Origin of the sequence: Candidatus Schmidhempelia bombi str. Bimp (assembly GCF_000471645.3) — a bacterium.
Lineage (GTDB): Bacteria > Pseudomonadota > Gammaproteobacteria > Enterobacterales > Orbaceae > Utexia > Utexia bombi.
Window position 1 is genome coordinate 1 of the sequence record NZ_AWGA01000071.1, and the last position, 45947, is coordinate 45947.

33 protein-coding genes and 1 pseudogene are annotated in these 45947 nt (G+C 35.4%); 24 read left to right on the forward strand and 10 right to left on the reverse strand.

Annotation, left to right across the window (positions count from 1 at the left end):
- A partial coding sequence (locus O970_RS07865) for a contractile injection system protein, VgrG/Pvc8 family (RefSeq protein WP_024496564.1) occupies positions 1–489 on the reverse strand: 489 nt, incomplete at its 3' end.
- A gap of 480 nt (positions 490–969) precedes the next feature.
- Between O970_RS07865 and yigB the strand changes: the two genes are divergently transcribed.
- From yigB to truC, 14 genes are all read left to right on the forward strand, one after another.
- Positions 970–1683 (forward strand): 5-amino-6-(5-phospho-D-ribitylamino)uracil phosphatase YigB, encoded by a 714-nt coding sequence (gene yigB, locus O970_RS07870; protein ID WP_024496565.1) that lies wholly within the window; start codon positions 970–972, stop codon positions 1681–1683.
- A gap of 117 nt (positions 1684–1800) precedes the next feature.
- Entirely contained in the window at positions 1801–4044 is a 2244-nt protein-coding gene (gene uvrD / locus O970_RS07875) for a DNA helicase II (RefSeq protein WP_024496566.1), read from the forward strand.
- Between the two features lie 130 nt (positions 4045–4174).
- On the forward strand, positions 4175–4699 hold the full coding sequence (locus tag O970_RS07880; RefSeq protein WP_036563064.1) for an ATP-dependent zinc protease family protein: 525 nt from the start codon (positions 4175–4177) through the stop codon (positions 4697–4699).
- Positions 4700–4722: 23 nt separating this feature from the next.
- On the forward strand, positions 4723–6288 hold the full coding sequence (locus O970_RS07885) for a UUP1 family membrane protein (RefSeq protein WP_024496567.1): 1566 nt from the start codon (positions 4723–4725) through the stop codon (positions 6286–6288).
- Positions 6289–6299: 11 nt separating this feature from the next.
- The gene (locus O970_RS07890) at positions 6300–7277 is read left to right on the forward strand and encodes an alpha-L-glutamate ligase-like protein (RefSeq protein ID WP_024496568.1); all 978 of its coding nucleotides are present in this window, start codon (positions 6300–6302) and stop codon (positions 7275–7277) included.
- A gap of 85 nt (positions 7278–7362) precedes the next feature.
- On the forward strand, positions 7363–8265 hold the full coding sequence (gene pldA, locus O970_RS07895; protein WP_036563066.1) for a phospholipase A: 903 nt from the start codon (positions 7363–7365) through the stop codon (positions 8263–8265).
- 26 nt (positions 8266–8291) lie between these two features.
- A complete protein-coding gene (recQ, locus tag O970_RS07900) occupies positions 8292–10109 on the forward strand; it encodes a DNA helicase RecQ (RefSeq protein ID WP_036563068.1) in 1818 nt (605 codons plus the stop codon).
- A 125-nt stretch (positions 10110–10234) separates the two neighbouring features.
- Positions 10235–11455, forward strand: a complete 1221-nt coding sequence (locus tag O970_RS07905; protein ID WP_024496571.1) for a hypothetical protein — start codon at positions 10235–10237, stop codon at positions 11453–11455.
- 84 nt (positions 11456–11539) lie between these two features.
- A complete protein-coding gene (locus O970_RS07910; RefSeq protein ID WP_024496572.1) occupies positions 11540–12724 on the forward strand; it encodes a M20 family metallopeptidase in 1185 nt (394 codons plus the stop codon).
- Between the two features lie 73 nt (positions 12725–12797).
- Positions 12798–14801 carry a DNA polymerase III subunit gamma/tau gene (gene dnaX, locus O970_RS07915; protein ID WP_024496573.1) on the forward strand — a complete coding sequence of 668 codons (2004 nt, stop codon included), beginning with the start codon at positions 12798–12800 and terminating at the stop codon, positions 14799–14801.
- A 46-nt stretch (positions 14802–14847) separates the two neighbouring features.
- Positions 14848–15183 carry a YbaB/EbfC family nucleoid-associated protein gene (locus O970_RS07920; RefSeq protein ID WP_024496574.1) on the forward strand — a complete coding sequence of 112 codons (336 nt, stop codon included), beginning with the start codon at positions 14848–14850 and terminating at the stop codon, positions 15181–15183.
- Positions 15184–15190: 7 nt separating this feature from the next.
- Positions 15191–15796, forward strand: a complete 606-nt coding sequence (gene recR, locus O970_RS07925; RefSeq protein ID WP_024496575.1) for a recombination mediator RecR — start codon at positions 15191–15193, stop codon at positions 15794–15796.
- Positions 15797–15833: 37 nt separating this feature from the next.
- A complete protein-coding gene (locus O970_RS07930; protein ID WP_024496576.1) occupies positions 15834–16652 on the forward strand; it encodes a pyridoxal phosphatase in 819 nt (272 codons plus the stop codon).
- Positions 16652–17383, forward strand: coding sequence for a tRNA pseudouridine(65) synthase TruC (gene truC / locus O970_RS07935; RefSeq protein ID WP_024496577.1), 732 nt, complete (start codon positions 16652–16654; stop codon positions 17381–17383). The genes O970_RS07930 and truC overlap by 1 nt, the downstream gene beginning before the upstream one ends.
- Before the next feature lie 213 nt (positions 17384–17596).
- Here truC and O970_RS07940 read toward each other — a convergent pair whose 3' ends face one another.
- On the reverse strand, positions 17597–18262 hold the full coding sequence (locus tag O970_RS07940; protein WP_024496578.1) for a DUF421 domain-containing protein: 666 nt from the start codon (positions 18260–18262) through the stop codon (positions 17597–17599).
- Positions 18263–19209: 947 nt separating this feature from the next.
- Positions 19210–19662 carry a GNAT family N-acetyltransferase gene (locus O970_RS07945; protein WP_024496579.1) on the reverse strand — a complete coding sequence of 151 codons (453 nt, stop codon included), beginning with the start codon at positions 19660–19662 and terminating at the stop codon, positions 19210–19212.
- Between the two features lie 850 nt (positions 19663–20512).
- Here O970_RS07945 and O970_RS07950 point away from each other — a divergent pair.
- The 5 genes and pseudogenes from O970_RS07950 to O970_RS10360 form a co-directional block, all read left to right on the forward strand.
- Positions 20513–21502 carry an MBL fold metallo-hydrolase gene (locus O970_RS07950; RefSeq protein ID WP_024496580.1) on the forward strand — a complete coding sequence of 330 codons (990 nt, stop codon included), beginning with the start codon at positions 20513–20515 and terminating at the stop codon, positions 21500–21502.
- Between the two features lie 286 nt (positions 21503–21788).
- Entirely contained in the window at positions 21789–22784 is a 996-nt protein-coding gene (acuI, locus tag O970_RS07955) for an acrylyl-CoA reductase (NADPH) (RefSeq protein ID WP_024496581.1), read from the forward strand.
- Positions 22785–23444: 660 nt separating this feature from the next.
- A complete protein-coding gene (locus O970_RS07960) occupies positions 23445–25259 on the forward strand; it encodes an esterase/lipase family protein (RefSeq protein WP_024496582.1) in 1815 nt (604 codons plus the stop codon).
- Positions 25252–26397 (forward strand): T6SS immunity protein Tli4 family protein, encoded by a 1146-nt coding sequence (locus tag O970_RS07965; RefSeq protein ID WP_024496583.1) that lies wholly within the window; start codon positions 25252–25254, stop codon positions 26395–26397. Before O970_RS07960 ends, O970_RS07965 begins: the two co-directional genes overlap by 8 nt.
- A gap of 245 nt (positions 26398–26642) precedes the next feature.
- Positions 26643–26916: pseudogene (locus tag O970_RS10360) on the forward strand (type I-Fv CRISPR-associated protein Cas5fv); the annotation flags it as partial.
- A 486-nt stretch (positions 26917–27402) separates the two neighbouring features.
- Here O970_RS10360 and rtcR read toward each other — a convergent pair.
- On the reverse strand, positions 27403–29025 hold the full coding sequence (gene rtcR, locus O970_RS07970) for an RNA repair transcriptional activator RtcR (RefSeq protein WP_024496584.1): 1623 nt from the start codon (positions 29023–29025) through the stop codon (positions 27403–27405).
- Positions 29026–29327: 302 nt separating this feature from the next.
- Between rtcR and O970_RS07975 the strand changes: the two genes are divergently transcribed.
- The 4 genes from O970_RS07975 (at position 29328) to O970_RS07990 (ending at position 33895) form a co-directional block, all read left to right on the forward strand.
- A complete protein-coding gene (locus O970_RS07975) occupies positions 29328–30548 on the forward strand; it encodes an RtcB family protein (protein ID WP_024496585.1) in 1221 nt (406 codons plus the stop codon).
- A 223-nt stretch (positions 30549–30771) separates the two neighbouring features.
- Positions 30772–31527 (forward strand): nucleotidyltransferase domain-containing protein, encoded by a 756-nt coding sequence (locus O970_RS07980; RefSeq protein ID WP_024496586.1) that lies wholly within the window; start codon positions 30772–30774, stop codon positions 31525–31527.
- 15 nt (positions 31528–31542) lie between these two features.
- Positions 31543–32601, forward strand: a complete 1059-nt coding sequence (locus O970_RS07985; RefSeq protein WP_024496587.1) for a DNA polymerase beta superfamily protein — start codon at positions 31543–31545, stop codon at positions 32599–32601.
- Between the two features lie 289 nt (positions 32602–32890).
- A complete protein-coding gene (locus tag O970_RS07990; protein WP_024496588.1) occupies positions 32891–33895 on the forward strand; it encodes a hypothetical protein in 1005 nt (334 codons plus the stop codon).
- Between the two features lie 187 nt (positions 33896–34082).
- Here the strand turns inward: O970_RS07990 and O970_RS07995 are convergent, their stop codons facing one another.
- From O970_RS07995 to O970_RS08020, 6 genes are all read right to left on the reverse strand, one after another.
- Entirely contained in the window at positions 34083–34283 is a 201-nt protein-coding gene (locus O970_RS07995; protein ID WP_024496589.1) for a hypothetical protein, read from the reverse strand.
- A gap of 564 nt (positions 34284–34847) precedes the next feature.
- Complete coding sequence (locus O970_RS08000; protein ID WP_024496590.1) at positions 34848–38762, reverse strand: YobI family P-loop NTPase; 3915 nt, start codon at positions 38760–38762, stop codon at positions 34848–34850.
- 301 nt (positions 38763–39063) lie between these two features.
- A complete protein-coding gene (locus tag O970_RS08005; protein ID WP_081685293.1) occupies positions 39064–39369 on the reverse strand; it encodes a JAB domain-containing protein in 306 nt (101 codons plus the stop codon).
- A gap of 386 nt (positions 39370–39755) precedes the next feature.
- Entirely contained in the window at positions 39756–41429 is a 1674-nt protein-coding gene (gene treC, locus O970_RS08010; protein ID WP_024496591.1) for an alpha,alpha-phosphotrehalase, read from the reverse strand.
- 67 nt (positions 41430–41496) lie between these two features.
- A complete protein-coding gene (gene treB / locus O970_RS08015; RefSeq protein WP_024496592.1) occupies positions 41497–42915 on the reverse strand; it encodes a PTS trehalose transporter subunit IIBC in 1419 nt (472 codons plus the stop codon).
- Positions 42916–44118: 1203 nt separating this feature from the next.
- Positions 44119–44958 carry a Cof-type HAD-IIB family hydrolase gene (locus O970_RS08020; protein ID WP_024496593.1) on the reverse strand — a complete coding sequence of 280 codons (840 nt, stop codon included), beginning with the start codon at positions 44956–44958 and terminating at the stop codon, positions 44119–44121.
- Positions 44959–45398: 440 nt separating this feature from the next.
- On the opposite strand from O970_RS08020, the gene O970_RS08025 reads away from it, so the two are divergent.
- Positions 45399–45947, forward strand: a 549-nt coding sequence (locus O970_RS08025; RefSeq protein WP_024496594.1) for a contractile injection system protein, VgrG/Pvc8 family, incomplete at its 3' end; no start/stop codon positions are given.

Here is a 45947-nt window from a genome sequence, read left to right on the forward strand (position 1 = left end):
TAAGCGGTAGTCAATGCCAGTAAAGCCGTGTTTACGCAATATCTGCTCCACCACCGCAATCACACTTTGATGTTGATAAATGGCGCTATAGCGATGTAGGCCCAGTAACGCTAGGCGCGGCGCTAAGACCACTTTATAGTGCGCTTGCTGTTTATTGACCGATAGCTGACTAAATTGGGTTATTACCCCATGCAAAGTACGGGGTAAGGTGGGCAGCGTTAAAGTGCTAAGTTGCATAGATAAGAGATGATGGGGTTTTGGTTGAAAGGTAAGGTGGGCTTTTTGAGTGAGAATGGCATCCGCGGCTATCTGTTTGTCACTGGAGGTGAAAATAATTTCATATCGCCATGGTTGGTTTAACGCTTCTTGCCCTGTTACGGTATGCACAGATAGTGAAGAAGTAATGCCATCTATCTGTAATGTGTAATTATTACTGTTAGTCAATTGCTGGTTAAGTAATTCCTGAGCAACGTCAAATGGCGCAATCATATTACTGCCTTTTCTTTTTTACATAAAAATAATTATCTTTACATATTATGTAAAAAAGATAATCAAAACAAGTGATAAATGAGGTGGTTTAAGCTACTTCTCGGCTAAAAAATATTTACCTGTTGATTTTATTGAATAAAGGTAAATTAGTGTTTGTAAAAATACTGTTAATTGTTATTGAAGGGTTAGGTTGGATTAGGTTGAGGGGATATAGTTTTACTTGATTATTTCGTTGCAATCGCTTTATTAAGGTAATAAAGGTAAAGATGAATTTTAAATCACGCTTTATTTATCGTGTTATACTAATCCTTTTAAAGGTAACAAGATCGCTTTGTATCTAATTATGATTAACTCTAACTGCTCACACTTTCGTTTATTGACTCAAAATAGATTGTCATTATTATCTCAATATTTATTTAACTTGATAGTTTATCAAGAAAAATATATTAATAATAGCTGCTCTCAACAAGGGAATGGTTAATGCATATTTATCGTTCTTTACAACCCATTAAAGCTATCACTTTTGATCTGGATGATACGCTTTATGATAATGTTCCTGTTATTAAAAAGGCAGAATTAGCATTAATACAAAAGTTACAAACTATAAATGGATTGGCTCATCTTACGTTGGATAGATTTAATCAGCTTAAACAACACATGCGCGAGATTGATCCAGATATTTATCATGATGTAGTCGCTTGGCGTATTATGACTTTGCGATATTTATTTGCAAAAATTAATTTATCCGCGTCACAAATTGATGAGAATGTACAGGACATGATGGCGCACTTTACTTATTGGCGTCATCAAATTGATATTCCAGCTAATATCCATCAATTGTTAAACTGTTTAGCTAAACGTGTTCCCCTTGCGGTGATTACCAATGGTAATGTTGAGGTAGTAAAAATAGGTATCGATCACTATTTTGAATTTAGTTTACGCGGCGGGATTGATGGTCGTTCAAAACCTTATCCTGATATTTTTACGCTAGCAGCTAAAAAGTTAGCTGTATCACCGGCTAATATTTTACATGTTGGCGATAATTTATATACCGATGTCATGGGAGCAATCGATGCGGGTATGCAAGCGTGTTGGTTAAATTTAACTGGGAAAAATATCTATTATCAGGCAGATAGGCAAGTGCTACCACATGTTGAAATCACAGATTTAGCTGCACTTGAAAATTTGTTATAATTCAATAAGTAATGAAATAATTTTATTTTCAGAATCATAATGGTTAAAAAAGAACAAATCTATTGTGTTCGATTAACACACTATTTTTAACTTAATAAGCGGAATAATTTAACGATGATGAATGTCTCCCAATTATTAGTGGATCTTAATCCTGAACAGCAGCGAGCCGTAACTACAGAGAGTCAATATAGTTTGGTGTTAGCGGGAGCAGGTAGTGGTAAAACCCGGGTTTTAGTCCATCGAATTGCTTGGCTGCGTATGGTTAAAGGTTATCCTTCTCAATCAATTTTTGCTGTGACGTTTACCAATAAAGCGGCGGCGGAAATGCAAGAGCGCATTCAAGCATTGATGGGGGAACAGACTTATCGCGGTATGTGGGTGGGCACTTTTCATGGTTTAGCGCATAGATTATTACGACTATTTGCCGAACAAGCTGATTTACCTACCAATTTTCAATTGATTGATACCGATGATCAATTGCGTCTTATTAAGCGTCTTTTCCGTGAATTTAATATAGATGAGAAAAAGTGGTCGCCACGCGATTGTGCCGATTATATTGCCAATCAAAAAGAAAAAGGGTTGCGACCAACTGATATTCAAGCGATGGATGCGATTGAACAAAGATGGTTAAAGATTTATACCAGTTATCAAGAGATGTGTAATCGAACAGGTTATGTTGATTTTTCGGAATTAATTTTGCGTACTTACGAACTTTTACAGCAAGATTCGGATGTGCTTACTTATTGTCGGCAGCGTTTTCAACAAATTTTAGTGGATGAATTTCAAGATACCAATCATATTCAATTTCAATTGATCAAACTGTTAGCCGGAGAGAGTGGTCATATTATGATTGTAGGTGATGATGATCAGTCTATCTATGGTTGGCGTGGTGCCAATTCCGATAATTTACAAGCTTTTGTGGATACGTTTCCCGATACTGAGTTGATCCGCTTGGAACAAAATTATCGTTCAACACAAGCAATTTTGCAGGCCGCTAACCATTTAATTGCTAATAATCAGCAACGGTTAGGCAAAAATCTTTGGACTGAACAAACACAAGGTGAAAATATCCATATTTATATGGGATTTAATGATATTGACGAAGCGCGCTATGTGATAGGTCAAATTAAAAAATATGCTTCTGATGGCGGAAAATATCGTGATTGCGCTATTCTTTATCGCAATAATGCATTATCTCGATTATTTGAAGACACGTTGTTGCAAAGTGGAACTCCTTACCAAATTTATGGCTCTATTCGTTTTTATGAACGGCAGGAGGTAAAACTAGCTTTAGCCTATTTGCGTTTATTATATGACAATCATAATGATATGGCATTTGAACAAATCGTCAATACGCCTGTTAGAGGTATTGGCAACGTAACGCTTGAGCATATTCGACAGATTGCAAGGCAACAGCAAAAATCATTGTGGGATATGTCTGTTGAGCTATTATCGCTATCAGTGATTAAAGCTAAACCGAAAGCAGGACTAGCGCGTTTTATTGAGTTAATGGATGTTATGCGAAAAGAATTAGATAATGTCCCTTTTTATCAGCAACTTGAACATATTATTCACGATTCTGGCTTATATCAGATGTATGAACATGAACAAGGTATTAAATCACAATCACGCTTAGAAAATTTGCAAGAATTAATCTCAGCCGCGAAACAGTTTTATGAGACAAATAGCGATGAATATGTCGATGTGAATACAGGAAAAACATTAACTGTATTAGAAGCATTTTTAGCTTATACGTCGTTAGAAAGTAAAGAGCATAATCAGCAACAAGATGCTGTACAGTTAATGACGCTCCATGCGGCTAAAGGGTTAGAGTTTAATAATGTGTTTATTGTTGGTATGGAAGAGGGTATTTTCCCATCACAGCGTTCTATCGCTGATAATCAACAAATGGAAGAGGAGCGACGTTTAGCTTATGTCGGTATCACACGAGCACGTAAACAATTAACCTTAACATTTAGCCAGAATCGACGTTTATATGGTAAAGAAGAACGTAATCTTCCTTCACGATTTTTACATGAATTGCCATTAGAATGGTTAAAAGATGTGGGGTATAAAAATGATTATCGGCAACGACCAGCAACATTGAGCGGCTATAAAAAACAGTATAATTTTGATGAACAAGCGTCTGAAATAAATGATAGACCTAAATCTAACGCTAATTATTCACAATCGATTTATGGCTTTAAACTTGGTCAGCGCGTCAATCATCGCCGATTTGGTGAAGGGACGATTATTAATATGGATGGCGAAGGCGATCATCAGCGAGCGCAGGTCGCGTTTGTCAATGAAGGCGTTAAATGGCTAGTGCTAAAATTAGCAAATTTAGAACCAGTGAAATGAATTGTTATTGTAAAGCTATAAGTAATTCAATAATATGTATATACATAATTTTCAGTATTTATCAAAATTTTACGGTTTATGCGGATCGGAAATAGATATAAGTTTAGGATAACTATAGGTAGTTTAAACAATGATTACTCGGTTGTTTTTTAAGTCATTATTATCACTCTTTTTCTTTACTTTTTTCTCTGTGCAGGCAACAGAAAAACAGATTTATGGACTCAATGAAAAAGTCATTTTACCCGAATTAGGTAATACCATTATAAAAGCAAAATTAGATACGGGGGCAAAGACCTCATCATTAGGCGCAACAAATATCCACCTATTTAAACGAAATGGAGAACATTGGGTTAGATTTAAACCGCAAATTAAAGGAAAAGATTTGCCAGAAATGGAACGAATATTGGTACGCCATAGTCAAATTAAGCGCCGCATTGCGGATATCGTTGATAATGATGATGATACACTACTGACAAATAGACCGGTCATTTTAATGAATATTTGTTTTGATGGTCAACTGCATGCTATTGAGGTCAATCTGACCGATCGCTCACACTTTATTTATCCTTTATTATTAGGTTCAAGTGCTTTGATCGAAATGAAAGCAGTTGTTGATCCAAGTATAAAATATCAAGCAACCACTGATTGTAAATAAATCAGCCATAAAAGAGAATTATTATGCGTTCTTTATCAATACATTTAAAAATACTCATTGCTATTTTCTTACTATTAGGACTAACCATTATAGGTTATCAAATAGTTGTCTTAAAGACGCCAGTTACAGAGAAACAAGTCGATGATTTATGGACAATAGACGCAAAAATTAGTTTTGATGTACGCGGTACTAAACCTGTGAAAGTGCAATTTTATATTCCCCCTAAATTAGAACCCTATACGATTGCCAATGAACTATTTTTAGCAAAAAATTATGGGCAGATTATTGATGAGAGCCAATTAGATAGTCGTCATGTGACTTGGTCTGCTCGTAAAATAACGGGTAAACAGACGCTTTATTATCGGCTTAACTTAACCAAACGTCATAATGATGAAAAAGCAACGTTATCCAATAGTAAAGGGATCACTTGGCGAGAACCGATTGCCATTAAGGGACCTGATCAATTAGCGGTAGATGCGTTAGTTAATGAAATTCGATCTAAGTCATCCAATATTGCGACCTTTATATCTACAGCAATCAACTTAATTAATGATAATAATAATGATAATGTTAATTTATTATTGGGCAATAATCGCACAATAGAAAATAAAGCTAAAGTGATAGAACTGGTACTTTCACACGCTTATATTCCGATTCAAAAAGTATATACCTTAAAATTAGTCAATAGTGGCGTGCAAACCCCATCATTGTGGATCCGTAGCTATTACGTTGATGCGAATAAGAAAGCAGACAACAGTAATGAACTTGTCGGAGAATGGCACTATTTTAATACGCAAACAGGGAACATTGGCTTACCTAATGATGAAATTGTTTGGTGGATTGGTGATAATAATGTATTAAGCGTAGATAATGGTATCAATAGCCAAGTAACATTTAGTATGCAAAAGAGTGAATTAACCGCGTTAAGTTTGGCGAAATTATCTAGTGCCAATTCTCAAGGGGACTACTCTTTTTATAGCTTACCGTTGACGACACAAAGTGCGTATAAAATTATGTTAATGATTCCGTTTGGTGTATTAATTATTTTATTATTACGTAATATTGTGGGTATTAATACTTTAGGGACCTTTACGCCTGTATTAGTCGCCTTAGCATTTAGAGAGACAGGACTCTATTTTGGTCTCATCTTCTTTTCGATAATAGTTGCGATAGGCTTATCCTTACGTTCTTACTTGGAACATCTGAAATTACAGATGCTACCAAGATTGTCGATTGTGTTAACGTTTGTGGTGTTATTAATTATTTTCGTTGGATTATTTAGTCATAAATTAGGCTTTGATCAAGGTTTATCTATTACGTTATTCCCAATGGTTATTTTAACAATGACTATTGAACGGTTGTCAATTACTTGGGAAGAGCGTGGTGGCGCATTTGCTTTTCGAGTTGCGATTGGCACATTAGTTACCGCGTCAATGGCTTATGCCGTGATGGGATTTGAGCCGTTCACCTATTTTGTGTTTACTTTCCCAGCTATACTTCTTATTTTGATTGCGTTTATGTTAGCTATGGGACGCTATCGCGGTTACCGTTTAACTGAATTGTTCCGCTTTAAAGCATTGCTTAGTTAAGGAGTGTGAACATGACATCACTTATTCAGACATGGAAAGCCTTAAGAGAAAAAGGGATCATGGGGATTAATCAGCGTAATGCGGATTATATTCTTAAATATAATAATCGGCGCCTTTATCCCCTCGTTGATGATAAAATTCTAACTAAACAAAAAGCAATAGAAGCGGGTATTCATGTTCCTGAACTTTACGGCATTGTTCGTACCGAGCATGATATTGCACAGATAGGGACTATTCTGAACAATCATCGAGATTTTGTGATTAAACCAGCCCAAGGATCGGGGGGCGATGGGATTACCGTAATCGCTGATCGTTACGATGAGCAACGGTTTAAAACGGTCTCTGGTCGACTAATTACGCTACCTGAAATTGAATACCAGTTATCCAATATTATTACGGGTCTCTATTCATTAGGTGGCATGCGAGATAGTGCCATCATTGAATATCGGGTAAAACCCGATCCGATCTTTAAAAGTATTAGCTTTGAAGGGGTGCCAGATATCCGAATTATTGTTTTGATGGGATATCCTGTAATGGCAATGTTACGTTTACCAACGCGGCAATCCAATGGTAAAGCCAATCTACACCAAGGGGCAATTGGGGTCGGTATTGATTTATCGACGGGTAGAACCCTAAATGGTACATGGCTCAATGAAAAAATTGATCGTCATCCTGATACCGATAATCATGTCAGTGGCATTATATTACCAGATTGGCAAAAATTTATGCATTTAGCTGCTAGTTGCTATGAATTAGTTGGTCTCGGATATATTGGTGTTGACTTAGTTTTAGATCAGGAGAAAGGTCCGCTTATTTTAGAAATTAACGCTAGACCAGGGCTTAATATCCAAATTGCCAATGATACGGGACTTTATCAGCGTACTAGCAAAGTAGAAGCGCACTTAGCGAAACAAAAATCAGCAGGATTAAAAGATAGCATCGAACAGCGAATATTGTTTTCACAACAAAATTTTGCGATAAAAAGCTAAATTTAATGATTAAATAGATGTAGTTTACTACTGAATTTGGTATATTATCCGGACTTATTTTTTAGGCTTGTATCAATATATCATAATGGTTAACATTAATCCCTCTCTATTTTTATCGTTGTTCACCAATCGGGTCATCTCGTTAGTCTTCATGCTTTTGGTTTCTCTGGTTGCCCAGGCACAAGAACCAAAAGCTACCTATAGACAAAATGATTCTATTATCGGCAGACTACTTGATCAAGATGGATCGAATCATATAGCGCTTTATCCTTATGAAAGTAATTACATTATTCATACTTATACCAGTAATATTAACCGTAAATCGATAGAAAGTTATTCGTGGGCTGAACATGCGCGTAAGAATGAAACAAAATTTCAAATAAGCTTAGGTTTTCCTATTTATCGCGGTATTTTTGGTGAAAATTCAGTCCTTGGGGCCGCTTATACCCAACAATCTTGGTGGCAATCTTTTAATTCATCGCAATCGGCACCTTTTAGAGAAACCAATTACCAGCCACAAATATTTGTTGGATTCTTAACCGATTATCAAGTGCTAGGTTTACAGGTTAAAGATATCGAATTTGGATTCGCACATCAATCAAATGGTCGGGAAAAAGCTACCTCTCGTAGTTGGAACCGTCTTTATGCACGAACGATGGCTACCAATGGTAATTTCTCGTTAGGATTAAAATTGTGGTATCGAATTCCCGAGGACAGTGCCGATGATGATAACCCACAAATTACCCGTTACTTAGGATATCATGAATTAACGTTAGGTTACCGGTTAGATAAAAGTCAGTTTACTTTAAAATCTCGTTATAACATAAATAGTGGTTATGGTAGTGCTGAATTAGGGTGGAGTTATCCATTAAACGACAGTATACGTATCTATGCCCAATTGTTTAGTGGCTACGGCGAATCAATGATTGATTATAACTATAAACAAACACGTTTCGGTTTAGGTGTCATGTTAAATGACTTATTTTAATTTATAATAGCAATAGGATAACATCAATGCAGAGTAACGCAGAAGATATTCTGCATACCATCTTCGGTTATAAATCATTTCGTAATGAGCAGCAAACAATTATTTCAGCCTTAGCAGATAAACGTGATGTATTAGTGATTATGCCAACTGGGGGAGGAAAATCGCTCTGCTATCAAATACCGGCCCTCATGGCGGAGGGCGTAACGATCGTTGTATCACCGTTAATCTCACTAATGAAAGATCAAGTCGATCAGCTTAATGCCAATGGTATTGCTGCGGCGTGCTTAAATTCCACACAAACAGGAAAACAGCAACATGATATTATTCAGGCTTATCGTGAAAATCATATCAAATTACTGTATGTGTCGCCTGAACGATTAAATGTCCCCTCATTTTTTTCATTAATATTACAACAACCGCCTAGCTTAATTGCCATTGATGAGGCGCACTGTATTTCACAATGGGGTCATGACTTTCGACCAGAGTATCGCGAGTTAGGTCAACTTAAACACCAAATACCTCATGTCCCTATTGTTGCATTGACCGCCACTGCCGATGAAGTCACTCGCCATGATATTGTTCGTTTATTAGCACTAAATCAACCTCTGATTAGTATTAGCAGTTTTGATCGTCCTAATATTCGCTATACCGTTACTGAAAAGTTTAATGCTTTAGAACAGATCACGACCTTTTTACTTAAACAAAAAGGGCAGAGTGGAATTATTTATTGTAGTAGTCGAGCAAAAGTTGAAGAAATGACGGTTAGATTACGTAATCGCAACTTTACGGTAGCCGCTTATCATGCCGGATTAACCAATGATGAGCGCAATCGTACGCAAGATGCGTTTTTACGTGATGATATACAAATCATTGTTGCTACCGTTGCATTTGGCATGGGAATTAATAAACCCAATGTTAGATTTGTGATCCATGCTGATATTCCTAAAAATATTGAAGCATATTATCAAGAGACCGGTCGAGCAGGGCGTGATAGCCTACCCGCTGAAGCGCTATTACTATTTAATGCAGGTGATCTGGGTTGGTATTATAAATTATTAGAAGAAAAAGAAGATGAACGACAAAAAGAGATCGAACAACATAAACTCAATGCGATGGCCGCTTTTGCTCAAGGCCTCACTTGTCGACGTCTAGTATTATTAAATTATTTTGGTGAACATCGGCAGCAACCGTGTAATAATTGTGATATTTGTCTCTATCCGCCCGAACATTACGATGGCTTGGAAGATGCGCAAAAAGTATTATCGTGTGTTTATCGTGTTGGTCAACGATTTGGTATTCATCATGTTGTTGACGTATTACGTGGCGCGAACAATGTGCGTATTCGCGATTTGGGACATAATAAATTATCCGTTTATGGTATAGGAAAAGCGCAATCTAATGATTACTGGATTAGTATTATTCGTCAATTAATCCATTTAGGATTATTACGTCAAGATATAACTGCCTACTCAGCATTACAGTTAACGGCGGCGACCAGACCTATTTTACGTGGAGAGGTAGCTTTATCATTAGCAGTACCTCGACTTGAAATTGTTAAAAAAGATAAATTCCGACAATCCAACCGCTCATCAATGCTAACCGCCTCATTAACAGATGATGAAAAAGTGTTATTTGGACGTTTACGCCATCTGCGTAAAACCATTGCCGATAAGGATCAGGTCCCGCCTTATGTCGTGTTTAGTGATGCGACACTATTAGAAATGGTACAACAACAGCCTACCACTAAGGCTGAATTATTAACTATTACGGGCGTAGGGCAAACTAAGTTAACTAAATATGGCAAAGAATTTCTTGATATTATAAACGATTTTCTCTTTCATTAATTAATTTCGCCTCTATAATGAAATGGTTATGCTTAAATAAAAGCTTAACTGGATTGGATTATCTTTAATGGGTATTAATGATAAAACGTATAAGAGGGGGGATCGTGATGAGTACAATAATGAATATATCGCCTATATTGGCGTTAGTGTTGGTTCTACTTATATTATATATCGGTGATTTTATCTCTATCTTAACCAAAGCGTGGATTCCTTCTGTGTTTATTTGCGCAACCCTATTTTTAGCAGGTTATTGGACTTTTTTTCCGCAAGATATTGTTGCTCGAGCAGGAATCAATTCTACCCTTGCCGTAATAGCGATGTATCTTATTATCACTAATATGGGTACGTTACTGTCGATAAATGATTTAAGAAAACAATGGAAGACCGTATTAATAACACTATCCGGTATTGTCGGTGTGGTGATATGCTGTATGACGATAGGGATGTTATTTTTTGACTTTAATACCGTGATTGTCGCCATCCCCTCATTAGTGGGTGGTATTGTTGCCGCACTGATTATGTCGGATGGAGCAAAAGAAGCGGGTCTAATAGATCTATCAATTTTTGCCATTATTATCTATATTATACAAGGTTTTGCGGGTTATCCGCTGACATCAATAATGTTAAAGCGTGAAGCCATGCAAGTGCTTAATAAAATTCGTGCGGGAGAAGGGCAACCGTACCAACTAACGGATTCACAAGATAATCTAGCGTTAGAAAACGAATTTAACCAACAAACCATGCCACCATTATTGAGTAAAATGTCGGTATGTTACAATACCTATTACTTTATTATTTTCCGTCTCACCTTAGTTGGATTTTTAGCTTATTTGGTGACTGAATTAATCAAACCTTATATCGCCGTTAGCCCTTTTATTCTTTGCCTTTTATTTGGGGTTATAGCTTCCTCTGTAGGTTTTTTAGAACGTCATCCATTGAAAAAAGCTAATGCCTTTGGTTTTGTGATTATGATATTGATGTTGTTTGTATTTAGTAATCTCAATCAGGCAACCCCTTCGATGTTATTCGGTTTTGTTATCCCATTAATCGTTTTAATTGGTTGCTCAGTTATTGGCTTATTTATCTTTTCAATTATCATGGGGAAATTTTTGGGCGTATCCCTAGCGATGTCATTTGCTATGGCTTTAACCTCTTTCTATGGTTTTCCTGCCGATTACATCATTACCAATGAAGTCATTAATAGTGTCACAGAGGACGAACAAGAACGTCAGCTATTAACTAAACATATGTTAGCACCGATGTTGATTGGTGGTTTTACTTCAGTGACGATTGTATCTGTTATCTTAGCGGGCTTTATGGTCACGTTGATTACACCAAGTAGTTAAATTACACATCATTATTTTGGTAATATGATGATTTAAAAAAAATATTGATTGAGAAATAGTAGACAAGGTATAGAGGTGGATTTAATGATTAATCAAGAAATAAAAACGTTAATAGCAGCACAATGTGATGAAATGATTGCATTTCGACGTGATTTGCATCGACATCCCGAATTACCTTTTGAAGAGTTCCGTACGACTCAGCGAATAGCGGAAGAATTAGATAAGATTGGGATTAAATATCGTTTGACGCAACCAACAGGTATCATTGCTGAAATCCAAGGCGCAACGGCGGGAAAAACAGTGTTATTGCGCGCTGATATTGATGCTTTACCTGTTATGGAACGCAATCAAAAGATCGACTATCAATCAACCATCCCAGGTAAAATGCATGCCTGTGGACACGATTCCCATGCGGCTATGTTATTAACAGCGGCTAAAGCGCTTTATCATCTTCGCGATCAATTAAAAGGTAAGGTTCGCTTCGTATTCCAACCTGCTGAAGAAATTGCCGCAGGGGCAAAAGTAATGATAGAACAAGGTGTGATGGATCATGTTGATAACGTGTTCGGCATGCATATTTGGTCACAATTGCCAACAAATCGTATTGCATGTCAAGTAGGACCTAGTTTTGCTTCTGCAGATATCCTAAAAGTCACCTTCAAAGGACAGGGAGGGCATGGTTCTATGCCACACGATACCGTAGATGCCGCCATGGTTGCCTCTGCCTTTGTGATGAATATACAAGCTATTGTTTCACGAGAAATCGATCCCCTAGAGCCCGCCGTGGTCACTATTGGCAAAATGGAAGTAGGCACGCGTTTTAATGTCATTGCTGAAAATGCCATTCTTGAAGGCACCATTCGCTGTTTTAATGTTGAAGTACGTAAAAAAATTGAACAAGCTATTCGACGTTATGCTGAGCATGTCGCTGCCATGTATCGGGCTACGGCTCATGTCGATTATATTTATGGCACCTTACCACTAATTAATGAAGAACGAAGTGCATTATTTGCCCAATCGATTATTCAGCAAGCGTTTGGTGAGCAGGTCTTATGTAACGAACGGCCCACTACTGGGGGAGAAGATTTTAGTTACTATTTAGAACATGCCCCAGGTGCGTTTGCTTTGGTAGGAAGTGGTAATGAAGCCAAAGACACAAAATGGGCGCACCACCACGGTTGTTTTAATATTGACGAAGATGGCATGCTATTAGGCGCAGAGCTGTATGCTCAATATGCATGGGCCTATTTAAATCAGAACCAATTTTAAGGTTTAGGCTAAATATGCTATGATAAAGGCTAAATTGATGAAATTATTTTAAAATATTCGGAAGTTAGCCTCTATGAGTTACCAAGTTCTTGCACGTAAATGGCGACCTAAATCATTTGCTGAAGTGGTTGGACAGGATCAGGTATTAACGGTTCTGTCTAACGCCTTAACCTTAGGGCGCGTACATCATGCTTATCTATTCTCAGGAACCAGAGGTGTGGGGAAAACCTCTATTGCACGCTTACTGGCAAAGGGGCTCAATTGTGAACGAGGCGTTACCGCCACGCCTTGTGGGGAATGTGATAATTGCCGAGATATTGAACAAGGGCGTTTTGTTGATTTACTCGAAATTGATGCCGCCTCAAGAACAAAAGTCGAAGATACGCGCGAAATATTAGATAATATTCAATATTTACCTACACGAGGACGGTATAAAGTCTATCTTATTGACGAAGTGCATATGCTATCACGCAGTAGTTTTAATGCCTTATTAAAAACCTTAGAAGAACCACCAGAACATGTTAAATTTTTATTAGCAACCACTGATCCGCAAAAATTACCGATTACTATTTTATCTCGCTGTTTACATCTACATCTAAAAGTACTCAGCATAATGCAAATAGAAAAGCAGCTCACACATATCTTTCAGGCGGAAGCATTGACCGCTCAACCACGAGCATTACAGTTATTAGCTAAGGCGGCAAATGGAAGTATGCGTGATGCGCTGAGTTTAACAGATCAAGCCATTGCTTTAGGTAATGGGCAAGTCAATGCGGAAGTCGTCATGCTTATGCTTGGTTCGTTAGATGAGCATATACCATTTTCATTGGTAGAGGCATTACTTAATGGCGATGGTAATAAATTACTCACTTATATTAACCAAGCCGCCGAACAGGGGGGGGATTGGGCTACTTTATTGACCGATACCGCGGCGTTACTTCATCAAATTGCTATGCTGCAAGTAATACCTACCGCACTGGGTGAATACCAACACCAAGAAGAACGTATTCGCCATTTAGCACAAATGATGACGCCGCAAGATATCCAGCTTTATTATCAAATATTGATAGACGGGCAAAAAACGTTAGATAATGTGGAAGATAAAAAAATGGTCGTTGAAATGACGTTTTTACGTGCTTTGGCATTTCAACCGAACGTATTTCAAGCGTCTTATTCTGCCTTATCATCAACAAACAAAGCCAACACTGAAACCAGCTCAACGCCGTTGCCAGTTAGCCCGTCAGTATTATCAGAGAACAAGCTTTCGTCAATAGAAACCCAAACTCATCGCATAGAAACTAAGGCTAAAGGAGAGCCTGAACAAGAGCAATCATCTAATACATCAGTAGAAACGGGATTGTCATCAGTAACGCAACAAATTTTACAAGCACGAGAAAAATTAGTTAAACAGAGCGATAGTAAACCAAAAAAGTCTGAACGGGGAGTACCTGCGCCTTTAATAAAATCCTCTCGTCTTGAGCAGGTTAAGCAAAGCCATTACGCTTCAGCGCAGCCGTTACCAGCACTTAACCAAATAGAGCCTCAACCTGTCGAGGTGAATGCCGAAAGCTACCAATGGCAAGCGACTAATCAAATAGAGAGAGTCAATACTTCTTTAACGCCGCAACATTTGCGTCATATCGTTGAGCATGAAAAAACACCCGAATTAGTCAAAAAATTAATTACTGAAGCCGTTAAGGTTGATCATTGGTCGGCAGAAATAGAACAACTTAATCTATCGCCGATGTTAAAACAACTTGCTATTAATGCGTTTATTGAACCATTGAGTGATGAACAGCTTGTTTTACATTTACGATCCAGTCAAGCACACATGAATAAACCAAATCATCGCCAATTGTTACAAGAACGATTATCCACCCATAGGGGGAAACCATTAACAGTTGAGATAGTGATAGATGATAGCCAAACAGCAAAAACGCCGCTAGAGTGGCGAGAAGTGATTTATCAACAAAAGCTGATGGAAGCAAAAAAAGCGATTCATAATGATAATAAAGTTGCTTTGTTATGCCAATTTTTTGATGCGCAGATTGATGAAGAGAGCATTCGTCCCGTATAATAGACAATAATTATTTAACGCAATGAAATAAAAGAGGAAAATTTTTATGTTTGGTGGTAAAGGCGGTCTAGGTAATTTAATGAAGCAAGCGCAGCAAATGCAAGAGCGCATGCAAAAAGCTCAAGAAGAGATTGCTAATATTGAAGTAACCGGAGAATCAGGCGCAGGCATGGTTAAAGTAACCATCAATGGCTCACACAGTTGTCGACGGGTGGAGATTGATCCATCACTGTTGGTTGAAGATGAAAAAGAGATGCTTGAAGATCTAATTGCTGCGGCGTTTAATGATGCTAACCGTCGTATTGAAGAAGCTCAAAAAGAGAAAATGGCACAAGTGACTGGTGGTATGCAATTACCTGCTGGTTTTAAAATGCCATTTTAATTGATATATGCAAACCAGTTCTTTACTTGAATCATTGATGGAGGCATTGCGCTGTTTACCGGGGGTTGGCCCTAAATCAGCGCAACGAATGGCTTTTCATCTGTTGCAACGCGATCGCAATGGTGGCTTAAATTTAGCAACGACTTTACATCAAGCAATGACCGCTATTGGTCATTGCGAGGATTGCCGTACCTTTACTGAGCAAGCGCGTTGCGCAATTTGCGCTAATCCACGAAGACAGCATAGTCATCAATTATGTGTGGTTGAGACACCGGCTGATATTGTGGCAATTGAACAAACCGGACAATACTCAGGCCGTTATTTTGTGTTATTGGGGCATTTATCGCCATTAGATGGTATTGGTCCAAAAGATATCGGTTTAGATTTATTGGAAAAACGTTTAGCCAATGAACAAATCGACGAGGTCATTTTAGCCACCAATCCAACGATTGAAGGCGAAGCTACCGCAAATTACATCGCTGAAATTTGCGATGAATATCAGACAGTAGCAACACGTATTGCACATGGTGTACCAATTGGCGGGGAGCTAGAAATGGTGGATGGTACAACATTGTCCCATTCCTTTATCGGTCGCCAAAAAATAGAGATATAATTCTATAAATCAACAATCTACATTGGGGTATTTTTATATGACATATCAAGCGGTGGCTTTTGACATGGACGGTACATTACTTAATGGTGACCGGATAATTTTACCAGAAACCGTCAATATACTTAAGCAAATTCAGACCAAGGGCATTAAAGTGATATTAGTGACGGGTCGACACCATTCAGTGGTTTATCCTTATTACTATCAACTAGAATTAACTACGCCAGCTATTTGTTGTAATGGTAGTTATTTATATGATTTTCAACAGCAGCAAGCGTTTGCCGCTAATCCAATGAGCGAGATGCAAGCCAAGTCATTATTACAATTGGTTAACCAATTTGGAATACATACACTTATTTACACTGACACGTTCATGACTTATGAAGTGCTTGATGATCATTTGCAAGGTCTATTTCGTTGGATTGATTCGCTCCCCGAAGCATTAAGACCTGAAATACGTCATGTAAATAGCTTTATTGATACGATTGAACAGGCTAACGCGATTTACAAATTTGCTACAAGTTCTCACGATATACCAGCATTAAAAGCCTTCTCACAAGCCGTTGAAGCCTGCGGTGATTTTGAATGTGAGTGGTCATGGGTTAACCGTGCCGATATCGCGTTAAAAGGGAATAGTAAAGGCAATGGACTAAAAGCGTGGTCTCAAGCAGAGGGTATTCCTCTCAACAAGATAGTGGCGTTTGGGGATAGCTATAATGATATTACCATGTTAAAAAATGCGGGGTTAGGTATTGCCATGGGCAATGCGGATAAAGACGTACAGAAATACGCGGATCGCGTTATTGGTGATAACAACCGCCCAAGCATAGCTGAAACCTTAACCGAACTATTCCTATAATGTTAGAAATTATTTATCAAGACGACTATCTGGTGGCGATTAATAAGCCATCAGGTTGGTTGGTACATCGCAGTTGGTTAGATAAGCATGAAAAAGTGGTTATCATGCAAACTCTACGCGATCAACTTGGTCAACATGTATTTCCGGTCCATCGACTAGACAGGCCAACTTCTGGTGTACTCCTTTTTGCACTATCTGCTGACATCGCCCGCGAATTAGCGGCGCAATTTGCTAATGGTGATATCGAAAAACGTTATCTAGCGATTGTGCGCGGCTTTTTAACCGATGAAGCGGTAATTGATTATCCACTGGTTGAAGAGTTAGATCGTATCGCTGATAAATTTGCCCAGCAAAATAAGCCTGCTCAACCGGCCGTATCCTGTTATAAAGGTTTGGCAACATTTGAATTACCGATTGCCGTAGGACGCTATCCAACCGCGCGTTATTCTTTGGTTGAATTGAAACCAAAAACGGGTCGAAAACACCAACTACGTCGCCATTTAAAACATATTTTTCATCCCATCATAGGTGATAGTAAACATGGTGATTTGCATCAAAATAGAGCGTTTAGTCACTATTTTGGCATTAAACGGTTAATGTTGCATGCTGAATCCCTGTGTTTTATTCATCCCATTTCAAAGCAAAAACAGATTCTGCAAGCGCGATCCGATATATCTTTGTTTGATGTTGATTCTTTTAAAAACAACACACAAGGTAGTCAATTTACTTAAAAAGTTGGATTATTGCGCTATAGTTCAGGTAAAAAGCACGTTAAAAAATGGGGTGTAAAATAAGCGATGTGTGATTTATTATTGATTAATGACCAGATAAAATCGATATTGAATACAATAGGGTAAAATGGATATGAATTCATTCCTCTCTCGATAAGGGCATTTTATCTCATTATATGATAAGGATGGGATAGGGAAATCCCACCCAAACTACTATTTAGTGGCTGTCACTGGTGCTTGCTCATTTCTTATTTCAGGGTAGATCCAAAGTTTATTATCATGAATTTCTGCTAAAAAGATATCTTCCAATTTCTGACCTTGTCGAGCAATTTCTCCCTTTAACCATTCTTCGGTTAATCCTAATTCCTCTAAATTATCGTGATTAATAATATTATTTTCGACCACGACGGTCGCCATTGATTTATCATCTTTTTTTACGACGGTCATTTGCCCATTATATTCAAACCATACATCTTTTAATTGATTTAAATTGGAATAACCACGTTGATGTAACAACATAATAAAGTCGCGTGGTGAGATTTTCGCATCACCAAAGTTATTAGATAACACTTTGCCATTCTTCATCAAGCGGATAGAGTTACCATCCACCATATCTTTAATTTTATTACGTTTAAAGGTTAAATAGCGGATCGATAATAACAACCCTGCCCAAATGGTGGAGGCTATGATTAATAATTGAATACTAATATTGGGATTATAGAGTGGCCCTCCAATAATCGCACCTAAAACCACATTACCGACTTGATCGAGCGCTGAGATAGGTGCTAACGAGCCTTTCCCCGACAAGTTTATATAAATTAATAAGATACAAAATGCGACAATCATTTTTATAATGATATTGATATAGATGAAATCCATAAAATAATTCCTTTATTTCCGGTTTTTCAAAAAATAAGTAAATACAATAGGCCAATGTATTTATTTTTATGTTCAATTTATGACACTAAATTAACACACTAAATGCAATCACCCTATCCGACTGCATGCTGAATCAGCATACCGTATTCATACTTTTTTAGTAAAACGGTTTTATACAAATTTTCATTTCCTTGTGATTTTTATATAGAACATAATTGTTTTTATCTTGATATGGACGTTTGTTTTAATAAAAACTATTTTTGTAAAAATTACCGCAAACTGTTTTAGTTAGTGTGCCGGCGGCATGTTTTTGATAAAAAATAGTTGCTTGATTGTCGATATAGATATTATGGCTAAAATCAGTAATTAGTGCCGCTCATTAATGATATTGAAGATATCGCTTGTCATTAAAAAAATAGATAACATTACCGAGGGAAAGGTAGAACAGATAACCCTATTTATTCAATTTTTTTGTTAAAAAATATCGATAATATCGGTATGGCAATAAAAATCAAATAGGGAAGATTGAAAGCGATGATAGAAAATGATTCAACCTACAACAATAGGAGATAAGTTAAGCCGTGAACCCTATAAATACACCAACTTATGTGCTGGGGCGCTAAGTATGAATAGAAATAAAATAACCTGTTGCCAATATGCGATAAAAGGCTAACTCAACCTCATCTGATAGAGTAAAAATACATTAATAAAATACGGTGCTACATTTATATAATTGACCATTAACCAAGCTAGCTAAACAAGCAAATCATGTTTAGCTAGCTTAAAGCATATAACGTAAAGATAAATGGTAACTTATTGTTAATCATACCTAAGTCCTAATAAAAAAGGACAGGTAGCACTTTGAAATTAGCACTTAATACTAAATACCGCATTTTTGCTATTTATCTTAACTACCAGATGATATAAATAGCTTTACGCTTGTTACATTATAGTGCGCATTTTCCAATTCTAACATTATGCTCTACATTACACCGCAGTAACCATTCACTCTCATTGGTCTCTTCATTGATTGATTCTGAGACAATCTCAAAATTTTGCGAAAGAAAAAAGGCAATGGCATCGTTATTTTTTTTATAAACGTGAACAAGTAGTTCATTATGGCGTTGTTTGGCTTTTTCAATCAATGCTTTTCCCGTTCCTTTTCTTCTAAAATGCGGATCAACAAAGAGTCCTGAAATATAATTCTCAGTTAAACCAATAAAACCTTTTACGCCATCAATATCTTGAACGTAGACAGTAGACATTGGAATTAACATTTCCACTATTGCAGAATTTTGTTTAAAAAAATCAGGACGAATAAAATTATGTGCTTGCTCATTACCTTGCAACCAAATTGCCATAATACGCTTTAGATCTTGGGGTTGATATTCTCTAATCATTTACTTATCTCTTTGCTTATTTATTTAACGATCATTTGATCGCAGATTAATTACTTTTATCATACTCTTAATAGATAAATAAGGAATACTTTTTGAAGGTTAAAGCAAGTGATATTACGTTATTATCAATATTATTAATTTAAATAAAATACATATTTTCAATATAGGCGTAAGTTCAGAGAACCTAATCTTATTGTCATGAGAGAGATGATAACTTTATCATACCATTAGTTGTTAAGTGACCCTATATCTCCTTATTTAGGGTGCAACTGGACAATAAAGCTTGATTATCCATGACTAAAGCATATCTATTACCTGTTTTAATGGTTCAAATTAACGCTAATCATAAGAAAAAACATTACGATTCGTTGATATTCAATCATACTTATTATATTAAGTATAAATAGCGTGTTTTTATATAAGTTAAAATAAATAATGGATTAATTTAAATGAATTCAGTAATCTTTATTTAAAGCCAGTAACAACAAAGCCTAGTAAAACAAACCAGCAAGCAACTATAAACGAGGAGTAAGGTGTAATTTTAATCTAATAGCATAATGAAAACTGCTATTAGATTGCCATATAACCTATAACAACATGCCTAAATGTTCAATGATGAGCTACCACCTTAGCGAATTTATTTTTTGCAAAACATAGTCACATTTTTAAATGAACACAAATTGTATTCATCAAATAATTTTGTCAGTGGGTGGTTAAACAGACTATTTAACCCTTGTTCGTTAATTGTCTGAACATTTCTACATCTAATGCCATTGCTCAAGTTCGAAATTTTGCCAATAACGAATCTAAGACAAGTTGTAAAAAAACAAGTGATAAAAAGGAAGACAGCATGACCAATAAAAAACAAAACACAATAGTAGAGAAGGCACACCATACCGCCAACGGTTTTAAAAATGTTGATCCAGTTAAGATTAAACTAGGCGATACATGGCGTTGGTATCGAGAACGTAAGGTTTTACCGCCTAAAATGGGCTATCCTTTGTTTAATCAAATCTGGTCTGAAAAAATAGATCTCACTTTATCAGGCGATAGAGTATGGTGGATTGGGCATTCAACCACATTAATTCGTTTAGAGAATAAAATGATATTAACTGATCCCATATTTTCTAAACGAGCTTCACCGTTTCAATTTATTGGTCCTAAACGCCGCACACCACCCGCATTAAACATTGAACAGTTACCACAAATTGATTTTATCGTGATTTCGCATAATCATTATGATCACCTTGATTATAATAGTATCCGCCAATTATATGCCCGTTGGCCTAATTTAGTGATGATAGTTCCTTTTGGTTTAAAAAAAACATTATTAAAATGGGGAGTAAGGCGCATCACTGAATTAGATTGGTGGGACGATATCACTATTGATGGGCTTACTTTCTCTGCAACACCGGCTAAACATTGGAGCCATCGCACCCTATTTGATAAAAATAAAGTACTATGGTGTGGTTGGATAATTCAATCTAGCATGAATAGTCATAAAAGAGGTAAAAGCCTTTATTTTATGGGCGATACAGGATACTCACCGATCTTAAAAGAAATAAGTCAGCATTTTCCATCTATTGATTTAGCGTTGATACCCATCGGTGCTTATGCGCCGCGCTGGTTTATGTCATCGCAACATATCGATCCAATCCAGGCTGTACAATTGTATGATGAACTGCAATGCCGCGCTGCCGTTGCGATCCATTGGGGGACATTTGAATTAGCAGATGAACCATTAGATGAACCTCCTCAACAATTAGAACAACTACGAAAGACACGAGCTTTTCATTTGTTAAAAATAGGCGGCAGCTTAGCAATAAATCCTATCGATTAAAGGCGTGGCTAAGACGATAGATATAATATTAAGTTTTTCCAGTTAAAAAAGCGGAAGCAAACGACTGTTTAAATTAGCGGCTACGTGTAATGATATAAGAAACAGATAATAGAATACTTATATAGTAAATTACTGTCTCTTATTAGGATTATTTTTCACTAAACGTTAAGCCGTTTTACCTTTAATTGAAATCGTTGCGCAATAAATAATTTGCACAGATGATCTGCTGGTTTTATTGATAAATGTGCTAATATAAAAACAAAGTAGGTTATTTTAAGGAGTGATGATGACATTTAACGCTATTTTCCTAGAAAAACACGAGAATGGTTATTTTTCATGTAATATTCAATCTATCCCTCAGGCTCAATTAACTCAGCAATCGGGCGATACCTTGGTCCAAATACACTACTCTAGTCTTAATTATAAAGATGCGCTAGCATTAACTAATAAAGGGCCTGTTGTACGTTTATGGCCAATGGTTGCAGGCATTGATGGGGTTGGTACCGTAGTGAGCTGTAAAACTGGAAAGTATAATATTGGTGATAAGGTCATATTAAACGGTTGGGGTTGTGGCGAAACGCATTGGGGGTGCTTATCCCAATATGCTTATTTACACTCAGATTGGTTAATACCGCTACCGACAAGCTTTACACCTTATCAATCCATGGCGGTTGGTACCGCAGGTTACACAGCTGCCTTATGTGTACAACGCATTTTAGACTTTGGGATAAAACCCGAACAAGGTCCCATTTTAGTGACAGGCGCCAGTGGTGGCGTTGGATCCTACGCTGTCGCGCTATTAGCCAAACTGGGTTATCAAGTTACAGCTTCAAGTAGCAAAAAGAGTTGTCATTCGTACTTATCTCAATTGGGTGCAACGAATGTTATGGATAGTCGACAGCTAAAAGATGCAGGGAAACCTTTACAAAAAGAGCAGTGGGCAGCGGTGGTGGATGTTATAGGTTCGCATACCTTAGCCAATGTATGTGCCCAAACCCAATACGGTGGAATCGTGACCTGTTGTGGTTTAGCTCAAGGCATGGATCTCCCCGCAACGGTGGCCCCTTTTATTCTGCGCGGCGTAACCTTAGCAGGTATTGATAGTGTAATGGCACCTTATGATAAACGCATTAAAGCATGGGCTTTACTATCACAATATCTTGATCACTCTTTACTAGAACAAATAGCTAAAAAAATCACACTCGCTGAATGTAAGGATATGGCGGAACAAATCATTGCTGGTCAAATAACAGGGCGTGTGGTGGTTGATGTTAATCATTAAATTAGTTAATTATTAGCTGTAATTTCTCTTATAACAAACATAGGTATTTCAGTAGCAGTGAGTGGATATAAATAACCAGTTATAATTTGTATAGCAATCGCCATTGACAGACTAGAAATCCCATCCTTATTAAAAAAACAAAAATGGTTAATTATAGAGAGAAATTACTAATAATTAATAAATTATTCATCTATTTTTTAATCGCGTAGCGCTAGCATCTAAAGCTTTTTTTATTGGAAAAGGATATGATTAAAGCTTAGATAAATATTTATATCATCAGTAATTCAAGTCATCACATTTTCTTTTACACTAAAAACAAAATGTGCTGTTTAGCAAATTGTTTCAACTTAAACCCCACTATTTTGATATATAGCTAATATTCACCAGACACGACAATAGGGCCATTAGTGAATATTAGAATGGAAAGTCCATTAATTAATAACAGACAATCGATTATTACTAATAACAATCTAAATTATATATAAATATAATCTTTACTAAATTAACTTTTTTAATACAATACTATGTAAAAATATGGATGTGTTATACAAGCTAAACTCAATGCGCTATTGGAGGTTAGAGAATTATTAACTTATATAGACATCGTTCATTACACGTAAGCAATTTCTTTAATAATGGAAAACTATAGGCAAAAACTATATGTGTGAAAATAATTATCGAATGGAATTTAGCTTTACAACAGCATCAGCTTCACAAAATAAAGAACAAATTATATATATTGAAAAATCACGAACTATTATACCTATCGTGTTTATTCCTGGAATAATGGGAAGTAATTTAAGCGCTATATCTGAACAAACCAATGATAAAAGCACAGAAAAAGTTTGGCGCTTAGATGATAGTATTTCAGCAATTGGTTGGTCATTTCCGTATTACGGCACAGCAAAAGCAAGAAAATTAGAGTTTGATCCAGAAAAAACCGAAGTCGATGATCGCGGCTTAGTGATTGATGCCGCAGCAAAAGAAATTGCACAAGTAGAGCAGGAGTATGAGAATGAAATTCGCAATTTATATGAGGATGATACCGAAAAACTGATCAACGCTTACAAAATTAAACAACAAAAAATTGAAATGGCGATAAAAAATAATCCTGAAAATAAATATTTTGGTACAAGAAAAGAACGCGGTTGGGGAACGATTGCCTATATTAGTTACGGTCAGTTTTTAGAAACCTTCCAAGAAAGTTTATTTAACCCTAAGGGGCATTTGACGGAAAATTTAGCTCGTTTAACCAATCCCCCTTCATTTACATTAAATAAAGATTCAAAAGTATCGCTATCTTTTCAAAAACAGCATATTGAACATTGCCAATCTTTTCATTTACCTGTACATGTAATGGGATATAACTGGTTAAAATCAAATGCAGACAGCGCTAAACAGCTTAAAAATTTAATTGAAGTCGATTTGCCAGAATACTATAAAAAACGCGGGCAAACATGCCATAAAGTTATTTTAGTTACCCATTCCATGGGGGGATTAGTAGCACGTTACTATACCGAAGCTCTTGGTGGTAGAGATAAGGTATATGGTGTGATTAATGGCGTCCAACCCTCTAAAGGCGCTGTTACTGCCTATACGCGAATGAAACGGGGATCCGAGATTAATAATTGTGAAGGAATAGGTAAAATAAAAGATTGGATTATGGAACATATTATTGGTAAAGATGCTGCTGAAGTAACGGCAGTCTGCGCACAATCTCCTGGACCGCTTGAATTATTACCCACACCAGAATATGGAATGGAATGGCTAACCATTACTGATCCTGATGGAAAATCGGAGTCTTATCCCAAAGCCGATCCTTATAACGAAATTTATTTAGCCAAAGATAAATGGTGGTGTGTATGTGAGCCTCATCTGATTAATCCATTAAATGAAGATTATAATCAGCAACAAATGCAGGAAGATTGGAATAAATATAAAAATATAATTAAGTATAAAGTAAAAAAATTCAATGATGCTATCGCCAATAAGTATCATCCCAATACCTACGTGTTTTTTGGTTTAGGAGATGAGCATGATAAGATTAAACCTGAGTTTTTAACCTATCAAACCGCTCACTGGCAAGGTAGTTTTGCTCAGGGTTATCAAACAACAACGATGTACACAACCCCTAACCATATTGGTGCAGTAAATCGCCTTAATTTGAAAGAATTATCAGAGATTAGGAGTATCGTTCCAAGACGGTATGATTGGAAAGATGCAAAGATAGAAACACATTATGGTATTTATTCTACAAAAATAGGCAATATTAGCGAAATATACCGTCTTTTACCTGCAGATAGTAATGGTGACGGTACGGTATCACATCATTCAGGGGCGATCTCCATGAATCACCTACAAGCACGAATGCATTTACCCATAGGGCACGAACCTGCTTATCAAAGTATGATTAGTCAGGAATTTACCCTGCGTGCTATTGTGGATATTTTGCAAAAGGTAAAAATTGATGAATAAAATACGCGAATTTTATAAAAAACATCATCTTTTTATTAAGATCTTCACCATTATTGCAATTTCATTAATGATAATTCATCACTATTTTAGAAGGGATATTCTTACGATGACACTGTCCACTGAACAGCAGCAACAAGTAACCCAACTATTGGAAAATTCGCCAACGCGTTGCATTGGTGCATATTTGATTAATCTACCTATCCAATTTAAGATAAATCAGCAGGGTTTCTTATATTATCAAAATAATGGTTTTATTATACGTTCTCGACAACAATACTTACCGGCATTTAAACAACTAATTACTTTACGCGAGCAAGAATTAAAAAATACTCAACCTGTTGATCCGATTGATGGTGATTTTTTAAAAGCTATTTATCCTGTTCACACAAGTGATCCAAGTAAAATGCAAGGAATTATTTTTGAACGTATGGAATCAATATCCGCATCTGATATTCTTAGGGTTTTAGAAGCGTATCGTTGGCAGGATAATGTAACCATAAGAATTGAAATGAAAGCATTTAATGGATTAGGCGAACAATATGCGGAAGAGCGTGAAAAAAATCCTGAATCTTATCCTAATAATGTCCCCGAAAAATTAAATGAAATACATAAATTATTTGAACGAATTAAGATACGTGATGATTTTACTATCCCCACTGAAAAAGGCTTTTGTTTTTTACACGGTTTTATGCAAGGCGAAGATCGTAGATGGAAAGATATGACTTTTATTTATCGACATAACCAAATAGACGATTTTTATTTCCGTATAACATCTAATGATTTTGCAGGTGATTACGCCTTGCTTGATAAGCCTGAAGGCTATGTTACACAAGGAAGAGGTTATACGATTTATAAAGGGACACGTACTAGTAATCAGCTACTGCTTGAGGAATGGATAGCTCAAGGAAAGTTTTTTGTTGATGAAAAAGGATTTGAAATTGATGATATCGGTTATGTGTTTACTTTAGGGATTCATATGACTGATCCAACTTATGAAACGCCACAATTACGTATAAAAATGTATTATAAAATACCACTTGATCGTACTAACGCTTATACTGAAGATCAATTAATGGTTATTTGGCGTGAAATCACAAATAGCATTAAACTTAGATCCAAAGAATTTGGATTAGATTAGTTTTTACTACTAGTTATCTATTAACCTAAATTGTAGGGGCTATGAAAGGAAAAGAGCCTTACTATCAGTATTAGCTTTAATCATATTGCGATCCTATGTTTAAGATATTGATGAGAGAATAATTACAGCGACAAACCTATTTGAGTAACGCTAAAAATATACTGTAACGTTTAGGATGGTTTGATCGCTTTGGCAAAAACACCTCGTCTAATTTATTCACTATAGCAATAACTGCTTCTGTTCAAAAAAAGGATTTTATAGACTGATATACCTCAGGTGCTAAAAAACGTGTTTGGGGCAATTCCATTTATTCTAAAAGAAAAAATAAAAGGGGGAGGGGAAGTAATTTCAATCTTACAAAAAGCGACGTGTCGCTTAGACATCTACCTCAATCTTCCTAAAGGTAAAGCGCAAGATTTACAGTAAAAGATAGAAAATGCTGACGTATCTTCTTTTTACCTAGGAAAGAAAGGCTTAGCTTATGTTGTTGATATTAAACAACGGAAAAAGATATCATAAGATATATGATTAATTAATCATTATTGATAATAGAGAGCAGATCCCCGCTTATCTGCGTTTAAGTTGTATAAGATGAGTTTTCACTTTTGAGTGATATCTTTTATACAAAAAATTGTAGGAGTTAACCAATATAATTGATTCTCCTGCAATTTTAGTTATACCGACTAACGGTATAAACTTTTTTAATTATCCTATTAATTGAATTTAAACATCAAGCTTTAGTTTAAGACGATTTCCGCAATATTATCATCGGTAAAGTGCTATGGGTTGTGATTCTTACATCTCTTGGTATTTTAACTCCGCCTCCGAGATGTTGTCATCGATCATTACCATTACTAAATTATTAATCTCTTTACTTATTAGACTAATAACATATTGATAATTGATTCAATACCCGATTTTGATACCTCTGTTTCTACTCAATAATTGTATTTGTTTATCAACCTTTAACGATGATACCAAATTAAAAAATAACTAATCGGCTAACTAAATAGCTCCTTTAGTTATCACCTCCCAACTCAAACCAAACTTAGCTAAATATTTCTTTAACCGATCCGCATCATTACTGCGTTGTTTTTTGGTACGGGATACGGCAAATAATTGCCTACCTGCGGCAGAGAGTGACTCGTTTTTTTGGCATATTTCGATCACTTTTTCTAGTTGATAGCGGTCGAACTCATCGATATCGCTTGGAATTAACGCTTGATCATTTCTACTTTGCCCCCAATTTTGTTTTAAACGTACAATTTCTTGTTCCACCTGTTTAAGGGTGATATTTGCTTGTGGGGCTAACGTTGCCATTCGAATAATAGAACTATTTAGCTCACGAAAATTGCCTTGCCATAACGCATCTGGGGAGGTAGCAAAAGCTAAATAGGCTCGCCGTGATTGTTGATTAAATCGTGGCATTATGCCATGTTCTTTGGCATAGCGCGCCAATTCATAATCAATATTCGGTTCGATATCCTCTTTGCGTTCGGCTAAACTGGGTAATTGATAATGCCACAGATTGATTCTAGCAAAAAGATCTTCGCGAAATTCACCTTGTTTTATTGCTTGTTTCAGATCTTTATTGGTGCCGGCAATTAATTGAAAATCACTTTGTACCGCATTATCGCTACCAAATGGGTAAAACTGCTTTTCCTCAATGGCTTTAAGCAGCATCGCCTGCTCATCGAGTCCCAGTTCGCCAATCTCATCTAAAAAAAGAAGTCCCCCATTCGCTTTTTTTAATAACCCTGTTCGAGCTAAATTAGCACCAGTAAACGCCCCTTTTACATGCCCAAATAAGCTTGACATAGCACTGTCACCACGTAAGGTTGCGCAGTTAATTTCAACAAATTCGCCGCTAATTTGATGATGATGTTGTTTGAGTAAATAAATTTGTTTGGCTAAAAATGATTTACCTGCGCCTGTGGGTCCGGTTAACAATATTGGCGCATAAGAACGAGTGGCAACTTGCTCAATTTCGGCAATCATTCGATTAAATTGTTGATTACGTGTGGCAATCCCTGACTTTAATAGATCAGTGGCTTGGTTGGCATACTGTTGAAAACGGGTCAGAATTTGATCGTAACGATGTAAATTCAAATCGATAATATTCATCTTTCCGCGCGGCAGTTGCGCAATAAGTGCCGCTTCGGTTAACTCAATATAGGATTGTGAGTGAGATTGATGTTTATTGGGTGGTGATACTTGCAATAATTTAGCAGGATAATAGCGAGATTCTGCCAATAGAAACCAACAAATCTGCGCAACATGTGTGCCAGTGGTAATATGCAAATAGTAGCTTTCTTGGTCTGGATCAAAGGCATAATATTTGGCAATATCAAAAAGACAAGTATAAACTTGCTCAAAATCCCACGGATCGTCAATATTAACCACCATCGGGTGCACTTCTGTTTGTGGGGAGACAGTTTTAATATCTTTAATTACTTCACAAAGCAGATGATAATCATTCTGATAATAAAGCAGTTCTAAACGGCTAATCGGTGTATCTGGCTGATAACATAAATCAATAGTAGGTCGCCAATGCCTCCAGCGTCGTTTACCTTTCCCGCGTTGATCAAGCACATTACCTAAAAAACCAAATACCACATTCTTTTTCATGATGTTATAAAAATTTATAAATTAATAGAATAAATTATAAAAAATAAATCTATCAAAATCCATCCACGTTCTGCCTTTAGTTAGATTAAATTTATTTTTTGATTTTAAATCATATAGTTATAAATTATTTTTGGTGGGTTTTTATTTTTGGCACGCTTTTAGCACTATTTATAATCGTAAATCGTAAAAACGTTTTTATTGCTCTGGCGAACAACCGTTAAATATAAATCGATCTTATAACTATAAACTAAGTTTATAAACCATGTAACTGCGCGTTACCTAAACATTAAAAGGAATAAAAAATGACACACTATAATCTATTACAAACTGAAAATGCCAAACCGATTAAAATGTGGACCAAAGGCGTACCAGTTGAAGATGAAGCGAAAACGCAGCTAACAAAAACCGCTCAACTTCCTTTTATATTTAAACATTTAGCCGTTATGCCTGATGTGCATGTTGGTAAAGGTTCAACTATCGGAAGTGTAATTCCAACGATGGGGGCAATTATACCTGCGGCGGTAGGGGTAGATATTGGTTGCGGTATGATTGCCGTGCAAACATCGCTAATGGCAACTGATTTGCCCGATAATTTATTACCGCTGCGCAATGAGATTGAAAAAGCGGTACCACATGGTAGCACACCATTAAAACTAGGACGCGATCAGGGAAGTTGGGAAAATCCGCCAACACTTATCCAACAATATTGGCAACAACTTTTACCGGGATTTAAAAAAATAACAGAAAAATACCCCCACTTAGAACAGACTAATAATTATCGCCATTTAGGAACCTTAGGTACGGGTAACCATTTTATCGAAATCTGTTTAGATGAAGCTGACCGCGTATGGATCATGTTACATAGCGGTTCGCGCGGGGTTGGAAATGCGATTGGTCGTTTCTTTATTGAGCTGGCTAAAAAAGATATGGAAGTACATATAAAAAATTTACCAGATAAAGATCTTGCTTACCTTAATGAAGGAACTGAGCATTTCGATGATTACATCGATGCCGTACATTGGGCGCAAGAATTTGCTCGCTTAAATCGTGAAGCTATGATGAACAATGTGATACTAGCCATGCGTAAAATTATAACCAAACCATTCACCACCCACCTATTAGCGGTGAATTGTCATCATAACTACGTACAAAAAGAGAAACATTTTGGCGAAGAGATTTTTGTTACCCGTAAAGGTGCGGTATCTGCTAAAAAAGGCGAATTAGGAATTATTCCTGGATCAATGGGGGCAAAAAGTTATATTGTACGCGGACTGGGTAACGAAGAAAGTTTCTGTTCTTGTTCCCATGGTGCAGGACGTGTTATGAGCAGAACCCAAGCGAAAAAGCATTTCACGCTGGAAGATCAAATCAAAGCCACCGCGCATGTTGAATGCCGTAAAGATATGGATGTTATTGATGAAATCCCCATGGCTTATAAAAATATTGAAGCAGTCATGACGGCACAAAAAGAACTGGTTGAAATTGTTCATCAATTAAGACAAGTGGTGTGTGTAAAAGGGTAGAAAGGATCGAGGAGTAATTCCTCGATATTAAACCATTTGAAGTAGGATCAAGCTTGATTATAATATTGTCCCTTAAATTATCCATATTAATATTGCTGAACGCAAATATGAGCTTTGTAAGAAAATCGATATCTTCCTCAATGTTTATATTATTAGATATAATTATATCGTCTGTTAAATCTAACAATTTAGCCTGTCCAGAGAAAATCATGGAATAGCCCTAATGCAAAACCGAATCAAACAGAAGTTAATCGAAATAGAACAACAACATCATATACAGATCCTTTATGCTTGTGAGTCAGGCAGCCGTGCTTGGGGATTTCCATCGCCCAATAGTGACTATGATGTGCGTTTTATTTATGTACATCCTTTAGATAAATATTTGTCGATTGATAATCCAAGTTCGCATCTTACGTTTCCAATTGATGATGAGCTTGATTTGCATGGTTGGGATTTAAAAAAGACCTTAACCCTCATTCGTAAATCCAATACCACGCCATTTGAGTGGCTGCAATCACCGATTGTTTATCAGCAAAATGCCCCTATTGCTGAGCAATTATGGCAACTTTGTTCTGACTTTTTTAATGCGCGTGGCAATATTCATCACTATTTAGGTATTGCCAAAAGCGCCTTACAAAGTAGTGAAAGGCAGCAGATTGGCATCAAAAAGCTATTTTATGTTTTAAGGCCACTACTTTGCGCAAAATGGTGTTTAGAAAAGCAACAAATTGCCCCGATGACTATGGGGCCATTATTAACCCTGCTACCAAGTGATTTACAGCAGCAAATTAATGATCTTATTGCCTTAAAAGCTACCATGCCAGAATCTAAGTCAATTACCATCGATTCACACATCGTGACATTTATTGAGCAATCAATGACTGAGATAACAAAAGGTACGCACGCTATTACTGAACGTCATTTTAAGGCGGATAAATTAGAGCACTTTTTTCGACAAACATTAATTTACTTTAAATAAATTAAGGACAATGAAATGACAATCGACGATTTAAAAGCGCAAAATTTAATTTTATTTGAAGTTATTAGCGGTAGTCGAGCTTTCGGGTTAGAAACGGCAACGTCCGATACTGATATAAAAGGTGTATTTTATCTACCTAAAGCGAGCTTTTATGGTCTAGATTATATTCCACAAATCAGTAATGACACGAATGATATTGTTTATTACGAATTAGGGCGATTTGTGGCGTTGTTACTTAAAAATAATCCCAATCTTTTAGAAGTGTTAGCCTCTGCGCCAGACTGCATTCTTTATCAACATCCCATCATGCAAAAACTAACACTCGATCTGTTTTTATCAAAACTATCCAAGCAAACCTTTGCGCACTATGCCATGTCGCAGATAAAAAAAGCCAAAGGATCTAATAAAAAAATTAACAAATCGATAGCGGTAAAGCGTAAAACGATACTCGATTTTTGTTACATTATTGAAGACCAACACACCTATCCATTAAATGATTGGCTCGCTCAGCATAATTTTAAACAACATTTATGTGGACTAACCACCATTCGCCAAGGGCGAGATCTCTATGCGCTGTTTTATGATCCTTCTGGAACTTGTGGTTATAACGGTATTATACAGCAACAAGATTCAAGCGAGCTCTGTTTATCACCCATTAAAGCCAATAGCCCGATGGTGGCTTATTTAAGTTTTAATCGTGATGGCTATTCATCCCATTGTCGGGAATATAAAGAATATTGGTCATGGGTTGAAAAACGCAATCCGCAGCGTTCCTTAAATAATATTGAACAAGGGAATAATTTTGATGCAAAAAATATGATGCATACCATCCGCTTATTACAAGTTGCTCAGCAAATTATGACACAAGGCACGATCACCAATAAACGGAGCAATCGGGAACAGCTTCTTAGTATAAAAAATGGGCAATTATCTTATGATGAGATCATACAGCTTGCTGAGTCGTTATTGGCGGATATTGAAAACGCCGCAATGTCATCATCATTACCTGAGGTTCCTAACTCCGACAAAGCAATACAAATTTTGGTTGATATGCGTGATACTTTATACCAGTAATCTTCTTTATAAATTGCTAAAAGATAGGCAGGACTCTAAGGATTAGCTTAATTTTCTTACAATGAATTCAAATGAATACGATGTTAGATTGAATTTTGAGAATAGATTAACGTTATTTTATGTTATCGCTGTAAAAAAGATGCAGGGCTCTATACCGTTTCATTATCTCGATGCATTCTTTAACAAAAATAAAAATATAAAATTCGGCAAGAAATAAACAGTTAAGAAAATAGTACTATAATAATGAACAGAATTTTTAAATTTAATACCAATAAGTGGAACGACAAACATGAAATTGACTAAAGCTAACTTAATTTGTACTTTTTTATTGCTATTCATATTCTTGCCCTCCATTACTTTTGCTAAGTCAATAAACCGTTCTCATCATGATAATTTACTACCGATAGGCATGCCCAAAATAAAAAATTTAAAAAATATTCAATCAATCAATGCCAATTGTGAGATTGATTTTTTCAATAGTACAGAACAAGCAGCAAAAAAATACGATGCACAATGCCCACTAAGTGGTTATTTATCTTCTGTAACGGCTGAAAAATTAAAAGCAGAAATTAGTGAAGGGAAAAAAGTATATATCTACCGATCCAATTCGTTTTCTCTTTACCTCAAAAACACAATAACTATTCCAGAACTTGCTCCAAAAGATCGACCTGAAGACTATTACCTTACTACTTATCGTTCTGGTATTACGCTATTTATTGAAAAAGAAAATAACATCGTTGATGAATTAATTATCCATTTATATGACGAAAACAATTTTGGTTGGACAACTGAATTAGATTATTACATAGATAAAGATCTGAATATTTGGTTGTTAGAGCATTATCTTACTGAAGAAGGAACAGGAATATCCTTATGGGCTCATTATAACATAGACCAAAAGGCGATGAAATTTAATCCCAAACAGATATACGCAAGTAATACTCAGGTGAATTTTCCTGACAATTTTATTGTTTTTAAAGATAATAAACAAAATCAAGATGAATTAGAGATGTGTTTAAAAGACCAATCAAGTCATCATTGTGAGTATGACCAAATCTACTTTTATTATATTGATAAATTAAAGAAAAAAATCGCGCTACTTGATAAGAAGAAAAAAGCTAAAAGCGGTCGCTTTCAATCCTTGAAAAAGAAAAGGGATAAATTATGTTTAAATAATAAACCGCTACAATTAGATGATGGTAGCACTAGATTTTTTTTCATAAATGTTTTTTCATGTGAGATAGCAGAATTAAAGCGTGAAATCAATCAAGTTGAAATAGAATTAGAAAAATAAGTGTGTGAGCGTGCGCAATATCCTGTGTCATTTCGCTGAACTATGTATAAAAAAATGGCACATATTGTAAAAATTGATTTTGAAAAAGTAATAAAGTTATTACAAATGACCAACCATTAATGGGTAAAGATGGCATTTTAATGCCATCATTCAAACAACGCTGCACTTGTTTGTAAGGTGATTTATACTACGATGCTAACTCACTACCCAATTGATTAACTAAGTATTCTACTTGGTTATATGCTGTCGTTGGGTAAACGATGATCCATAGACTATCATCTCCAGATATGACGTTAGCAAGACTAAAACCTTGTTTTTTAAGTTCTCGATTAAAATCCGCTAACACCCCTTCGTTTGAAACCGTTGTTCGGTTATCGTAATAACGCATATTAGGGAACGAAATACGGCTAACACCAAAATTACTGAGTAACAGCTCTTCAATCCCTAATTTAAGCTCATCAACCCCCTTTTTTCCAATCGATTTGTAGCATAAATTCAGGTTGTAATATATCGCCTAATATCTCAACTTGGCGAAAAGTGATCAGTTCCTCTTCACTCACTAAATAATCCGCTTCAATTTTCTCATCCTCGTCCTCATCCTATTTATAATAATCAATTACATCATTAATCCACTGTAAATCAGGGCTGTTAGTCAAAAGCATCACTAAGTTTTTTAACTCTTGTCTGAATTCATCGGTAATAGCCCATTACATATAATATGCCTTTCTTTTTTAACTGATTTTTTTACTATTTTAAACTCGCTGTTTTTATCATAAAGCAAATGACACGGTCAAATTAACCTTGTAGCGTTAATCTAAAAATGTTATAAGTTTTTATTAATTCAATGCTTTTTTCTAAAAAATTCATTTTTGAGTGCGGATTCAATATCGTATGTCATTTCACTAAGCCACGCACAAACCACGCCAGAAAAGCTTAAATATTAAAATAAGCTCTAGTCAGAGTTAATTATTAGTATTTCTCTTCCATAACCAATAATGCAGTCGTCTTGTTCTTTGTAAGTAAAGTTAAATTTCTTATTTAATTCTTTTATTATTTTTTTGTTCAAATCAGTATTTGCAAAACGAAGGTTTTTTGCAATAAATAGTGTTGAAAAATAACTTTCAACACTTGAGTTTTGTTCTATATTTTTAAGTAAATTATATGTTTTTTCTGCACTCAATTGAGGTATTTGTTGAATTAATAAAGTATATTTATCGACTAAAGGAAATGTTTTATCTTTAAGTAATTCGGTTAATATTCCCAAACAGATGCAATCAAATTCTATGATTTGAGCTTTATATGCCACACACAATTGTTTTATTATACTTTTCATCTCTTTTTTCGCTGAGTTGTAGTAGTGATTACTAGTAATATAATTCAAATCCTCAGGGGTAAAATTGTCTTCTAAAATTTTCTTTTGAAGCTCTACAGGGTAATTTGTATTTTTGATAGAAATAGGTTTACTTGTTAACTCTAACAATGAAATTTTTTGTTCTAAGCTCAAATTTTCTGACAATAAGTTAATTATCTCATTATGATCAATAAGTGATGAGTTCTCTTTTAGCTTATCAATGTAGCTTTCATAATTATACGTAATAAGTTCTAAAACATTGTCTGGATAATATTCTCTTATAAACGCCAAATCTTGTTTTTCTCCTAAGCCAATAGCTTTATGCTGAATTAAAATTGATATCTTTTCTTTATCAATATTTTGATAGTCAAAATCTTCATAATATCTACCATTAAACCATGAAATTAACATACTGTATTTGCTATTATTTATGCCTGAATTCACGGTTATTTTTCTAAAAAATAGGTTTAGTTTATCGGCTTTTGAAATCAAATTATTAATATCCGCCTCATCTGAGGTAATATTTTGTGGGTTTTTATTGATGAATTGGATTAATTGTTCATTGATTTCTCTTTCTGCTCTATGTTGCAATTCATATTTGAAGAAATAATGAACAATATTTTCTGCTGAATAGGCTATTTTTTGTTTTTCAAGTAACGCATTCCAAATGCCTTTATCACTAATATTATTTAATTTTGTAATTATTGTTGAAAGTTTATAAATATAGGCTTTTTTTACCGATGAAGATATCTCATCATGATTTAAAATAAAAAATACCGTCTTTTGATCATCGTTAATTGTGGCGATATCTGATTCGATGATAGATAAGACCAGATTTTGGAGGTTATTATTACTATATGACTTTATTGGAGAATTATTATCTAATGCTCGTAGAGTTTGTATAATCTGAGAATCAAAATTTTGTTTAGCATATAAATTTTCTAATATGTGTTTGACATTATCATAATTGGGTTGATAGTTATCATTTTTTTCAATGAATTCTAGTAACTTAGGGGGTGATTTTTCAATCTTATTAAATTTATTATTTAATTGTTTAAAAGCAATAGTTATTTTAGATAAATTTGATTCATCGAGTATGTTAAAAATTGTATTCCATTTATCATCAATAAATAGAAAATCAGGTGAATCCTCAATCAATTTTTTTAGATGACCATCTTCATTCATTTCATTTAATACGGCTTCATGATGATTATGAATAAATGAAAGATAGAGATAAAGTATCTGGTTAAATGTCGTTATCTGACGCCACATCAATGAGTCTTGTTGATTCAATTCTTTTATAAATAAACACAGATAGTCAGGGGTATATCTTTCATCTTTATTTAACAATAAATCGTAGCATCTTACTAAATAGCATTCTATAAATTTAATATTAGCACATGAAATTGTAATAAATTGAGATAAATTTTCTGTTTTATTTGTTGCTAAAATATAATCTAGTAAAGAATAATTTAAAACATATTCCTCAATAAACCTATTTGCCTTATCAGCATTTAATCTTTTTAGCACCAGCTCTGGTTTTTTTAATTCGAGCTCCCACTCGGTATTGATACGTTCATTAATATTACGCAGAAATAACGTATCATTTTGGGATAATCCATCTGTATCAAAAAAGCCAGTATAATCACTATAATATTCATCGATATAACCTTGAATAATTAACATACGTAAAAGAGGAAAGTAACAAGAAGATGATAGTTTTTCATACTCTGCTTTATATTGTGCATACTTTTTATCTGCTTTTTCCTGTTCTGTATCTGCGTTGAGATGTGTGGCAAATAATGTCTTTATATCAATACGTTCTTTATTTTGCTTAAACTTAATGACTTCCGTGATATTCTTCGGTATCTTTAATTGTGCTTTTTCTTTCTCTAATTCGCTAATTTCCGCTTCAAGTGTTGATTTTTTATTAGCAGTAACGATTTCAATTGCTTTTTTTCGTTGTTGATATTCAGCATTGTCTTCAAGTTCATCAAAGAATGGTTTGCAATCTATTTTATAACTATTATCATAATCATTTGTTATCCAGTTATTTTCTTTTAAAGCTTGAAAAAATTGTTTTTGATTGAGCCGTAAGACATCTTCTTCACCGATATAACGATAATATTTAAAGTCAATTTGGTTATCAAAGCTGATATATAACGCACCTAACTCATCAAGATTCTTTAAATGGCAATCTTCTATTATGCTAATCTTATTTTTTAGCAACTCAATGTCATTATCAATTTTTTTTATTCGATTTTGAACAGTTTCACTTTTTTGCATTTTTAATGATTCAATAATGCGATGAACCACACCTTGCCCTAACCCCAATCGAGTTAAAGAAAAATCAGCAGGAAAGATGTTTTTATAAACGATAATGGCGAGTAATTTTTCATGTCTAAACCAACCAGCATTGTGAGCTAATTTAGTTTTATAAATGATATACTCGTTACAAATATTTTTTATAAGCCGTATATCATCCAAATAATAAGAAAGGTTATCTAAAAAAGTACTAGTAAAATCACTATAAATATTTTGTTTTTTAAAGATCTGCACCATTTTCCCTAATGAATTTGAATTATCCATAACGGGAACAATCGGTAAAATATAATCAAAAAACTTTGCTCGTTCTTTTGATTCAAATATCTCATCTTTAATTAGATAAATAAATTTAATCGGTTTGGGTTTATTTTTACTCTGCTTTTTATTATACGTGTAATTGAGTTCCCTTAATTTATTGAGAATCAAATTATCATCATAGCGGTCAATATCTTCAAAAATGATATAATCTAACTTTGATTGGTTCAAAATATAAATAATTTCATTCAAATATTTATCAAAATAAGAGACATCACATTCTGATGATGAAATATCAATTTCATTCTCAAAAATTTTCAGGTTTCTAATTAAATTGTTACGGCTTTGCAGGTCAACTATTTTATAAAAAATGAAATATACAAATGAACAAAAAAAGAGTAAAAACAATGATGAAGCAATATAATTTTGTTCACTATACCAATTAGTTAGCTGATTTTTGTCAATAAAAATTAAAAAAAATAGAATAACTGTGAAGGTTCCTGACCAAATTATTTTATCCCATTTTGGGGTCTCATTTTTTACTTTAAATTCGGTTGCAGGGATTTTGGCTGGATCAATTTGATGAACAAGTTGATTGATAATTTTTCTTTCTAATATTAACTCATCTTCAAAGATAAGTTCATCACTTTTATTTTTACCTTTAATTTTTGATTCTAATGTCGGTGAAAAATAGGAAAGTGAAATATGAATACCATTTAGGTGTTTGATTTTCTCTTCATATGTTTTAATTACACTGCTTTTTCCTGAGGCATATGGTCCAGCAATCGCAATATTGAGCAAGTCATTTTCTTGAAAGACGAAATCAAGGGCTTGTCTATACCCCTGCATTTCATCATCAGAAAGAAAGGTTGGTGTAAGTTTTTCAAAGGTAGCGTTTTGCTCTAACGCTTCAGCTTCATTTTGGCTGTGTTCCATTCTATATTCCTTATTATGATTTTTTACTTATAAAACGTACTTCTCTTTTAAATTAATTATTATCTTCAATGGGGTAGATGTGGTTTCCAAAATCTTTGTAAGATCGTCAACTTACCTTTTCCACCAAAGTATTAACCAGTATTTTTTAAAATTCAGATTCTGTGTTTTATCTCTAGTGGTTTTACTCTTACCGCTCTCAACCGCTTGCTTTTTTGCCGTTTCTTTCCCTTTTTTGCGAATACACATTAATAATGTGATAAGCAAGTACCTAGTGAAGGCGTTATTAAAGTCCATCCATCAGTTAGGTGTTATGTAAGCTAATATAGGTTTTTGTTGTCATAATCAGATGGGCAATAACTTCGATAATTAAAATAGGGGGACTTAAATCGATAATGTCTTTATCAGTTTTATAAGGAATTAGCGATTCAGCCGGATCATTATGCACCAGAATTCCACATAAGGAGTATTTCATAATCGTAATGCGAAACACATTTAGAGGTTCAACATTGTTCGATTTATGCGAGCCTAGCGTAATGAATTCAATATATAAGGTATTACTTGCTTGATTTATACTAATGCTATACCGATGTTCCCTTGCTTGGGCAATTCACATAATGGATAAAGTACACATCACTGATAATTTCGATATAGTATTTATCATATTTAGTCAGCTTAATATCGATTTTATTAGCTTGTAAAATAAATAGAAAATAATATACCATATCTTTTAAATATATTGTATAGGTTAGCTAAATAAATTAAACAAATTGATATTTTTTGATGATATTATCGGCTATGGTGCACTTGCAGTGGCAATGAATACGATAACCCGCTATACCGAATAAAAACAGAAGTTAATCATGATAGAACGGCTATACCATATACAGATCCTTTATGTTTGTGAGCCAGAAAATTATGCAGAGGGATTGCTATCTTCCAATCTATAACCTGCTAAAAAATAAGCAATCTGCGACGGATTGCTCATACAATTGTTTAATTATCTTGTTGTAACCAAAACATTGCCTCGTAAGGTCTTAATGTTATTTCAGAGCCTAAGAAAGGGGTGTCTGGATAATTACTTAATAATGGGCGCCAGCTCAAACGTTGTAATTGGGGTGGTAATGAGTAATTAATTTTTTTATCGGTAAGATTAGCAATTACTAATAATTGTTGCTGTTGATAACTACGTCTATAAACCCAATAATCGGCAAGGCCTGCGGTAAGGTCCTGATAATCACCTAAAATAAAAATTGGATATCTCTTACGCAGTGCAATTAGTGTTTGATAGCAATAAAATATCGAATCAGCATCATCTAATGCCGCTTTGACATTAATTTGTGGGTAGTTGTTAGCCACTTCAATCCAAGGTTCACCTTGGGTAAAACCAGCATTAACCCTGTTATCCCATTGCATGGGGGTACGGCTATTATCTCTGGATTTGCTGGCTAAAATGGCTAAGATTTCCTGTTTTTCCATGCCCTGTGCAAGTTTTTCACGATAGATATTAAGGCTTTCCACATCGCGATATTGAGCAATATCGGTAAAATGAGGATTAGTCATTCCAATTTCTTCGCCTTGATAAAGATAAGGGGTACCTTGTAAACCATACAGTAGCATTGCCAACATCTTAGCCGATTGTTTATGATATTGATTCTCATGGCCTAGGCGCGACACAATACGAGGTTGATCATGATTACACCAAAAAATCGCATTCCACGCCTGATTATGCATGCCGATCTGCCAGTAACCAATAATTTTTTTCAACTCAATTAAATCAGGCTTGGCTAAACACCACTTATAGCCATTAGGGTAATCGACTTTAAGATGATGAAAATTAAAGGTCATGGTTAACGCTTTGCCATCCAATGCCGAATACTTTTGACAGTTTTCAAGTGTTGTGGATGACATTTCCCCAACGGTTTTAAGTTGCTTGGGTTGAAAGACATCTCGACTGATCTCGTGTAAAAATTCATGAATTCGTGGACCATCGGTATAAAACTGTCGTCCATCTCCCTTGTCATCATCAGGAAAATCTTGCTGTTTCGAGACTAAATTAATCACATCTAATCGAAGGGCATCAACCCCTTTATCAGCCCAAAATTGACATACTTTTTTAATTTCATTACGAACAGTGGGATTTTCCCAGTTTAGATCTGCTTGCTCTTTGGCAAATAGGTGTAAATAGTACTGCTTAGAGGGTTGGTGCCATTGCCAAGCTTTACCGCCAAATTTAGATACCCAGTTATTCGGCTCTTCGCCGTTTTTATTCGCATCTTTCCAGATATAAAATGATCGATAAGGACTATTTTTATCTAAAGCGGCTTTAAACCAAGGATGTTCGGTTGAGGTATGGTTAAACACCATATCCATCATAATTCGCATCTCTCGTTGGTGAGCTTGAGCAATAAGTAACTCAAAATCGGCCATCGAGCCATAGTTTGGATCAATACTATAATAATCTGACACATCATAACCATTATCAATTTGCGGTGATGGATAGATCGGTGTTAACCAAATAGCACTGATACCAAGGCTTTGTAAATAATCTAAGCGCTTAATAATACCTTGTAAATCACCGGTTGGACTTGTGCCACTAGCTTGAAAGCTTTTAACATAAATTTGGTAAATAGTGCCATTTTGCCACCAAGGAATATCGATTTTGTTCATTGTGTACCTTTTTGTTAATCGGTTGGTCGTGTCATTAATCGCACGACAAGTGATGGTTATGTGCGAATTAGTCAATATCTAACAAGCCTTTTTTCTGCTTTATTTTATAAACCAGTGAAGTTAAACCAATAGGAACCACTACCGCCACTAGCATGGCCATTGCATAAATTGACCAATACATAGGTTTAATTGTTAAGATCCCAGGTAATCCGCCCACGCCAATACCATTAGATAGAACGCCAGCTAAACCACAAATTAATCCCCCTAATGCTGACCCTATCATTGCGCATAGCATCGGAAACTTATAACGTAGATTAATGCCATACATGGCGGGTTCGGTCACCCCTAAATAGGCCGATACAGCAGCGGGTACAGACACTTCGCGTTCATTCTGTTTTTTACTTGCCAAAATAATACCTACTACAGCAGAAGCTTGAGCAATATTGGACAGGGCAATGATTGGCCAAATAGGTGTGCCGCCGATATTATTGGTCATCTGCATATCAATTGCTAGCGTAGTATGATGAATTCCAGTAATGACTAACGGTGAATAGATAAAACCAAAAATCATCGCACCGATAAAGGCATAATCACCTGTCATTAAATACTTAACCATATCCGCTATACCATCACCGAACATTCGTCCAGCAGGACCTAAAATAAAATGAGCTAAAAAAACCGACGTCAGTAACGCAAGAATAGGTACAATAACCAAATTTAAATAATCAGGGATAATTTTTCGCAAATGAGTTTCGATCCAACCCAGTGCGAGCCCCGCAAAAATGGATGGAATCACCTGTGCTTGATAACCGACTTTAGCAATAGTAAACCAACCAAAGTCCCACACTTCAGGTATTTTGCTCCCGAGATCATAAGCATTCATTAACTGGGGGGACACTAATGTAATACCAAGCACAATCCCTAATACTGGCGATCCCCCCATTTTTTTGGTAGTAGACCAACAAATAGCAACGGGTAAAAAGTGAAAAATTGCTTCACATGGTAACCAAAGCAGATTATAAATAGCGGCTAACCAAGGATAACTGGCAGTAAGGGGCTGATTATCAATAAATGGCATATCGCCAATTACATTACGTAATCCCAATAATAACCCACCCGCAATTAAAGCCGGTAATAAGGGGATAAATATTTCAGCTAAATTAGCAATGAATCTTTCAAAAACCGATATATTCTGTTTTGTGGTAGCTTTAATCGGTGCTTTACTTAAATTTAATTGTTGAATCAGTACGTTATAATAACTATCAACATTCGTGCCAATAATCACTTGAAACTGCCCAGCATTAATAAAACAGCCTTTAACAAAAGGCAATGCTTCTATAGCGTTAATGTTGGCGGTGTTGGGATCAATTAATGCGAACCTTAACCTTGTTAAACAGTGGGTGACACTAATAACGTTTCTACTACCGCCAACCAAATCAATTAATTGCTTAATTAATTCAGCGTTTATTTTTAAATCTTTAGCCATAATAACGCCCCTTTTAGAGGTAAACGATCAGCCTATCTCATTTTATATTTATTCATAATCGGGTTAATTTTTGATTGCCATTCAGCATAGATTGAATTGATGGATTAATAAATGGTAACAGTTATCCTTTTGTGATTGATATCACATATTGGCAATCAATAAGCATAAATTAAATAACAATAGCTAAAACTAAGCTATCAAATGGTAAGCAATAGTCATTGTTTTGGCGCATACTAAGTAACGTGTAGATATAGATAATGTTCAATTAAAGAACGCCTCTGACTGTCTATCTTTCAAGTAAAAACAGTCATCGACTCTGACCAATAGAGATAACAAGCCTATATCCAAGCTATTTTCATGTAACTATTGATATAAGTCTAAGGCAGGGTATTAATTGCAAAAATAATAGTCGATAGATTCAGTACTAACCGAAACTTAGCACGTTCACTACCTGAGTCGTCACTTCATTGGTCAAAAGCCATTAGGCGGTAAAATAATATGGTGGGTAAAAACAGTCAAACTAATTACTCTTCAGTAAATGATAGCAAATGATCTAAAAGCAGCTAATTATTCCATTAAGCAAAAATAGTAAAGCCCATTGTTGATTAAATAAATATGACGATTAATAAAAATGGCGATGATCGAAATCATGAGGGATATCAATTAAAGCCTTAAACCAAATGCAAGATCATTTAGTTAGTGGGATAGTTATTGCCAGTTCACCATGCGATATTGTTCATTTAATCCCATCAAGAATAGTTATGCGTTATACTGATCACATCCCAAGGATTTAACTATTACTACTAACGACAATATCCTTTATTTATAAAGTTATTAACGTAAGCCCGTCTCCCACCTAGAAGGCGTTTAATCAATAAAAAACATGAAAGGCAACCTTATTTTTTCCCATTTTTATGGCATAAAATAAATGATATCAATTTAATAAAAATAACGGTTTAATTTATCAAATCTTTGTTGCGAATAGCACCGGTCAACTCCCACTTTTTACTCATTATAATGATCATCAAAACGGTATTAATAAATACCGTTGCCGACTTAATCACCATTAGTTGCTACATAGTAGGAGGGGGCGGTAAAGTTAGCGATTATTGTTCAAATCGCTAATAACCAAATAACGCTTTTTTTAACTTCCCAATTCCAATAAATCGGATATTACACTCTTTTTTGTTTAAATCTCACCAATTAAAGAAATTTATTTAAAGCAACCGCAATACCATCTTCATTATTACTTAAGGTAACATAGGTCGCGGCTTGTTTTAACGCCTCTACGGCATTCCCCATAGCAACGCCTGTTCCTGCATATTGAATCAATGTCAGATCGTTATGCCCATCCCCAAAAGCGATCAATTGGTTAGCCTGTATATCTTGGGCAGCAAGCACTTGTTCCAAGGCATTTGCTTTATCAACGCCTTGATCGGTAAATTCAAAATACATTGGTGCAGAAAATAAACCACATACAATATCCTTAAAAGGCGACAAGATTTTTTCTGCGTTTTCTTTCAGATAATTAGGTTCACCAGCAACTAATATTTTATGTAATGGGAAATCAACGAAAGCAGCTAGATCCTTTTTTTCACATAAACTAAATTGACCACCACGCGATTCATATTCAATAATATTGACGGGCGCTTTATCTGGGGTAATGGTTAAGTATCCATTAAAAACATCGTTAACATACATATAGTCATCTTTGGCAATCATTGGAATAACCGTAAAATGCTTTAAATGATCAAGAATGGCTTTACTGGTTTCAATAGAGAGGGGTTGGCTAAATAGTACTTTTTGCGAAGTAAGATCAAACACGTATGCACCATTGTAAGCCGCAATAATGCCATGATACTTGTCCATTTCTAGCTGTTTTGCCAGATGGATCATTCCTGAAGGAGGACGTCCAGAAGCTAACACGACTTTAATCCCTTTTTTTTGAGCATTAAGTAATGCGTGCTTGGTTGCTGGGCTAATTTGTTTATCGTCAGTTAGTAAGGTGCCATCGATATCTAATACAATCGCTTTGATTGTCATATCTATCTCCCATTCATCAACAAAATTGTTATATTTTTAAACCAATATCTTTATCAATCAAGGTACTTAATTATCACTGCTTTCACCATATCTATCTATTTTATAAACAATGATAAGTGTCGCAAAGTAAATATTATATTTTTAATGTTAAACGGACTGATAACTTACCTTTATTAGCTTATCCACACCATTTAGATAATATGTAACGTAGTCGTCCACATACCTTATCAAATGATAATAGTAATCATGGATAAATTTTCATTTACTATTTCCCTCGTATGGTCATTAAAGTGTTTAAATCGCCACGCAACTTCGCTAAGTTGTTTTGATTAACTTTTTAAGTTAAATTAGTAAGGCAATATTAAAGGATTCGATAACCAATAGTAATAAAAAGTAAACAGACAAAATTTTCTATACTTTAGAAGTGAAAAGGAAACGATATGGTAGATCCATTTGATATCACTAAAAAATTACTTGTAAAGCAACTAAGTAATAGTCATTATTATACATTACAGATAGATCGCATTACTTCTTCACTATCTGTGCATACCGTAACAGGGCAAGAAGCGTTAAACCAACCATGGCGATATGAAATTATTTTCACCTCCAGTGACAAACAGATAGCCGCGGATGCCATTCTCACTCAAAAAGCCCACCTTACCTTTCAACCAAAACCCCATCATCTCTTATCTATGCAACTTAGCACTTTAACGCTGCCCACTTTACCCCGCACGTTACACGGGGCGATAACTGAATTTAGCCAACTATCGGTCAATAAACAGCAAGCGCAATATAAAGTGGTCTTAGCGCCACGCCTAGCGTTACTGGGTCTACATCGCTATAGCGCCATTTATCAACATCAAAGTGTGATTGCGGTGGTGGAGCAGATATTGCGTAAACACGGCTTTACCGGCATTGACTACCGCTTAGAATTACGTAATACCTACCCAATGCGTGAATTTATCACCCAATGGCAAGAGAGCGACCTC

Excerpts from the sequence above, each read along its gene's own strand:
- yigB (WP_024496565.1), top strand. The coding sequence starts at position 970 with ATGCATATTTATCGTTCTTTACAACCCATTAAAGCTATCACTTTTGAT.
- uvrD (WP_024496566.1), top strand. The coding sequence starts at position 1,801 with ATGAATGTCTCCCAATTATTAGTGGATCTTAATCCTGAACAGCAGCGA.
- O970_RS07880 (WP_036563064.1), top strand. The coding sequence starts at position 4,175 with ATGATTACTCGGTTGTTTTTTAAGTCATTATTATCACTCTTTTTCTTT.
- O970_RS07885 (WP_024496567.1), top strand. The coding sequence starts at position 4,723 with ATGCGTTCTTTATCAATACATTTAAAAATACTCATTGCTATTTTCTTA.
- O970_RS07890 (WP_024496568.1), top strand. The coding sequence starts at position 6,300 with ATGACATCACTTATTCAGACATGGAAAGCCTTAAGAGAAAAAGGGATC.
- pldA (WP_036563066.1), top strand. The coding sequence starts at position 7,363 with ATGGTTAACATTAATCCCTCTCTATTTTTATCGTTGTTCACCAATCGG.
- recQ (WP_036563068.1), top strand. The coding sequence starts at position 8,292 with ATGCAGAGTAACGCAGAAGATATTCTGCATACCATCTTCGGTTATAAA.
- O970_RS07910 (WP_024496572.1), top strand. The coding sequence starts at position 11,540 with ATGATTAATCAAGAAATAAAAACGTTAATAGCAGCACAATGTGATGAA.
- dnaX (WP_024496573.1), top strand. The coding sequence starts at position 12,798 with ATGAGTTACCAAGTTCTTGCACGTAAATGGCGACCTAAATCATTTGCT.
- O970_RS07920 (WP_024496574.1), top strand. The coding sequence starts at position 14,848 with ATGTTTGGTGGTAAAGGCGGTCTAGGTAATTTAATGAAGCAAGCGCAG.
- recR (WP_024496575.1), top strand. The coding sequence starts at position 15,191 with ATGCAAACCAGTTCTTTACTTGAATCATTGATGGAGGCATTGCGCTGT.
- O970_RS07930 (WP_024496576.1), top strand. The coding sequence starts at position 15,834 with ATGACATATCAAGCGGTGGCTTTTGACATGGACGGTACATTACTTAAT.
- truC (WP_024496577.1), top strand. The coding sequence starts at position 16,652 with ATGTTAGAAATTATTTATCAAGACGACTATCTGGTGGCGATTAATAAG.
- O970_RS07940 (WP_024496578.1), bottom strand. The coding sequence starts at position 18,262 with ATGGATTTCATCTATATCAATATCATTATAAAAATGATTGTCGCATTT.
- O970_RS07945 (WP_024496579.1), bottom strand. The coding sequence starts at position 19,662 with ATGATTAGAGAATATCAACCCCAAGATCTAAAGCGTATTATGGCAATT.
- O970_RS07950 (WP_024496580.1), top strand. The coding sequence starts at position 20,513 with ATGACCAATAAAAAACAAAACACAATAGTAGAGAAGGCACACCATACC.
- acuI (WP_024496581.1), top strand. The coding sequence starts at position 21,789 with ATGACATTTAACGCTATTTTCCTAGAAAAACACGAGAATGGTTATTTT.
- O970_RS07960 (WP_024496582.1), top strand. The coding sequence starts at position 23,445 with ATGTGTGAAAATAATTATCGAATGGAATTTAGCTTTACAACAGCATCA.
- O970_RS07965 (WP_024496583.1), top strand. The coding sequence starts at position 25,252 with ATGAATAAAATACGCGAATTTTATAAAAAACATCATCTTTTTATTAAG.
- rtcR (WP_024496584.1), bottom strand. The coding sequence starts at position 29,025 with ATGAAAAAGAATGTGGTATTTGGTTTTTTAGGTAATGTGCTTGATCAA.
- O970_RS07975 (WP_024496585.1), top strand. The coding sequence starts at position 29,328 with ATGACACACTATAATCTATTACAAACTGAAAATGCCAAACCGATTAAA.
- O970_RS07980 (WP_024496586.1), top strand. The coding sequence starts at position 30,772 with ATGCAAAACCGAATCAAACAGAAGTTAATCGAAATAGAACAACAACAT.
- O970_RS07985 (WP_024496587.1), top strand. The coding sequence starts at position 31,543 with ATGACAATCGACGATTTAAAAGCGCAAAATTTAATTTTATTTGAAGTT.
- O970_RS07990 (WP_024496588.1), top strand. The coding sequence starts at position 32,891 with ATGAAATTGACTAAAGCTAACTTAATTTGTACTTTTTTATTGCTATTC.
- O970_RS07995 (WP_024496589.1), bottom strand. The coding sequence starts at position 34,283 with ATGCGTTATTACGATAACCGAACAACGGTTTCAAACGAAGGGGTGTTA.
- O970_RS08000 (WP_024496590.1), bottom strand. The coding sequence starts at position 38,762 with ATGGAACACAGCCAAAATGAAGCTGAAGCGTTAGAGCAAAACGCTACC.
- treC (WP_024496591.1), bottom strand. The coding sequence starts at position 41,429 with ATGAACAAAATCGATATTCCTTGGTGGCAAAATGGCACTATTTACCAA.
- treB (WP_024496592.1), bottom strand. The coding sequence starts at position 42,915 with ATGGCTAAAGATTTAAAAATAAACGCTGAATTAATTAAGCAATTAATT.
- O970_RS08020 (WP_024496593.1), bottom strand. The coding sequence starts at position 44,958 with ATGACAATCAAAGCGATTGTATTAGATATCGATGGCACCTTACTAACT.